This window comes from Streptomyces sp. NPDC091287, assembly GCF_044768525.1.
In the GTDB taxonomy this organism is placed as follows: Bacteria; Actinomycetota; Actinomycetes; order Streptomycetales; family Streptomycetaceae; genus Streptomyces.
The window spans coordinates 444,153-499,296 of record NZ_JBIVUV010000001.1 but is presented as its reverse complement, the minus strand read 5'-3'; the positions used below and the strand labels follow the sequence as shown (position 1 = coordinate 499,296).

At 71.3% G+C, this 55,144-nt stretch carries 52 protein-coding genes and 2 pseudogenes (2 of these 54 only partly in view); 34 read left to right on the top strand and 20 right to left on the bottom strand.

All coding sequences use genetic code 11. The features are described from left to right. Positions 1-1,051 carry the 5' portion of a PP2C family protein-serine/threonine phosphatase gene (locus ACIQRW_RS02100; RefSeq protein WP_403753074.1) on the bottom strand. The gene continues 131 nt to the left of window position 1, outside the view, so the window shows 1,051 of its 1,182 coding nt (coding positions 1-1,051); the start codon lies at positions 1,049-1,051; its stop codon lies off the left edge, out of view. 86 nt (positions 1,052-1,137) lie between these two features. Between ACIQRW_RS02100 and ACIQRW_RS02095 the strand changes: the two genes are divergently transcribed. After that, positions 1,138-1,653: a MarR family winged helix-turn-helix transcriptional regulator gene (locus ACIQRW_RS02095; protein ID WP_403753071.1), complete on the top strand. Its 516-nt coding sequence runs from the start codon at positions 1,138-1,140 to the stop codon at positions 1,651-1,653. A gap of 230 nt (positions 1,654-1,883) precedes the next feature. Then, positions 1,884-2,246, top strand: a complete 363-nt coding sequence (locus tag ACIQRW_RS02090) for an STAS domain-containing protein (protein ID WP_403753068.1) — start codon at positions 1,884-1,886, stop codon at positions 2,244-2,246. 36 nt (positions 2,247-2,282) lie between these two features. Here the strand turns inward: ACIQRW_RS02090 and ACIQRW_RS02085 are convergent, their stop codons facing one another. Continuing rightward, complete coding sequence (locus tag ACIQRW_RS02085; RefSeq protein ID WP_403753065.1) at positions 2,283-2,987, bottom strand: (2Fe-2S)-binding protein; 705 nt, start codon at positions 2,985-2,987, stop codon at positions 2,283-2,285. A 244-nt stretch (positions 2,988-3,231) separates the two neighbouring features. Here ACIQRW_RS02085 and ACIQRW_RS02080 point away from each other — a divergent pair, with 244 nt between their 5' ends. Next, positions 3,232-4,314 carry a DMT family transporter gene (locus tag ACIQRW_RS02080; protein ID WP_403753062.1) on the top strand — a complete coding sequence of 361 codons (1,083 nt, stop codon included), beginning with the start codon at positions 3,232-3,234 and terminating at the stop codon, positions 4,312-4,314. Here the strand turns inward: ACIQRW_RS02080 and ACIQRW_RS02075 are convergent. After that, entirely contained in the window at positions 4,284-5,651 is a 1,368-nt protein-coding gene (locus ACIQRW_RS02075; protein ID WP_403753059.1) for a transglycosylase family protein, read from the bottom strand. The genes ACIQRW_RS02080 and ACIQRW_RS02075 overlap by 31 nt on opposite strands. Positions 5,652-5,951: 300 nt before the next feature. Between ACIQRW_RS02075 and ACIQRW_RS02070 the strand changes: the two genes are divergently transcribed. Together ACIQRW_RS02070 and ACIQRW_RS02065 are read left to right on the top strand one after the other, a co-directional pair. Continuing rightward, positions 5,952-7,118: a LacI family DNA-binding transcriptional regulator gene (locus tag ACIQRW_RS02070; protein ID WP_403753056.1), complete on the top strand. Its 1,167-nt coding sequence runs from the start codon at positions 5,952-5,954 to the stop codon at positions 7,116-7,118. A 60-nt stretch (positions 7,119-7,178) separates the two neighbouring features. Next, positions 7,179-7,679, top strand: coding sequence for an NUDIX domain-containing protein (locus ACIQRW_RS02065; protein WP_403753053.1), 501 nt, complete (start codon positions 7,179-7,181; stop codon positions 7,677-7,679). Positions 7,680-7,762: 83 nt separating this feature from the next. Here ACIQRW_RS02065 and ACIQRW_RS02060 read toward each other — a convergent pair whose 3' ends face one another. After that, entirely contained in the window at positions 7,763-9,097 is a 1,335-nt protein-coding gene (locus ACIQRW_RS02060; RefSeq protein WP_403753050.1) for an ROK family protein, read from the bottom strand. Between the two features lie 142 nt (positions 9,098-9,239). Between ACIQRW_RS02060 and ACIQRW_RS02055 the strand changes: the two genes are divergently transcribed. The 4 genes from ACIQRW_RS02055 to ACIQRW_RS02040 are packed head-to-tail and all read left to right on the top strand — an operon-like array spanning position 9,240 to position 13,867. After that, entirely contained in the window at positions 9,240-10,550 is a 1,311-nt protein-coding gene (locus ACIQRW_RS02055) for an ABC transporter substrate-binding protein (RefSeq protein ID WP_403753047.1), read from the top strand. Between the two features lie 11 nt (positions 10,551-10,561). Continuing rightward, complete coding sequence (locus ACIQRW_RS02050) at positions 10,562-11,575, top strand: carbohydrate ABC transporter permease (protein ID WP_403753044.1); 1,014 nt, start codon at positions 10,562-10,564, stop codon at positions 11,573-11,575. Continuing rightward, positions 11,568-12,461 carry a carbohydrate ABC transporter permease gene (locus tag ACIQRW_RS02045; RefSeq protein WP_018955662.1) on the top strand — a complete coding sequence of 298 codons (894 nt, stop codon included), beginning with the start codon at positions 11,568-11,570 and terminating at the stop codon, positions 12,459-12,461. Before ACIQRW_RS02050 ends, ACIQRW_RS02045 begins: the two co-directional genes overlap by 8 nt. Positions 12,462-12,508: 47 nt before the next feature. Further along, positions 12,509-13,867 carry a GH1 family beta-glucosidase gene (locus ACIQRW_RS02040; RefSeq protein WP_403753471.1) on the top strand — a complete coding sequence of 453 codons (1,359 nt, stop codon included), beginning with the start codon at positions 12,509-12,511 and terminating at the stop codon, positions 13,865-13,867. Here the strand turns inward: ACIQRW_RS02040 and ACIQRW_RS02035 are convergent. The 6 genes from ACIQRW_RS02035 to ACIQRW_RS02010 all read right to left on the bottom strand — a co-directional run bounded on the left by ACIQRW_RS02035 (position 13,794) and on the right by ACIQRW_RS02010 (position 20,779). Further along, positions 13,794-14,408 carry a DUF6086 family protein gene (locus tag ACIQRW_RS02035; RefSeq protein ID WP_403753041.1) on the bottom strand — a complete coding sequence of 205 codons (615 nt, stop codon included), beginning with the start codon at positions 14,406-14,408 and terminating at the stop codon, positions 13,794-13,796. The two genes, ACIQRW_RS02040 and ACIQRW_RS02035, sit on opposite strands and share 74 nt — an antisense overlap. 18 nt (positions 14,409-14,426) lie before the next feature. Further along, positions 14,427-15,041, bottom strand: a complete 615-nt coding sequence (locus tag ACIQRW_RS02030) for a DUF6461 domain-containing protein (RefSeq protein ID WP_403753038.1) — start codon at positions 15,039-15,041, stop codon at positions 14,427-14,429. Positions 15,042-15,246: 205 nt separating this feature from the next. Continuing rightward, entirely contained in the window at positions 15,247-16,008 is a 762-nt protein-coding gene (locus ACIQRW_RS02025; protein WP_403753035.1) for an isocitrate lyase/PEP mutase family protein, read from the bottom strand. Positions 16,009-16,154: 146 nt separating this feature from the next. Continuing rightward, positions 16,155-17,921 (bottom strand): discoidin domain-containing protein, encoded by a 1,767-nt coding sequence (locus tag ACIQRW_RS02020; RefSeq protein WP_403753030.1) that lies wholly within the window; start codon positions 17,919-17,921, stop codon positions 16,155-16,157. Positions 17,922-18,113: 192 nt separating this feature from the next. Beyond that, complete coding sequence (locus tag ACIQRW_RS02015) at positions 18,114-19,229, bottom strand: DUF1996 domain-containing protein (protein WP_403753027.1); 1,116 nt, start codon at positions 19,227-19,229, stop codon at positions 18,114-18,116. A 404-nt stretch (positions 19,230-19,633) separates the two neighbouring features. Continuing rightward, positions 19,634-20,779 carry a S1 family peptidase gene (locus ACIQRW_RS02010; RefSeq protein ID WP_403753024.1) on the bottom strand — a complete coding sequence of 382 codons (1,146 nt, stop codon included), beginning with the start codon at positions 20,777-20,779 and terminating at the stop codon, positions 19,634-19,636. A 285-nt stretch (positions 20,780-21,064) separates the two neighbouring features. Here ACIQRW_RS02010 and ACIQRW_RS02005 point away from each other — a divergent pair, with 285 nt between their 5' ends. Continuing rightward, entirely contained in the window at positions 21,065-22,105 is a 1,041-nt protein-coding gene (locus ACIQRW_RS02005; RefSeq protein ID WP_403753021.1) for an SCO7460 family lipoprotein, read from the top strand. A gap of 95 nt (positions 22,106-22,200) precedes the next feature. Further along, the gene (locus ACIQRW_RS02000; RefSeq protein WP_403753018.1) at positions 22,201-22,776 is read left to right on the top strand and encodes a GNAT family N-acetyltransferase; all 576 of its coding nucleotides are present in this window, start codon (positions 22,201-22,203) and stop codon (positions 22,774-22,776) included. 9 nt (positions 22,777-22,785) lie between these two features. On the opposite strand, the gene sigJ is transcribed toward ACIQRW_RS02000, so the two are convergent. Further along, on the bottom strand, positions 22,786-23,685 hold the full coding sequence (gene sigJ, locus ACIQRW_RS01995; RefSeq protein ID WP_403753016.1) for an RNA polymerase sigma factor SigJ: 900 nt from the start codon (positions 23,683-23,685) through the stop codon (positions 22,786-22,788). Between the two features lie 96 nt (positions 23,686-23,781). On the opposite strand from sigJ, the gene ACIQRW_RS01990 reads away from it, so the two are divergent. Both ACIQRW_RS01990 and ACIQRW_RS01985 read left to right on the top strand, forming a co-directional pair. Beyond that, positions 23,782-24,144, top strand: coding sequence for a hypothetical protein (locus ACIQRW_RS01990; RefSeq protein ID WP_403753014.1), 363 nt, complete (start codon positions 23,782-23,784; stop codon positions 24,142-24,144). Between the two features lie 151 nt (positions 24,145-24,295). Then, positions 24,296-25,114: an ABC transporter ATP-binding protein gene (locus ACIQRW_RS01985; protein WP_403753468.1), complete on the top strand. Its 819-nt coding sequence runs from the start codon at positions 24,296-24,298 to the stop codon at positions 25,112-25,114. A 170-nt stretch (positions 25,115-25,284) separates the two neighbouring features. Here ACIQRW_RS01985 and ACIQRW_RS01980 read toward each other — a convergent pair whose 3' ends face one another. The 3 genes from ACIQRW_RS01980 to ACIQRW_RS01970 form a co-directional block, all read right to left on the bottom strand. Then, positions 25,285-26,841: a carboxylesterase/lipase family protein gene (locus ACIQRW_RS01980; protein WP_403753012.1), complete on the bottom strand. Its 1,557-nt coding sequence runs from the start codon at positions 26,839-26,841 to the stop codon at positions 25,285-25,287. Between the two features lie 255 nt (positions 26,842-27,096). Continuing rightward, positions 27,097-28,572, bottom strand: a complete 1,476-nt coding sequence (locus ACIQRW_RS01975) for a UDP-N-acetylmuramoyl-L-alanyl-D-glutamate--2,6-diaminopimelate ligase (RefSeq protein WP_403753010.1) — start codon at positions 28,570-28,572, stop codon at positions 27,097-27,099. A gap of 279 nt (positions 28,573-28,851) precedes the next feature. Continuing rightward, positions 28,852-28,995 (bottom strand): hypothetical protein, encoded by a 144-nt coding sequence (locus ACIQRW_RS01970; protein ID WP_403753008.1) that lies wholly within the window; start codon positions 28,993-28,995, stop codon positions 28,852-28,854. 258 nt (positions 28,996-29,253) lie between these two features. Between ACIQRW_RS01970 and ACIQRW_RS01965 the strand changes: the two genes are divergently transcribed. The 7 genes from ACIQRW_RS01965 to ACIQRW_RS01935 all read left to right on the top strand — a co-directional run bounded on the left by ACIQRW_RS01965 (position 29,254) and on the right by ACIQRW_RS01935 (position 37,029). Beyond that, positions 29,254-29,790 carry a DUF5709 domain-containing protein gene (locus ACIQRW_RS01965; RefSeq protein ID WP_403753006.1) on the top strand — a complete coding sequence of 179 codons (537 nt, stop codon included), beginning with the start codon at positions 29,254-29,256 and terminating at the stop codon, positions 29,788-29,790. A gap of 158 nt (positions 29,791-29,948) precedes the next feature. Further along, entirely contained in the window at positions 29,949-31,388 is a 1,440-nt protein-coding gene (gndA, locus tag ACIQRW_RS01960; protein WP_403753003.1) for an NADP-dependent phosphogluconate dehydrogenase, read from the top strand. Positions 31,389-31,667: 279 nt separating this feature from the next. Beyond that, positions 31,668-32,651 carry an alpha/beta hydrolase gene (locus ACIQRW_RS01955; protein WP_403753000.1) on the top strand — a complete coding sequence of 328 codons (984 nt, stop codon included), beginning with the start codon at positions 31,668-31,670 and terminating at the stop codon, positions 32,649-32,651. Positions 32,652-32,858: 207 nt separating this feature from the next. Next, entirely contained in the window at positions 32,859-33,932 is a 1,074-nt protein-coding gene (locus tag ACIQRW_RS01950) for a Dyp-type peroxidase (RefSeq protein WP_403752997.1), read from the top strand. Then, positions 33,932-34,729: a family 1 encapsulin nanocompartment shell protein gene (locus ACIQRW_RS01945; protein WP_403752994.1), complete on the top strand. Its 798-nt coding sequence runs from the start codon at positions 33,932-33,934 to the stop codon at positions 34,727-34,729. The genes ACIQRW_RS01950 and ACIQRW_RS01945 overlap by 1 nt, the downstream gene beginning before the upstream one ends. Before the next feature lie 91 nt (positions 34,730-34,820). After that, positions 34,821-36,203: a diaminopimelate decarboxylase gene (locus ACIQRW_RS01940; RefSeq protein ID WP_403752991.1), complete on the top strand. Its 1,383-nt coding sequence runs from the start codon at positions 34,821-34,823 to the stop codon at positions 36,201-36,203. Between the two features lie 532 nt (positions 36,204-36,735). Continuing rightward, complete coding sequence (locus tag ACIQRW_RS01935; RefSeq protein WP_403752988.1) at positions 36,736-37,029, top strand: PIG-L deacetylase family protein; 294 nt, start codon at positions 36,736-36,738, stop codon at positions 37,027-37,029. Between the two features lie 73 nt (positions 37,030-37,102). Here the strand turns inward: ACIQRW_RS01935 and ACIQRW_RS01930 are convergent, their stop codons facing one another. Together ACIQRW_RS01930 and panD are read right to left on the bottom strand one after the other, a co-directional pair. After that, the gene (locus ACIQRW_RS01930) at positions 37,103-37,456 is read right to left on the bottom strand and encodes a GNAT family N-acetyltransferase (protein WP_403752985.1); all 354 of its coding nucleotides are present in this window, start codon (positions 37,454-37,456) and stop codon (positions 37,103-37,105) included. 61 nt (positions 37,457-37,517) lie between these two features. Beyond that, on the bottom strand, positions 37,518-37,943 hold the full coding sequence (gene panD / locus ACIQRW_RS01925; RefSeq protein WP_403752982.1) for an aspartate 1-decarboxylase: 426 nt from the start codon (positions 37,941-37,943) through the stop codon (positions 37,518-37,520). A 504-nt stretch (positions 37,944-38,447) separates the two neighbouring features. On the opposite strand from panD, the gene ACIQRW_RS01920 reads away from it, so the two are divergent. From ACIQRW_RS01920 to ACIQRW_RS01900, 5 genes and pseudogenes are all read left to right on the top strand, one after another. Beyond that, positions 38,448-38,774 (top strand): plasmid stabilization protein, encoded by a 327-nt coding sequence (locus ACIQRW_RS01920; protein WP_403752979.1) that lies wholly within the window; start codon positions 38,448-38,450, stop codon positions 38,772-38,774. A gap of 52 nt (positions 38,775-38,826) precedes the next feature. After that, on the top strand, positions 38,827-39,297 hold the full coding sequence (locus ACIQRW_RS01915) for a DUF5709 domain-containing protein (RefSeq protein WP_403752976.1): 471 nt from the start codon (positions 38,827-38,829) through the stop codon (positions 39,295-39,297). A gap of 22 nt (positions 39,298-39,319) precedes the next feature. Beyond that, positions 39,320-39,988, top strand: a pseudogene (locus ACIQRW_RS01910) (HAD family hydrolase). Between the two features lie 200 nt (positions 39,989-40,188). Then, positions 40,189-41,169, top strand: a complete 981-nt coding sequence (locus tag ACIQRW_RS01905) for a TIGR03557 family F420-dependent LLM class oxidoreductase (RefSeq protein ID WP_403752973.1) — start codon at positions 40,189-40,191, stop codon at positions 41,167-41,169. Positions 41,170-41,367: 198 nt separating this feature from the next. Continuing rightward, the gene (locus ACIQRW_RS01900) at positions 41,368-41,763 is read left to right on the top strand and encodes a VOC family protein (RefSeq protein ID WP_403752970.1); all 396 of its coding nucleotides are present in this window, start codon (positions 41,368-41,370) and stop codon (positions 41,761-41,763) included. A 70-nt stretch (positions 41,764-41,833) separates the two neighbouring features. Here ACIQRW_RS01900 and ACIQRW_RS01895 read toward each other — a convergent pair whose 3' ends face one another. After that, a complete protein-coding gene (locus ACIQRW_RS01895) occupies positions 41,834-42,370 on the bottom strand; it encodes a cysteine hydrolase family protein (protein WP_403752967.1) in 537 nt (178 codons plus the stop codon). A gap of 123 nt (positions 42,371-42,493) precedes the next feature. Here ACIQRW_RS01895 and ACIQRW_RS01890 point away from each other — a divergent pair, with 123 nt between their 5' ends. From ACIQRW_RS01890 to ACIQRW_RS01855, 8 genes and pseudogenes are all read left to right on the top strand, one after another. Beyond that, complete coding sequence (locus tag ACIQRW_RS01890; RefSeq protein ID WP_403752964.1) at positions 42,494-43,678, top strand: alcohol dehydrogenase catalytic domain-containing protein; 1,185 nt, start codon at positions 42,494-42,496, stop codon at positions 43,676-43,678. A gap of 43 nt (positions 43,679-43,721) precedes the next feature. Then, the gene (locus ACIQRW_RS01885; RefSeq protein ID WP_403752961.1) at positions 43,722-44,768 is read left to right on the top strand and encodes an SDR family oxidoreductase; all 1,047 of its coding nucleotides are present in this window, start codon (positions 43,722-43,724) and stop codon (positions 44,766-44,768) included. Between the two features lie 116 nt (positions 44,769-44,884). Then, positions 44,885-45,772: an SDR family oxidoreductase gene (locus ACIQRW_RS01880; protein WP_403752958.1), complete on the top strand. Its 888-nt coding sequence runs from the start codon at positions 44,885-44,887 to the stop codon at positions 45,770-45,772. Between the two features lie 52 nt (positions 45,773-45,824). Then, entirely contained in the window at positions 45,825-47,300 is a 1,476-nt protein-coding gene (locus ACIQRW_RS01875; RefSeq protein WP_403752955.1) for an aminotransferase class I/II-fold pyridoxal phosphate-dependent enzyme, read from the top strand. 127 nt (positions 47,301-47,427) lie between these two features. Then, positions 47,428-48,027: a flavodoxin family protein gene (locus ACIQRW_RS01870; protein ID WP_403752952.1), complete on the top strand. Its 600-nt coding sequence runs from the start codon at positions 47,428-47,430 to the stop codon at positions 48,025-48,027. A 56-nt stretch (positions 48,028-48,083) separates the two neighbouring features. After that, a pseudogene (locus ACIQRW_RS01865) lies at positions 48,084-49,114 on the top strand (molybdopterin-dependent oxidoreductase); the annotation flags it as partial. Between the two features lie 137 nt (positions 49,115-49,251). After that, positions 49,252-50,190 (top strand): SDR family oxidoreductase, encoded by a 939-nt coding sequence (locus ACIQRW_RS01860; RefSeq protein WP_403752949.1) that lies wholly within the window; start codon positions 49,252-49,254, stop codon positions 50,188-50,190. A gap of 229 nt (positions 50,191-50,419) precedes the next feature. After that, positions 50,420-51,547 (top strand): amidinotransferase, encoded by a 1,128-nt coding sequence (locus ACIQRW_RS01855; RefSeq protein ID WP_403752946.1) that lies wholly within the window; start codon positions 50,420-50,422, stop codon positions 51,545-51,547. Between the two features lie 66 nt (positions 51,548-51,613). Here ACIQRW_RS01855 and ACIQRW_RS01850 read toward each other — a convergent pair whose 3' ends face one another. The 3 genes from ACIQRW_RS01850 to ACIQRW_RS01840 form a co-directional block, all read right to left on the bottom strand. After that, complete coding sequence (locus tag ACIQRW_RS01850) at positions 51,614-53,242, bottom strand: phytoene desaturase family protein (RefSeq protein WP_403752943.1); 1,629 nt, start codon at positions 53,240-53,242, stop codon at positions 51,614-51,616. A 66-nt stretch (positions 53,243-53,308) separates the two neighbouring features. Beyond that, on the bottom strand, positions 53,309-53,788 hold the full coding sequence (locus tag ACIQRW_RS01845; RefSeq protein WP_403752940.1) for an SRPBCC family protein: 480 nt from the start codon (positions 53,786-53,788) through the stop codon (positions 53,309-53,311). Between the two features lie 398 nt (positions 53,789-54,186). Beyond that, the gene (locus ACIQRW_RS01840; protein WP_403752937.1) at positions 54,187-54,672 is read right to left on the bottom strand and encodes a hypothetical protein; all 486 of its coding nucleotides are present in this window, start codon (positions 54,670-54,672) and stop codon (positions 54,187-54,189) included. Positions 54,673-55,103: 431 nt separating this feature from the next. Here ACIQRW_RS01840 and ACIQRW_RS01835 point away from each other — a divergent pair, with 431 nt between their 5' ends. Beyond that, a protein-coding gene (locus tag ACIQRW_RS01835; protein WP_403752935.1) for a SigB/SigF/SigG family RNA polymerase sigma factor crosses the window boundary here: on the top strand, positions 55,104-55,144 show its 5' portion. 754 nt of this gene lie beyond the right edge of the window; 41 of the gene's 795 nt are visible here — the first part of the coding sequence; it begins with the start codon at positions 55,104-55,106; its stop codon lies beyond the right edge, outside the window.

Here is a 55,144-nt window from a genome sequence, read left to right as displayed (position 1 = left end):
GCAGCCGGGTCGACTGGATGGCGCGGGCCAGCGCGCGCTCCCCGTATGCCTCGCCGAGCGGGGACACCGCCTCGTAGACGCCGTCGCTGAGCAGCAGCAGCCGGTCGCCGGGCTCCACGCGGAACTCCTGGACCGTGTACTGCGACTCCTCGAACATGCCGAGCGGCAGCTGCGCCTCCAGCTCGATGCGGCGCACCTCCCGGCCGCGCTGCATCCACAGCTGCGGCGATCCCGCGTCGACGACGCCGACCCGTCCGGTCGCCAGCTCGAAGCGGAGCAGCAGGGTGGAGACGTGGGAGGCGCCGCGGTGCTGGTCGTAGAGGGCCTGGTCGGCGAGGGCCGCCTGGTCCGCGATGCCGATGCCGGCCCGGCGGGCGTTGCGCAGGGCGTTGACGGCGAGATTGGTGAGGAGGGAGGCCTGTATGCCCTCGCCCATGCCGTTGGTCACCGCGAGGGTCAGCTCGTCGGCGTCGGCGGCCCAGTCGAAGTTGTCGCCGTGGATGGCGTACGCGGGCTCCAGCTGGGCCCCGATCGCGAACTCGGCGGCGGTGCAGGCGCGGGCGGGCAGCAGCTGCCACTGCATCTCGGCGGCGAGGGTGAGACGGGTGGTGCGCCGGGCGCGCTGGTACAGGTCGGTGTCCCGTTCGGCGACGAGGATCTCGTGGCCCAGCAGGTCCGCCACGTGGGTCAGCTCGCCGACCAGCTCCGGGGTGGACAGGGCCTGGGGCAGCCGGACGGTGAGGATGCCGAGCCGTTCGCCCCGTACGGTCACGGGCAGGTGGTGGTCGACGGCATCGTCGTGCCGGACCTGCTGTTCGCCGGGCTCCTGGCTGCCGAACGCCCGGCCCTCGGGGCTGTTGTGGAGGGACAGCGGCTCGTTCTCGTCGTCGGGCCGGTCCAGGGATTTGAGGACCCGCAGACCGTAGTCGGCGAGGTGGAGCTCGACCGCGAGGGCCCCGTAGGCACTGCTGAGCTTGGTGCGCAGGGTGGCCAGCAGGGCGTGCGGCGCTGCGGCCCGTACGGCGGCCTCGATGTCCGTTCTTCTGTTCACGGTCTCTCGCGCAATCTTCGTCCTGCGACGTGGTAGGGGGCGGGGCCGGGCTGACAAGCAGGCCTGACGGGTGACACAGTGGCTGAATGCCCATCCGAGGATTCCGCCCGAGCAGTCGCGAACAGGCGTCCGCCGACGCCGTCGCGGCCTCGGAGCTGTTGGAGGTGCTGTGGGGCCGGGGCCAGGAATCCGCCGCCTCGGGGACGGTATCGCCCTCCCAGCTTCGGGCCCTGCTCGTGATCGAGAAGCACGAGGGCACCAATCTTCGGGCGTTGGGTGAGGCCCTGGGCTCGCGTGCCCCCTCCGTCAGCAGGCTCTGCGACCGGATGGAGGCGATGGGGCTGGTCCAGCGGGCGCCCAGCCCGACCAGTCGTCGCGAAGTGGAACTGCGGCTGAGTCTGCGTGGTCGCACCCTTCTGGAAGAGTACCGGGCCCTGCGCGCCGGCGAACTGAACGCCGTGCTGGAGCGGATGGATCCCGCCGCCCTCGCCGCCCTCGCCGAGGGCCTCGCGGCCTTCCACTCCGCCGCTTCGGAGCGCCTTTCTCCACAAAGGGATACGGCCGCCTCCCCGCTCCGCGATGATGTCGCGGACAGCGCCTAGCTCCATCCAGCCCCTGCTTCCGCATCCATCGGCTCTCCGCTTTCGACAGACCGGCCGAGCGGCCGTCGGGGATCAGATTGTTACCCGATGGAGAATGTTGTCAAATGGCAACTGTTACTTCTATCGTTACCCCGTACCCCGCCCCGACCAGGGACGGAACCATGCCGGCCCGTCCGGCGACACGGCTCTCCGCCCCTTCCGATCCGCCCGATCCGCCCGAGGTGCCTTCCGTGCTTTCATCGCCCAACGAAGACAGAGCCGTCAGAATCACCACCCGGCAGGAACGGGACGCTTTGGTCCTCGCCGTGTCGGGTGACCTCGATATCGACAGCGTCGCACCGTTGGGCCTCGCCCTGACCTCGGCGGCCGACGACGGCTCCGGCCCGGTCGTCGTGGACCTCTCCGGCGTCGGCTTCGCGGACTCGACGACGGTGAATGTGCTCCTCCGGGGACACACCGCGCTGGGCGACCGGCTGCGGCTGGCCGCCCCGTCCCCGTTCATGCGCCGCCTGATCGAGACGATCGGCCTCGACAGCGCCCTGCCCGTCCTGCCGTCGGTGGACGCCGCCATCGACGCCGCACTGCCTTCCTGAACGGTCCCCGGTCCCGGTCCGGGGGCTGAGGGACGGCTACCGCCCCTCAGCCCGCTGCCTGGGCGCCCGGTCGAACACGCAGTCCCCGCACAGCCCGCCGCCCGGGCAGCGCCAGTACAGGCAGCAGCTGCGCCGCCGGAACGCCGGACCATGCGGGGCCCCGGTGTGGCGCAGCGCCTCGTCGTCGAAGAGCTCGGCCGCCAGCGCGCGGGCCCGTGCGGCCACGTCCGGCCGGTCGTGGGCCCGCGCGAAGGCGACGAGTTCGCGCACGGCTCCGGCGAGCGCGGATCCCGCGTTGCCCCGCAGCAGCTGCGGGGAGATGGTGCCGTCGCGTCGGAACGCCTCGGACAGCGGGTCCAGATGCCCGTACTGGACCTCCTCGCGGATCCGGGCAGCCGTACCGGGCAGCTCGGCCGTCCCCGCGAGCCACAGGTCGTCCGGCGAGCCGGCCGACGGGTCCCAGTGGAGGGTGTCGGGCGCCAGTGCGGGGATCCGCCCGAAGAGCGCGGCCGGGCCCAGGGCGAGGGACCAGAGCCGGGCGGCAAGCCCGAGATGGGCGATGGAGGCGGCGACCCGGCGCTCGGGTGGCGCGAGGCGTGCCGCGACCTTGTCGACACGCGCGGCGAGCGGGCCGCCGTCCCCCGCGTACAACTCCTCCAGCGGACGGTGCCCACCACCCGGCACCGGAGTGGTCCGCAGCGCGAAGAATCCCCCGACCGACGCCAGTAGCACCAGGTCCATGCCCTGTTCCCCCTCGGTTCCCGGCCCGACTCCGGCCCGCTCCCGTGACCTGCCGTACGGCCACCGACGGTGCCACCCTCGCGGCTCACCGTATCCGCCGGGCGATAACTTCTGACGCCTGGGGACGAGAGGACTACCGTCGGGAGGAGGACGTCGGTGCGTCGGGCGTACTACTGGGGCAGTAGGCCGAAGTGCAGTCTCAAGGACGACGACGTGGGGCCCCGGACGGGACATCGTGGTGTACATGAGTTCCCTTGCGTTGTCCGTGCTGCTGTCACTGGTCTCCGCGGTCGCCTACGCGGCCGGGGCGATCATCCAGGAGCGCGTGGCCGCGACCGGTGACAACGCGTGGCGTGGCCTGCTGCGCAACGGCGTGTGGTGGGCCGCCGTCCTCCTCAACGGGGCCGGTGCGGTCCTGCATGTGGTGGCGCTCGCGTACGGTCCGCTCAGCCTGGTCCAGCCGCTCGGCGCGCTGACGATCGTCTTCGCCCTGCCGATGGCGGCCCTGTTCGTCGGGCGGAGGGCGGGGGCGACGGCCTGGCGCGGCGCCCTGATGGCGACGGCCGGGCTCGGCGGACTGCTGGCGCTCACGGGGAACGCCGAGCCGCACACCTTGAACGGTCCCGAGCAGGCGCTGCTGGCCTCGGTGACGTTCGGGGCCGTCGGCGCGCTCGTCGTGCTCGCCCGTACGCTGCGCCGGCCGGTCCTGCGCAGCATCGTCCTGGCCACGGGCGCGGGCGCGGCGTTCGGCATGGCCTCGGTGTTCACCAAGACCGTGGCGGTGGAGTGGACGTCCGGTTCGTTGCGCTCGGGCGTACTGCCGCTGCTGGTGATCGCCGGGCTCGCGGCGGCGGGCCTGTTCCTCTCCCAGGCCGCCTACCGGGGCGCGGGGCTCACCGCTCCGCTCGCGACGGTGACGGTGGTCAACCCCGTGGTGGCCGCTGCGATCGGCCTCACGCTGTTCGGTGAGCACTTCCGTCTCGGCGTCCCGGGCACCGTCCTGGCCCTCTCCTGCGGGGCTCTGGCCGCCGGCGGCCTGATCATGCTGACGCGGGAGCGGCTGCGCACGGAGCACGCCGAGGAGCCGTCCAGGGACGGTGGGGAGGAGGCTCCCCCCTCGCCGTCACCGGTCGTGCCGGAACCGGCGTCGGGGCGGCTGCCCGTGACACAGCTGCCGTCGCCCCTGCCGCCGGGGCAGGCGGTGCCGCAGCTGGAGTTCGGCACGCCGGGTCCGCTGGCGAAGCAGCGGCGGCGCGGTGGAGCCACCCTGCGTCGCCCCCGCTCCGACCGGACGGTTCAGACCCTGACGCCGCCTGCCCGGAGGTAGGCGAGCGGATCGACGTCCGAGCCGTAGCCGGGGCCCGTGCGGATCTCGAAGTGCAGGTGCGGGCCTGTGCTGTTGCCCGTGGAGCCGGAGCGGGCGATGCGCTGCCCACCGGAGACCGACTGCCCCGCGCGCACGTGGAGCGCGGAGAGATGGGCGTACTGGCTGTACTTGCCGTCGCTGTGACGGATGACGACCTCGTAGCCGTACGCTCCGGCCCAGCCGGCCGAGACGACACGGCCCGGAGCCACCGACTTCACCGATGTCCCGGTAGGCACGGGGAAGTCCACGCCTGTGTGATAGCCGCTGGACCAGCCACCGGCCTGCCGGTACGGAGTGCCGGTGCCGGCGGAGACCGGGGCGCTGAAACCGGAGTGCTTCACGGCACGCTCCGGAGCGGGACGCTCCTTCTTCGGCGCTTCCTTCTTGGGCGCTTCCTTCTTGGGCGCTTGCTGCTTCGGGGCCGTCTTCTCGGGGGCCCGCTGTTTCGGGGCTTCCTTCTTGGGCGCGGCCTGCGCGGGAGCTTCCTTCTTGGGTTCGGCCTTGCGCTGATCCGCCTTCTTCGCCTCCGGCGTCGCCGCCGGGGGCTTCGGGGCGGTCTTCCGCGCGGGCTGTCCGGAGCTCTTGTCCTCCCCCGCCTTCGGCGCCCGGCTCTGGTCGAGGCTCAGCCGCTGCCCGGGGAAGATCAGGTCCGGGTCGTCCCCGACGACGGTGCGGTTGGCCGCGTAGAGGCCCTGCCAGCCGCCGCGCACCCGCTGGGCGGACGCGATCCCGGAGAGGGAGTCGCCGCTCGCGACGGTGTACGAGTCGCGTTTGCCCGGCACATGGGTGGGCGTCGTCTCGGCGGGGAGGGTCCGCGGCTGCCGGGGCGGCGCGCTCCGCGGCGCCGCGGCCCGGACCGTCCGGCTTCCCGCGCTCTGCGTGTCGGTCCCCGACTCCGGGGCGGCCCCGGGCGCGTCCCCGCCCCGGGTGAGCCCCGCCGGCACGGAGCAGGTGGGCCAGGCGCCGGGGCCCTGACCGTCCAGGACCTTCTCGGCGATGGCGATCTGCTGGTCCCGGGTGGCCAGGTCGGCGCGCGGCGCGTACTGCGTGCCGCCGTAGGCGGCCCAGGTGGAGCCGCTGAACTGGAGACCGCCGTAGTAGCCGTTGCCCGTGTTGACGGCCCAATCGCCGCTGGACTCGCAGGCGGCGACCTTCTCCCAGACCTCGACCGGTGCGGCCCCCGCCGACGCCGCGGTGATGAGCGGAAGCGCGATGCCCGCGCCGCTCGCCGTCACCGTGAGCGAGGCACGGTTGATCCGGCTCGGCTGGTATCTGCGGTGCCGTCCGTTCGCGGCCATACGTGGCTCCCCCACTGGCTTCGGGTCATGTCGCAAGGGGCAACGTAGGTCCGCACAGTGACTGATCACAAGCAAAACGTGATACTCGGCCGCCCTCGGCCGGTCCGTGGCCGGATTCCGATCCCCGACCGTCCGGCCGGCCTCAGCTTCCGCTCCGCCCGACATGCCCCGCCCGAACGCGTTCCCCCTCCGTCCCTCCCCTCCGTTCCTCCCCCGGTGCTCCCCGCTCGGACTCCTCACCTCGCCCCGCCTGGGCCAGATCGATGGAGAGCGCTCTCCGCGAGTGCTATAAAGGCGCTCATGACGGATGATCCGCGCTCGGCCGGAGCGCCCACCCTGGAGGACGTGGCGCGGGCGGCCGGCGTCTCGCGCGCCACCGTCTCCCGGGTCGTCAACGGGGTGCGCAATGTGGACCCGGTGATCCAGGAGGCCGTGCGTCGGGCGGTCTCCGTGACGGGCTACACCCCCAACCGGGCGGCCAGGTCCCTGGTGACCCGACGGGCCGACGCCATCGCCCTGGTGGTGTCGGGCGCGGGCGTCGAGCCGGAGGCGGCCCGGCGGGACTCCGGCACCGGAGCGTCCGGGGACGGGGACGGGGACGGGGGTGGGTCCGGGGCCCGGTCCGGAGGCCGGGCCTCCGGGAAGGACGAGGGCAGCGGCGGGAGTTCGGGCTCGTTCACCGCGCAGGTGTTCGCCGACCCGTTCTTCGGCCGGGTGGTGACGGGCGTGGTCGACTACTTGCGTCCGCGCGGGATGCACCCGGTGCTGATGTTCGCGGAGACCTCACGGGCCCGCGAGGAGGTGGTGGCGTACCTGAGGCAGGGCAGCGCGGACGGGGCCCTGGTCGTCTCGACGCACGCCGAGGACCCGCTGCCCGGGCTGATCGCGGACGCCGGCCTGGCGGCCGTCCTGTACGCGCGCCCGGCGCGGCCGGTCCCGGTGAGCTATGTCGACCTCGCGCACCAGGACGGCGCCCGACTGGCGGCCGAACATCTCCTGGACCGGGGCTGCCGCCGGATCGCGACGATCAGCGGCCCGCTGGACGTGCCGGCGGGCCACGCCCGCCTGACGGGTTTCCGGGACACCATGGCACGCCACGGGCACCCGTACATCCCCGTCGTCGAGGGCCGGTTCACCCAGGAGAGCGGCGAGACGGCGATGGAGCGGCTGCTGGCGGAACATCCGGACCTGGACGGGGTCTTCGCCGCCAACGACCTGATGGCCCTGGGGGCCTGCCACGTCCTGCGGGAGCACGGCCGCTCGATTCCGGGGGACGTGGCGGTGGTGGGCTTCGACGACAGCAGCGCGGCCCTGGCCTGCCGCCCGCCGCTGACCACGGTCCGCCAGCCGGTGGAGGGGATGGCCGCCGAGATGACGCGCCTCCTGCTGGACCGGCTGGCCCGGCCGGACGGTCCGGTGACCTCCGTGATCTTCGAACCGGAGCTGGTGGTGCGGGGCTCGGCCTGACCCGGGCGCAGCCCCGGGCCCGGCGGGCGGGGGTGCACGGACATGGGCGAGGATGCCCGCATGACCTCACCCCCGACCGGGCCCCGTCTCCGGGTCGCCGCCTATGTGATCCGGCGTCACCCCTGCCCCGCACTGCTGGTGTTCGACCACGCGGACTGTCCCGAGGCCGGCACCCAGGTACCTGCGGGCGGCGTCGCGCCGGGCGAGGATCCGGAGCGGGCCGTCCTGCGTGAGGTCGCCGAGGAGACCGGGCTGACCGGGGCCCGCGTCGTCCGGCGGATCACGGTGGACGAGCGGCCCCACCCCGAGAACGGGCAGCCCCGGCTGACCACCTTTCTCCTGCTCGACGCGCCGTCAGGCGGGCCGGCGGCGTGGGAGCACCGGGTCCGCGGCGACGGGTCCGACGCGGGGATGCGGTTCGCCTGCCGGTTCGCGCCGCTTCCCCTGGAACACCCGCTGGCCGATGCCCAGGACGCGTGGCTGGGCATGGTGGACCCGCGCTGGATTACCTCGGACGGCGGAGCCGGTAGCCCCGGCCCCGCGCGGGACACGGCCCACTGAGGCGCGGCAGCGACGACGCCCGCGTGCCGGGCGACGCGTCGGCCTGCACACGGCGGCGGACGCGTCACGCGGACACCCCTCGCTCAGTCCATCGGGGTGCGGTGACGTTCCCGGACCGCTTGGACGGCCGTACGGGGCGGCGCGCCGGAGTCGCCCGGCCCGGGGCGGCTGCCGCCCCGGGTGAGGAAGTCGGCGAGCGGGAGCGTCGCGGCGCCCACGGTGACCGCGTCCGGGCCGAGGCGGCCCATCTCGATGGTGGTGCGGGCCGCCGCGTGGCGCAGGGCGTACTCGTTCGCGTACCGGCGGATCTCGGGCAGCAGGCGGGGGCCGATGAGCAGGCCCGCCCAGCCGCCGATCAGGATCCGCTCGGGCAGGAAGAGGTTGATCAGGTCGGCGAGGGCCGCGCCGAGGCATTCGGCCGTCTCGTCGAGCAGCGCGAGGGCCACCGGGTCCGGGACGGCGCCTCGGCCTTCCGGGTAAGCGGCGGCGAGCAGGGCGGCCAGCGCCGTCTCGTCATCGGCGTCCTCGGGCAGCGGGCCGCCCGCCTCGCGCCAGCGCTCGCGCAGGGCTTCCGCGCCCGCGTACGCCTCCAGGCAGCCGATGGAGCCGCAGCGGCACCGGCGGCCGCGCAGCTGGACGGTGGTGTGGCCCCATTCGAGGGCGAGGCTCGTGCGGTCCTCGTCGAGGATGTCGCCGTGGTCGACGCAGGCCCCCACGCCCGAGCCGATGAGGGCGATGGCGGCGGCGCCCGCGCCCCGGCCGCCGCCGAACCACATCTCGGCCTGGCCGAGCGTCTTGGCGCCGTTGTCGATGAACAGCGGCACCTCGGGCGGCACGTCGACCGCTTCGCGCAGCAACTGCTCGAAGGGGACCGCGCGCCAGCCGATGGTCTGGCCGTGGACCACCGCACTCCGGGAGCCGTCGGGCCCTTCGGGTCCGTCGCGCTCGATGATGCCGGGGACCCCGATGCCGATGCCGAGCAGCCGGCGCGGGTCGGCGCCCGCGTCGCGCAGCACGTCCGCGACGCCGGTGCGGACGTGGGCGACGATGCGGTCGACGTCGTATCCGTGCTGGGCCAGCAGCCGTTCGGTGCGGGCCAGTTCGGTCAGGGAGAGGTCGAACAGCTCGACGCGGACGCGGGTCTCGCCGATGTCGATGCCGACGAGCAGTCCGCCGTCCGGGGCGACGCGCAGCAGCGTACGGGGGCGGCCGCCGTCCGAGTCGACGACGCCGGCCTCCTCCAGGAGTCCCTCGGCGGCGAGTTCCGCAACGACGTTGCTGATGGAACCTGAACTCAGCCCCGTGACCGGTCCGAGCTCCTGGCGGCTCAGCGGGCCGTCGAAATACAACCGTTGCAATACCCTCGCCCGATTGCCCCTTCGCAGGTCACGCACGGTCCGTCTGCTGCGCTCGGCCATGTTGCTCCTTCCCGTCCAGGAACATACCCCGGCCCCAGGGCTTGACGCGACCTTCTCTCACCTCTTAAATCACGGCATAAATTAAGTCATGGAGGCCGTTCGGTTCCCGAACGCAGCCATCCCCGGAAAGGGGCCACCTCACATGCGTCATGTCAGAGCCGCAAGCGCCGTCACCCTCGCCCTCGCCATCGCCGTAGCCGCCACCGGCTGTGGCGGCGGGACCACATCGGGCGGCAGCAACGAGTCGCCGAAGACCCTCACCTACTGGGCGTCCAACCAGGGCCCCAGCATCGAGGCCGACAAGGAGATCCTCACTCCCGAGCTGAAGAAGTTCGAGAAGGAGACCGGGATCAAGGTGAAGCTGGAGGTCGTGCCGTGGGCCGACCTGCTGAACCGGATCCTCGCCGCCACCAGCTCCGGCCAGGGCCCGGACGTGCTGAACATCGGCAACACCTGGTCGGCCTCGCTCCAGGCGACCGGCGCGCTCCTGCCGTGGGACGAGAAGAACTTCGAGGCGATCGGCGGCCGGGACCGCTTCGTCGACTCGGCGGTCGCCTCGGCCGGCAAGGAGGGCGAGCCGCCCGCCGCGGTGCCGCTGTACTCGCTGGCGTACGCCCTCTACTACAACAAGAAGATGTTCGCCGAGGCGGGCGTCGAGAAGCCCCCGGCCACCTGGGACGAGCTGGTCGCGGCCGGCAAGAAGATATCCAAGGACGGCAAGTGGGGGCTGGGCGCCGAGGGCGGCAACCTCTCCAACAACATCCACCAGACCTTCGTCCTGGCCCAGCAGCACGGCGCCGACTTCTTCGACAAGGACGGCAAGGCGACGTTCACCTCCGACGGTGCGGTCGCGGCGGTGAAGCAGTACATCGACCTCATGGCCGAGGACAAGATCATCGCTCCCGGCAACGCGGAGTACGCCCAGAACCAGTCGCTCACCGACTTCGCCAAGGGCAAGACGGCCATGGTGCTGTGGCAGGCCGCCGCCTCCACCTTCGCCGCCCAGGGTATGAAGCCCGAGGACTGGGGCGCGGCCCCGGTGCCGGTCCCCTCGGGCGTACCGGGTGCGGGCAAGCAGACCAACTCCATGGTCGCGGGTATCAACATGGCCGTCTTCAAGAACACGAAGAACATCGACGGCGCGAAGAAGTTCGTGAAGTTCATGACGAGCGACGCCGAGCAGAAGCTGCTCAACAAGACCTACGGCTCGATCCCGCCGGTCAAGGCCGCACAGGCCGACGAGGCCTTCGGGGCCCCCGACCTCAAGGTCCTGCGCGACACCCTCGCCACCAGCGCCGCACCCCTCCCCCAGGTCCCGAACGAGTCGCAGTTCGAGACGGCCGTGGGTACGGCCGTCAAGGAACTGTGGGCGGACGCCGCGGCCGGACGCCCCGTGACCGAGGAATCCGTCAAGGCGCGCCTGGAAAAGGCGCAGCAGACGATGCAGCAGTGAGGCCCTGATCCATGACCGCCACCGTCACCACGGACCCCGAGGTCGACAAGTCGACCGGCAAGGGTACGAGCCGGGGCACCGGGGGTGCGCGCAGGAGACTGCCGCGCATCCCCGACCGGATCCGCCAAGGCGGACTGCCCTATCTCCTGCTCCTGCCCGCCGTCCTGCTCGAACTCCTCATCCACATCATCCCGATGGTCATCGGGATCGTGATGAGCTTCCGGCAGCTCACACAGTTCTTCATCAACAACTGGGGCGCGGCGCCCTGGACGGGTCTCGACAACTACAGCATCGCCGTCGACTTCGACGCGCCGATCGGTGAGGCCCTGCTCCACTCGTTCTTCGTCACCTGCGTCTTCACGTTCTTCTCGGTCGGGTTCGCCTGGCTGTTCGGCACCGCGGCGGCGATCCTCCTCCAGGAGAGCTTCCGGGGCCGGGGCATCCTGCGGGCGATCTTCCTCGTCCCGTACGCCCTGCCGGTCTACGCGGCCGTCATCACCTGGGCGTTCATGTTCCAGCGGGACAACGGGCTGATCAACCACGTCCTGCACGACCAGCTCGGGATCACCGACGAGCCGTCCTTCTGGCTGATCGGCGACAACAGCATCTACACCCTGATCATCGTCTCGGTCTGGAAGGGCTGGCCGTTCGCCTTCCTCATGCTGATGGCCGGGCTCCAGAACATCCCGCGCGAGCTGTACGAGGCCGCCTCGATCGACGGCGCCGGCATCTGGCAGCAGATCCGCCGGATCACGCTGCCCTCGCTGCGCCCGGTCAACCAGGTGCTGGTCCTCGTGCTCTTCCTGTGGACGTTCAACGACTTCAACACCCCGTACGTCCTGTTCGGGAAGTCGGCCCCGGAGAGCGCGGACCTGATCTCGATCCACATCTACCAGTCGTCGTTCGTCACCTGGAACTTCGGCACCGGATCCGCGATGTCGGTCCTGCTGCTGCTCTTCCTGCTGGTCGTGACCGCCGTCTACCTGTTCCTCACCTCGCGTGGAAGGAAGGGCGCCGATGTCTAGCCTCACGCGGCCGACCCGCACCACCCGGTCGCGGGCCCGCTCGCCGATGGCCGCGCCGCAGTCCTTCCTCTGGACCCGCCGCATCGTCCTGACCCTGCTCGCCGGCTTCGTCCTGCTGCCCGTCTACGTGATGGTCAGCAGCTCGCTGAAGCCGCTCCAGGATGTGTCGGGGAAGTTCCAGTGGATCCCGTCCACGCTGACGATCCAGCCGTATTTCGACATCTGGGAGACCGTTCCGCTCGCCAAGTACTTCGTCAACTCGCTGATCGTGGCGGGCTCGGCGACGGTGCTGTCAGTGACGATCGCGGTGTTCTCCGCCTACGCGGTGAGCCGCTACCGGTTCCGGGGCAAGCGGGTCTTCACCGTCACGGTGCTGTCCACACAGATGTTCCCGGGGATTCTCTTCCTGCTCCCGCTGTTCCTCATCTTCGTCAACATCGGCAACAGCACCGGCGTCGCCCTGTACGGCTCGCGCGGCGGGCTCATCCTCACGTACCTGACGTTCTCGCTGCCGTTCTCGATCTGGATGCTGATCGGGTACTTCGACTCCATCCCCCGGGACCTCGACGAAGCGGCCTTGGTCGACGGCTGCGGACCCGTCCGCGCCCTCTTCCAGGTCGTCGTGCCGGCCGCCGTCCCGGGAATCGTGGCGGTGTCGGTGTACTCCTTCATGACGGCCTGGGGCGAGGTCCTCTTCGCCTCCGTCATGACGAACGACGCCACCCGGACCCTCTCCGTCGGCCTCCAGGGCTACGCCACGCAGAACGACGTGTACTGGAACCAGGTCATGGCCGCGTCCCTCGTCGTCAGCGTCCCGATCGTCGCCGGGTTCCTGCTCCTCCAGCGCTATCTGGTCGCCGGTCTCACCGCGGGAGCCGTGAAGTGAGCCCCACCGGCGAGAGCCGTCCGTCGCCCCCGACCGAAAGGCTGCACGTGTCCGACCTCAACGCCCTCCCGGCGGACTTCACCTGGGGGGTCGCCACCGCCGCGTACCAGATCGAGGGAGCCGTGGCCGAGGACGGCCGCTCCCCCTCGATCTGGGACACGTTCTCGCACACCCCCGGCACGATCGACAACGGCGACACGGGCGACGTGGCCTGCGACCACTACCACCGGGTCCCCGAGGACATCGGCCTGATCAAGCAGCTCGGCGCGGACGCCTACCGCTTCTCGATCGCCTGGCCGCGCGTCGTGCCCGGCGGTGACGGGCCGGTCAACAAGGCGGGCCTGGACTTCTACGACCGGCTCGTGGACGGCCTTCTGGAGGCCGGCGTCACCCCGTTCGCCACCCTCTACCACTGGGACCTGCCGCAGGCGCTCCAGGACCGGGGCGGCTGGACCGTACGGGAGACCCCGGAGCACTTCGCGGCGTACGCCTCCCACGTGGTGGACCGCCTCGGCGACCGGGTCAAGGACTGGGCGACGCTGAACGAGCCGCTGTGCTCCGCCTGGATCGGTCATCTGGAGGGCCGGATGGCGCCGGGTCTCACCGACCTGACCGCCGCCGTGCGCGCCTCCTACCATCTGCACCTGGGCCACGGCCTGGCCGTGCGGGCGATCCGGGCGGCCTCCTCTGACGCCCGGGTCGGCATCGTCAACAATCTCAGCCCGATCGAGCCGGCGAGCGCGAGCGAGGCCGACGCGGCCGCCGCCCGCCGCGCCGACGGCCACATCAACCGCTGGTGGCTGGACCCGATCCTGGGGCGCGGCTACCCGCAGGACATGGTGGAGGAGTACGGCGTCGAGCTCCCGGTCCGGCCCGGCGACCTGGAGACGATCGCCGCACCCCTCGACTGGCTGGGGCTCAACTACTACTTCCGGCAGATCGTCACCGCCGACCCGGACGGGACCGCACCGCACGCGAAGCAGGTCTCGGTCCCCGGCGCCCGGCTCACCCACATGGACTGGGAGGTCCACGCGGAGGGCCTGGAGCGGCTGCTGCTGCGCCTCACCGAGGAGTACGGCGTCCAGCGGATCTACGTCACCGAGAACGGCTCGGCGTACGAGGACGTCGTCGCGGCGGACGGCTCGGTCCAAGACCCGGAGCGCGTCCGGTACCTGGAAGAGCACCTTGCCGCCTGCGCCCGCGCGGTCGACAAGGGAGCTCCGTTGGCTGGGTACTTCGCCTGGTCGCTGATGGACAACTTCGAGTGGGCGTACGGCTACGACAAGCGGTTCGGTCTGGTCCACGTGGACTACGCGACCCAGCGCCGTACGGTCAAGAGCAGCGGACGGCGGTACGCGGAGCTGGTCCGGAAGCACGCGGAGCTGCGCGGCCGGGCGGCCGTCTGACCCTCCTCCACCGGCTCCTGCCGGCCCCCTCCGGCCGCGGCGAATCCCTCGCCGCGGCCGGAGGGGTTTCGCGGTTCAGGACGGCATCCGGACGAGGGTGCGGTCCTTCGCCCCGGATGCTCGGCGAGCGCCGGGGCGAACGGCTCCCGCGGTGGCTCGACGCCTTCATCGCCGGCCTCACCTTGCCCTGGAGTTCTGGCGTTGTCGAAGGACACGTGAGCTCCCGTGACTTCTGCTGCAGTACGGCTGCCCACTCCTTTGCATGGGGATCCGAAGCCGTCCCGAGATAGTGGCTCTCGGCGCGCTGGGCCGATTGCCGGCTCACCTCGATGTTCGCTATCTCAGCCAAGACCGGCACCGTGGCAACGAACCCTTCGGCCAAGGTGGCCGTGCCAGCGTGCCTGGTTCTGCCATGCCAGGCGAGCAGGGCGTTGACGAACGCAGCGAATGCGACGGGGTCGATCTGACACTCGTCAGCTGCCATGGGGCCGATGCCGGATGGCAGTCCCACTTCGGCTTGATAGACAGTGACCTGGGTCATGAACAGCCGGAGGACGGCCTACGCGAAGGCGGCGGTGGGAAGCGGAGCCTGGAAGTCCTCCCAGGAGACGTGGATTCCGTGCTCGCTTTCGAGGAAGCGGAGAAAGGCGGCGTCGGGAGGTTCCTCGCCAGAGGATTCGAACCCCGGCACCCCTTGCTCGTCGGTGCCTACCGAATGGCGCACGCCGTGCTCGTAGTAGGCCAGTATCCGGCCGTCGACGGCGTAACCGACCTGGTGTTCACCGTTCACACTACGGAAGACAGTGTACGCGCGCGTGCCTTGCGACAGCGCCGCCAGGTGGGCAGGGGCACGGCTGGTGATGCTCTCGACCGCATAAGCCCAGCCGGGAACCGCGCCGGCGCGAACGAGCACCCCCGGATGCGAGAGGAACCCGGCCGCCGTCAGACGCGACACCAGGCCCTCGTCCTCCCAGTCGAGAAAGTCCAGGTCACTCAGATGACCGCCCTCCGACCGCATCTGGAGCTCGGCCACCACGTCATCGGACAACTCGTGGAGGTGATGCGGCTCCGCGCCCATCCGCACCAGCAGATCCCGCGGCCCGATGCCTTCGCACAGGGTGAAGGTGTAACCCAAGTCGTATACGGTCGATATCCACCGCAACCCGTTCGCCATGTCCGCCCCTCTTCGCACCTGCCAACGCACCCGCAACGTAGCCCAGTCGCCGCGTGGGGTCAGCAGGTTCTCATTCTGACCGGTGAGGCGAGGCGGTAGTAGACGGCCACCAACAGGACCCGGTTCGGCAGCGGCAGGCACCACAGGCGCCCCCCACCGGGGCCGTCAAGGGGAATGCCCTATCTCAGGTGTTCTGCAACAACCTTCAGGGGGTCCAGGGCCCCAGCATGTCCTTCATCGCGTCCGTCATCGCGAATTGCAGCAGCGGGCCGTAGGTGATCCGGCCGACGCCGAGGCGGCGGAAGCGCTCGAGATCGTGCTTGACCGGATGCGCCGTGGAGTTCACCGGCACGGAGACGGCGGCCGTCACCGCCGCGAGCAATTCGTCGTTGTCCTGGATGCGCACCGGGTAGACGCTGTCGGCACCCGCCTGCTCCAGGGCCCGCAGTCGCTCGATCGCCTCGTCGAGAACGGCGGAGGCATCCTCCGCGTGCAGGAACAGGTCGGTGCGCCCGTTGATCCAGACCGGGACTCCCGCCTCGTCGGCCGCCGCGCGCAGGCCGGCGACATAGGCCGCGTGCTCCTGCGTGCTCCGTACGCGTCCGCCCTCCGAGTGGACGGTGTCCTCGATGTTGAGGCCGGCGCCGCCGACCTCGATGAGACCGGCGACGAGATCCGCGGGCTGCTGTCCGTAGCCGGCCTCCAGGTCCACGGAGACGGGGACGTCGACCGCCGCGATGATCGGCCTGACGGCGGAGAGCACCTCCTCGAAGGTCTGCCCCTCCTGGTCCGCGGCCCCCCGGGAATCGGCGAGCGGATGGCTGCCGACCGTCAGCGCGGGGAACCCGGCGTCGGCCGCTGTCCGTGCCGACCAGACGTCCCAGACGGTCGGCAGGACGAGGGGCCTGTGCTCGGCGTGCAGTTGCTTGAGGCGTTGAGCGCGCTCAACGGTGGTACGAAGGTCCATGCCGAGCACGCTACCCCCAGCGACGTACCGACGGGGCGCGAACGCGACGAGCCCGCGGCGGTCACGGATGTCCGTGGCCGCCGCGGGCTCCCTCCGCGCCGACAGCGGGGATGGGACGGCGCGGAGGGCTTCGTGGCCCTGCCGGATCAGCTCCGGTAGACGCCGAACTCGTAGAGCGAGTAGCCCCACGGGGTGCCGCGCTCGGAGGTGCTCACTCGGACATAGCGGGCGTTGCCCGCGACCTCGATGTCATCGATGCCGCCGTTGCCCGCCGTCTGGGTGTGAACGGTGTTCCAGTCCTGGCCGTTGTCCGAGGTCTGGACCGTGTACGCCTTGGCGTAGGCCGCCTCCCAGGCCAGTTGGACGTGGTCGAAGGAGGTGGTCGCGCCCAGGTCGACCTGGATCCACTGCTGGTCGGCCCAGTCGCTGGCCCAGCGGGTGTCGAAGGAACCGTCGACGGCGTTGGCCGCCGGGCAGGGGCAGCCGACGCTGTCCGGCTGGAACGACGAGGCCTCGGTGGGCTTCCCGGAGGCCAGGTTCACCCCGTCGACCTGGGGCGGCACCACTTTGAAGGACTTCGTCTCGATGCCGACGTTGCCCTTTCCGTCGGTCGACTTGAGGTAGACCTTCCAGACGCCGAGCTTGTCCGGTGCGGTGACCTCGAACGTGCCGTCACCCCGGTCGGTGAAGGATGCTTCCGTCAACTGGCCGCCGTTGTCGATGTACTTGGAGTTGACCAGCACCTGATGGGTGAGCGGGTCACCGTCCGGGTCGGAGACGGACGCCTTGAACGTGAACGGCTTGCCCGCCTGGACGGCGGAGGCGTTGTCGACGGTCATACCGCTGATGACCGGCGGGGTGTTGTCGCCGGAGGTGTCCGCACCGAAGGCCTCCTTCACCGCGTAGTAGGAGAGCCGCTTCTGGCCCGCGGGGAGCAGGTTGAACCAGACGCCGCCGAAGTCGTACTCGGTCCCGTAGTGGAACAGCGTGGCGCCGAGCGACACCCCCTCGTGCCCGTCGACGCAGTCCCAGGCCCGCTGATAGCCCTCGGCCTTCGCCACGTCGCCGGGCTCGTCCGGTACGCCGTTGGCGTCGTCCGGCACCTCCCACTCACCGGCGGGCCCGCCCTCGGTGACGATGTAGGGCTTGTCGTAGCCGCCGCTCTCCCAGGTGTCCTTGATGTCGCAGACGGCGTCGTAGGAGTTCACGGCGTACAGGTCGAGGTCGGGCGCGTTCTTCTTGTAGTACGGCCAGGACCCGGTCCACGCGTCGGTCGAGGTGACCGGGTGGTTCGGGTCGACCGCGTGGATCTTCTTGGCGATCTCGTTGACGAATGTGGTGTAGGCGTCGCGCTGCTGCTCCAATTCGTCGCCGCTGTAGCAGTTCTGCAGGCCGAGCACCGACTCGTTGCCGACGTTCCACATGAGGACGCCCTCATGGTCCTTGTAGGTCTCCACCCACTTCGGGAACTCGGCGAGCATGTCGTTCTTGTACGCGGTGTCCGTCAGGTAGTTCACACAGCCGCCGCTGCCGGGACCGCCGCCCGGTTGCAGCCAGAACCCGGCGATCACCTTGATGCCGTTCGCCGCCGCGGTGTCCAGCAGGGGCTCCGTCGTGGCGTCGGTGCCCCACGTACGGATCGTGTTGACGCCCATCGACTTCACGTCGGGCATGTACTGCCCGGCGTCCGCGACGGACGGACCCCAGGTCAGGCCCTTCACGGTGTAGGGGGCACCGTTCACGGTCAGCTGCCAGGCACCCTGGGAGCCGGTCACCTTCACCACACTGCCGGCGGCCTGCGCGGCGGGCGCCGGAAGCGCGGCCGCCGCGGCGGCCAGGAGCGCGGCGACGGCGAGGCGTGCGGTGGTACGGCCCCGGGCGCGGGCCGGACGTCGGAATCGGGACGTGATCATGGGGGGAGAGGCTCCTCACGGAAGTGCGGGTGGGGGTGGGGGTGGGGGTGGGGGTGGGGGTGGGAAACGTGGGAAGAGCGGTGCCGGGGAGGCAGGCCGGACAGGTCGAAACGGATGGATTGGCCGTGACCATCGGAGAGCGCTCTCCCTCATGGGCGCGGTTCGCCCATGAGGGAGACGCGACGGGCAGGGTCAGGGCAGTTCGTAGTTCTCGTCCAGAACCGCGCCCTCACCCGGGTTGTTCTCGTCGTAGCCACGGGCGTTGCACTGGAGACCACCGACGATGCAGTGGTCGACCAGGGCGTCGAGCGTGGCGCCGTCCCAGGCGTTGAAGAAGTCGTAGTGGAAGGAGTGGCCGGTGCCGCTGGCCAGTCTCACCTGCGACATGTCACCGTTGACCGGCCACGCCATCTTGAACTCGATCATCGGCAGGGCGACCGGGTGGCTCGTCGGGCAGACGTCCTGGTTGGCCCCCATCACGACCGGATAAGCCATGTGGGCCTTGTGGTCGGGGGTGTCCAGGTTCTTTCCGTCCCAGCAACTGGGCGCCTGCATGCGCAGGTTGAGCTGGGTGTCCCGGCTGGTCGGGCAGGCTGCCGGGAAGTCGTAGTTGTGGTAGCTCTCCCCGCACTCGTACCCCTCGACCATGCCGGGGTGGTCGCGGAACTCCTGGGCGGTCTGTGTGGGGCTGCCGACGACGAACCGCAGCCCCTTGGGGAAGGGCCGTACGGTGCGGTAGTCGGTGACTCCGGCCTTGTAGTAGATGGTCTGGGGGCCGACCGGGCGGATCTCCTCGTTCCCGTTGTAGAGGGTCGGCATCCAGTAGGCGGACCGGTCGCCGGGCGCGAGGCAGGCGGTTCCGCCCGCGCTCAGGGACGCGGTGGTGCTGTTCGCGTTCGTGGTGTCGTTGCCCATGAACGTGTGGTCGTGCGAGGCGCCGGCCCGGCCCGGGTAGACGATCGGGTCGTCCGGGGCGGTGTGGCTCACCGAGCAGTTGGCCTGGAACTCGTGGAAGTAGCGGTGCGGCGGGATCTCGTCGGACGGCTCCACTCCTGTGACCGGCGGGTCCGCCGGTATGTAGCCGTCGCCGTCGGGGTCGTCCCCGAAGGCGACGGGCTTCGCCGGCGCCATCTTGTGGCCCTGCATGACGTGCGAGGCCGCCGCGGGCTTGTCGGACGCGGGCGGGGCCGCCTCGGCGGCGGTCGCCCCGGCGTTCGTGATCGCGGTGAGCCCGAGCGCGACCAGCGCCAGGGCGGTCGCCACGATCAGGACGGACACCAGGGTCGTTCTGTTGAGTCTTGTCACCATAGGGACCTCCATGCCGCTCTTCATCCCTGCACATCGGGTGCACGGTGGGGGGAAAGGGTGAGCTGGACGGTGCAGCCGGGAAGAGCTCCGCCCTGCGCGTCACGAGGCTGGCGGACCGCGCAATCTGGGAGAGCGCTCTCCAAAGCGGTGCCAGTGTTGCGCCGGTGTCGAGAGGGTGTCAATAGTTTGTGAACGATGCGCTGGGCAAAGGCTGTTGGGCGTCGGGAAAACGCTCTCCCGGTAAGCCCGCACACGGAAGCGGCCCCGCACACCCGGCGGGGCCGCTCACAGTGCCTTCGCTGAGCCGACGGGATCCGGCCGCCCCGGACCGCTCGCGGCCCGGCACCCTCACCCGTCGGCGGGAGCCGCGCCGCCGGGGAGGACGGCGGGACGGCTCCCCCGGATCACGCGGTGTGCAGGGTCAGCCCGTAGCGGTTGAGGATCTCGTTGACCGGCTGGTACCAGGTCTCCCCGCCGCCGGAGCAGTTGCCCCAGCCGCCGGAGGTGACGCCCTGGGCCTGGTCGCCGCTGATGAACGAGCCGCCGGAGTCGCCGCCCTCGGCGCAGACGCTCGTCTTGGTCATCTGGTGCACGGCGCCCTGGCTGTAGTTGACCGTCTCGTTCTTGGCGAGGACCCTGCCGCAGTGCCAGCGCGTGGTGGAGCCGGAGCGGCAGATCGAGGCGCCGATCGGAGCCTCGTTCGAGCCCCGCACCAGCTGGTCGGAGACGGTGCCCCAGCCGAGGACGACCGGTACGGTCCACCAGCCGTTGGCCACGTTCACCCAGGCGTAGTCGTTGCCGGGGAAGGACGAGCCCTGGAAGTTGCCGATGGCCGAGCCGTCCCAGCCGCGCACGGACTGGCCGGCGCCGCCGCAGTGCCCGGCGGTGACGAAGCCGCCGTGGACGGAGAAGCCGATCGAGCAGCGGACGTTGCCCGTGTAGTACGGGTCGCCTCCGACCGTTCCCGCGGCGAAGGTCTGCGGCGCTTCGGCGGTCGTCTCCACGGTCACGGGTCCGGCCTCGCGGGCCTTGGCGACGAAGGACCGGACATCGTTGTCACGCTGCTCGGACGCGACGACGTTCACGACGACGCTGCTGGTCGCCGGGTCGACGTGCCAGCTGCTCACGCCGGACGGGGCGGACAGGGCGTCGATGCGGACCTTCGCCGCGTCGAGCTGCTTCGCCGAGTGCTCGACGAGCCGGGCGTCGGCGCCGGCGGCGCGGACGGCCTCTGCCTTCTCGGCGTTCGTGACGGCGACGACCAGCTTGCCGGTCCTCGCGTCGAACCAGGACCCGCCGAAGGCGGAGCCCGCGGCGCGCTGCGCCTTCGGCTCCAGGGCGGTGGCCGCCTTCTCGTCGGCGAGCCTCGCGACGGCCTCGCCCTCGGTGAGGCCGAAATCGCGCTGCATCGCGGTGAGCAGGGCCGTGGAAGCGGGAGCCTCCGCGGAGTTGGCGGGGGCGGCGGAGGCGGACGACGGGCCGGCGGCGGCCCAGGCACCGAGGAGCAGGAGTGCGGACAGACCGGTCCGCAGCACGGTTGCGTGTCTCAAGGGAGTGACCCTTCCTGTTGTTCCAGCGACGTGGGGGTGGAACGGGAGGCGTCCGGGAGCGCATGCCGATCGTGCGCTTGAGAGCGCTCTCAGATGTGCCGTCCCGGACTGTAGCGGAGTTCGATAGTCAGGTCCATGCCAACGTCCATGCCAATGGAGGCGACGGGTCGGAAGAGGTGCGCGAGGACGCCGCACACCGGGTTGAGTAGGCGTACTCATCCGGCCCGCAGGCACTCGTCCTACTGTCACAGGAACGGGGGACGGGGCCAGATGGAGGAGCTGATCATGACCGGATCACGCCGCAGACGGTGGAGAGCCGCGCTGACCGGCACGCTGGTGGGTTCGCTGGTCGTGCTGCTGGGCGCGTGCGGAGTGGTCGACACCGATGACGACCGCCGGGCGGCGGAGGAACTGGCCGAGAAGCACTTCCCTGGGCAGCTCAAGGCGATCGGAGCACGCACGCTCTTCCCGGGCTCCGGCGGCTCGGAGGTCACGTTCGCGGTGACCGACGACCGCGACGCCGTGGTCCGGCTCCGCATCGACACGGACGGGGCGGACGAGGGCACGTGCGACCGCAAGGACTGCGCGGGCGTCCTGGCCGAAGCAGTGAAGCGCGGGCGGCAGCAGGCCGAGGACTTCCGTACGCTCAGGGGCGCCTTCGACGATTGTGGTTACGAGGTCGTCGCCCTGGGCCCGACCGGCACCCCGCCCTACGTCGTGGCCGAGCTGACGAACGCCACCGTCGCGAAGGCGCTCGGCGAGATCGGGGAGTGCGTCCAGCGCTGGGTCACGGCGAGCGGGGCCGACAGCACGTTGGCGAAGGCTCAGGGGTCGTACGTGAACGTGGTCTCCCCCTCCGTCGCCGACCGGCGCGACCGGGGCGAGGAGTCGTGGCCCACCGTGATGCGGCTGACCCGGCCGGACCTCCTGGCCTCGCTCACCGAGCACGCCTACTTCTCGGCGAGTTACGAGATCGGGGCGGGCCGGGTCGACACGACCGGCAGCGCCCGGGTCGTCCGCCCGTTCCGGGAGCGCCAGAAGTTCGGCGACACCGTGCAGAACGCGGTGAAGGAGCAACTGCTCGCCACCTACCCCCGGGTGGTCATGAGCACCTACCAGTGGATCTGGCGGCTGGAGCCGGGCCGCGTCGACCGGCAGACCGGCTACGTCCTGTTCTGCCCCGGGCCGGACGTGCGCGGACGGTGCCTCAACAGCGACGACGCGGCCCTGGTGACCACGGACGAGCACGGCACTCCGGTGGGGAAGATCCGGCTCGTGCACGACGTACGCGAGGGCACCGGGGCGCTGCGGCTGCCGCCGTACTGAGGCCGGGGCGCCCCGGCCTCCGGCTGCCGGCTCTCGGCGCGGGCGAGGGCGGTTCCCCGCGGGCGTCGGCGGGCGTGTCGTGGGATCGTGGCGCCATGACCATCGCAGTTCGCCCGGCCTCGGTGTTCGAAGATGTTCGCACCCTGGTCGGCCCGAAGTCGCCGAAGGCCAATGTCTGTTGGTGCCTGAGCTACCGGATTCCGTCCAAGCTCAACACCGAGCTCCGCGGTCCGGCGCGCGGTGAGTACGCCGCCGGGCTGTGCCGTGCGGAGCCCTCGCCGGGGGTGCTCGCCTACGACGGCGACGAGCCGGTGGGCTGGGCCGCCGTGGCGCCGCGCTCGGACACCTCCTTCTCCCGCAGCCGAAAGATCCCGCACGTCGACGACCTGCCGGTCTGGTCCCTGTGGTGCATCCGGGTTCGCCCCGGTCACCGCGGGAAGGGGATCTCGCACGAGCTGATCGCCGGTGCGGTCGAGTTCGCCCGCGCCCACGGTGCGCCGGCGGTCGAGGCGTACCCGCTCGACAGCGGTGACGCCAAGGTCGATCTGACGATGGCGTACCCCGGGATCCGGAAGAACTTCGAGCGCGCCGGGTTCACCCACGCCTCCGACACCACATCGGTACTGGCCGGCCATCCCCGCGTCCTGATGCGGCTCGACCTGCGCGGGTAGCGGCGATCGTCACCCCTGCGGCACCCAAGGCCGCAGCTTCTCCGGGTTGCGGACCACCCAGATCCGGGCGACGCGGCCGTCGGTCACGTCGAACGAGGCCACGGTCAGGACGACGCCGCCCCGCAGGGCCACCAGGCCCGGCGCACCGTTGACCGACCGCTCCAGGAGTTCCAGCCCCGGGGCCCGGTCGGCGATGGCGACCATGTACGAGGCGATGCGCGCGTCTCCTTCGATCGGGCGCAGGGCGGCACCGACCAGACCGCCGCCGTCGGCGGTCATCACGGCGGACGGGTCGAGGAGGTCGACGAGGGCCGCGATGTCCTTGTTCTCCCAGGCCTCCTTGACCCGCCGCACCACGTCGGTCCGCGCGTCCGCCGCCACCGGAGTCCGGGCGTCGGGCACCCGTCGCCGGGCGGAGGACGCAAGCTGCTTGCAGGCGGCGGGGGTCCGGCCGAGTACGTCGGCGATCTCCGCGAAGGGGTAGCGGAAGACATCGTGCAGGACGAACGAGACGCGCTCGGCGGGGGTCATCGTCTCCAGGACCACGAGGAAGGCCATGGTCACCGACTCGTCCAGGACCATCCGGTCCGCGGGGTCGGAGCCGCGGCCGCCGCCGCGCTCGACGGGGTCGGGCAGGGGTTCGGGCAGCCACGCGCCGACGTAGCGTTCGCGCCGGACCCGCGCCGAGCCGAGCACGTCCAGGCAGATGCGGCCGGTCACGGTCGTCAGCCAGGCTCCGGGCGACACGATCTCGTCCCGCCGGCTCCGCGGCAGTGCGTACCAGCGCGCGAAGGCCTCCTGCACGGCGTCCTCGGACTCGGCGAGCGATCCGAGCAACCGGTAGGCCACATTGATCAGTCGGCCGCGCTCATCGGCTGTCCCCTCGGCGCCCGCGCTCGCCGCCCCCATGCTCCGGCCCCCCTCGCCTTACCTTTCGCCGGCCCGTGTCGTCGGGTTGGTGAGACCTTATCGATCGACTGCCCACGGGCGGAAAAGGGGCGTGGCATGGCCACTCCGATGCCGGCACGGCGCGCGTTCTCGTTCCTGCGGATCGCGATCGCCCTGCAGACTCTGACGATCTTCCTTCAAGCGGTCTCCTCCGGACTGCTGATGACCTCGTCCTACGGGGAGACGCTGCACAGCGTCGGTGCGCGCGTGATGTACGGGGCGTCGATGCTGTGCGTACTCGCGGCGGTTCTGGCCTGGAGGCCGGGTGGCGGCCCGCCCCGGCCGATCCTGTACGCGTCCGGCTTCCTGGTCCTGGCCTCGGTCCAGGTCGCGGTCGGTATCGCGCACCTGCCATCGGTCCATCTCCCCCTGGGAGTGCTGATGTTCGGGCTGAGCCTGCTCGCCCTGGCCCGGCGCTGAGGTCCACCGCGAAGGGGCACGGGGAGGGGCGGCCAGGACCGTCCGTGTCCGCGATGCAGTCACCCACGCGGGTAAGTGCCAACTACAGCTACCCTCCGTGCGGCAGATGCGGTACTCACCGACGCGAGACGCGAAGGGGCTGGACGACGGCATGGACGGGAACACCGGCAACAGTCACGGGCGCGTCGTCGCCGCCCTCGACGGCGTGAGCATGCGCCGCCACACCACCGGCCAGGTCATCCTCGACGGCGTCGGCTGGACCGTCCGGGCGGGCGAGCACTGGGCGCTGCTCGGGCCCAACGGGGCGGGCAAGACCAGCGTCCTGCGGCTCGTCGGCGCCACCGCCTTCCCCACCACAGGCACGGTAGACGTCCTCGGCCACCGGCTCGGCCGCGTCGACGTGCGGGAGCTGCGCACCCGCATCGGCCATGTCTCCACCTCCCAGCGTGTCCCGGGGGACCTGACCGGCCACACCACCGTCCTCACCGGCCACTCCGGCACCGTCCAGCCGCTGTGGAGGTCGTACGGCGACGAGGTGCGCGAGCGTGCCCACGGGTTGCTCGCCGAACTCCACATCAAGGAGCTCGCCGACCGCCCGTACGGCGTCTGCTCGGGCGGCCAGCGCGCCCGGATCCTCATCGCCCGCGCCCTCATGGCGGATCCGGCCCTGTTGCTGCTCGACGAGCCGTTCAACGCACTCGATCTGCCCTCACGCGAGGACCTCGTCGACACCATGCGTCATCTCGCCGTGAACCGGCCGGAGTTGTCGACGGTGACCGTCACGCACCACGTGGAGGAGCTCTCCCCGGCGATCGGTCACGCCCTGCTCCTGCGTGAGGGGCGCGTCCTCGCCGCAGGGGCGGTCGAGGACGTCCTCACACCGGAGCGCATGACCGCCTGCTTCGGCCGCCCCATCGAGGTGTCACGGCACGCGGGCCGCTGGCTGGCCCGCTCGGGCGGCTTCGGGTAGGCGGGAGCGCGTCCCGACGCCGTGCGGGTGGGGAGTCCGACCCCGGGATCGCGTCGGCGGGGCCCGCCACCGCCCGGACGGCAGTCGCACGCGGGCCCGGGCGTCAGGAGCCCGGGCCCGCTGCCCGCCGATGAGAGCGGAGGGGGCCGGGTCGCTGTGGGCAGGGACCCTCAGGGCTCCAGCAACGGCAGTCCGGCCGTACGCCACAGATCGCGGAACCCGTGCTCCACCCCGGGGCCTTCCGCCGCCGTACGCCAGACCCGTACGGTCGCCCCGCTCCCGGCGGGCCCGTCGAGGGGTGCCCAGCCCGGGTCGCCATGGGCGGCGAACCCGGCCCAGGCACGGGTCATGCGCCGGGAGAGTTCCTCGTCGGCCGCGCCGGGCGGGCCGCCGACGAGGAAGTGGACGCTCTCCTCGTGGAGGTTGCCGAAGGCGAACGGAATGTCCGCGCAGTGCCAGGCGCGCACCCGCCGCCCCGCCCGGTCCCGGCGGCGGTCGAAGCGGGCGAGGAAGGCCCGGCCGCCCGCCAGGGCGTGGGCCTCGGCGAGGCGGGTGCTGTACTCGGCGAACAGGAGGCCGGAGCAGAGGGTCAGGTAGACATCGAGCACCGGCGCGTCCGCCAGGAGCTCCCGGTGGCCCTCGACGAGTGACGCCGGAAGCCCGAAGTCGGCTGCGAAGACGGCCAGTCGCTCCTCCGATGTGACCTTCGCGCTGCTGCCGACCGCGTCCAGGAGCCAGTACTCCTCCGTGGTGTGGCAGACCAGCAGCTCCACCGCGCCGCCCGCTCCGGCCGCCAGTGCCTCCAGCGGGTCGGCGGTCAGGAGGACGCCGTCGGCGACCGGGCCGTAGATCGCCGGGTCGTAGTGGCGCCGCCCCGAGCCGGGGTCCTGTGCGTACCGCTCGCAGACCCGGTCCGTCGCGGCCACGAGGGCCTCGGGCGGGGCGGAGAGCAGCCCGGCGCGCGTGGCGGGCACCCCGGCCGCCGCCGCGACCTCGGCGGTGGTGCGGGCCGCCTGCTCCACCGTGGCGAAGGCGTTGACGGCGCTGTGCAGGACGGCGCGGCGGAACAGACCGCGCGCCCGGTCGGCCACCGTCAGGCAGGCCACGGAGGTGGCGCCCGACGACTGTCCGGCCAGGGTGACCCGGTCGGGCGAGCCGCCGAAAGCGGAGATGTTGTCCCGGACCCATTCCAGGGCGGCGATCTGGTCGAGGAGGCCCCGGTTGCCGGGGAAGGCCGCGGCGCCGCTGTCGGCGTCGTGCCCGCGCATGCCGTTGACGGCGACCGGGCGTTCCGGCATCTGGCCGAACCCCTCGAAGCCGAGGCGGCTGTTGAGGGTGACGACGACGAGCCCCCGGCCCGCCAGCGCTGTGCCGTCGAAGTCCGGCTGGGCCGAGGACCCGAAGACGTACGCGCCGCCGTGGATCCAGACCAGCACGGGCAGGTCGCCGGGCCCGTCGGCGGGCGTCCAGATGTTGAGCGTAAGGATGTCCTCGTCACCGGGCGACCAGCCCGGTGCGCCCGGCAGTTCGGCCGACTGGGGGGCCACCGGCCCGAAGGCGGTGCACTCCCGCACGCCGTCCCAGGGTTCCGCCGGCTGCGGCTCCCGGAACCGGCGGGCGCCGAACGGCGGTGCCGCGTAAGGGAGTCCGAGTACGGCGACGATGGCGCGGTCCCGGGCGGCGCGCCGCCCCCGTACCCTCCCCGACTTCGTCGTGAAGACGTCCACGGCTCCCACTCCCCCGTTACTGCCCCGTCCGGCGTTCGGCGCGGCCGGGCCAGCATGCCGGACCCCCGGCGCCACCACCACCGGATTGATCTTGGCCCGGTCTCCCGATCTCCCGGTCTCCCGGTCTTCCGCTCGCCTGCTCTCCCGCCCGCCTGCACGTGTGCGCCCCTGCCCGCGTACGCGTCGGCCCGGCTGCGGTCCGCCCGCGTACGCGTCGGCCCGACTGCGGCTCCGCCCGCGTGCGCGCCTGTCCGCCTATCCGGCGATCAGTTCGCGCACGGTGGCCATGTCGCTGAACGGCAGCAGTTCGCCCCGGATGCTCTGGTGCGGTTCGCTGCCCTTGCCCGCGATGAGCACGATGTCGGTCGGCCCCGCTTCCGCGAGCGCCGCGGCGATGGCCAGACGGCGGTCGATGATCCGCTCGAACGGTGTTCCGGTCGACGCGATGCCGGGGGCGATCTCGTCGAGGATGGCCTCGGGGTCCTCGTAGCGGGGATTGTCGGAGGTGAGGAAGCACAGGTCAGAGTAGTCGCCCGCGATGGCGCCCATTTCGGCGCGCTTGGTGGTGTCGCGGTCGCCGCCGCAGCCGAAGACGGTGATGACCCGGCCCCGGGCGAATCCCCGGATCGTGGTGAGGACCTTGCTGAGGGAGTCCGGCGAGTGGGCGTAGTCCACGATCACCGAGGTGCCGCCGGGGGTGTGGAGGCGCTCGAAGCGGCCGGGGATCTGCGGCATCCGCTCCAGCGCGTCGACCAGCCCGGCCAGATCGTGGCCGAGGAGGTGGCAGGCCGCCACCGTGGCCAGTGCGTTGGAGACCGAGAACCGGCCGGGCGAGGGGATCGCCGCCGGGTACTTGCGGCCGTCATGGTGCAGCGTGAACCGGGTGCCCGAGGCGTCCACGGTGAGATCGCTCGCGCGGTAGTCCGCGTCGCCGTCCAACGCGTACGTGGTCACGGCGTCGGGCATCAGCTCCCGGATCCCGGCGCCCACCGGGTCGTCGGCGTTGACCACGGCGCGCCGGCACAGCCCCTGGAAGAGGCGGAGCTTGGCGTCCCGGTAGTTCTCCATGGTGCCGTGGTCGTCGAGGTGGTCCTGGGTCAGGTTCGTGAAGACGCCGACGTCGATGAACGTACGGTCCAGTCGGTGCGTCAGCAGCCCCATCGAGGTGGCCTCCAGGACGACGCTGCCGGTGGCGCGGTCACGCATGTGCCCCAGCAGATACTGCAGATCGGGCGATTCCGGGGTGGTGAGCACCGAAGGGGGCATCGGGATGGGCTCGTCCCCGATGCGGCTGCCCGCGGTGCCGATCACCCCGACCCTGGCCCCCTCGGCGATCCGCAGCACCGACTCGGTCATGTACGAGACGGAGGTCTTGCCGTTGGTGCCGGTGATGGCGATCAGGTCCATCGCCCGGCCCGGTTCGCCGAAGTAGCGCGAGGCGAGGACCGCCGCGGCCTTGCGGACATCGGGGACGTGTACGGCGCACACGTCACCCAGTGCCGCGGGCAGCGGCGGCGCCTGTTCGTCGACGAGTACGGCGACAGCGCCGCGGGCGACCGCCGGGGCGACGGCTTCCGGGCCGCCGGCGATGTGGCCGGGCACCGCGGCGTAGACGGAGCCGGGGGTGACCCGGTCCGCGTCGAACGTCGCTCCGGCGGTGACGTCCGTGCGGGCAGGGGTTCCCCGCAGCACGTGGTGGTCCTGCCCGGCCATGAGGTCGCTCAGCTTCACGATGATCCCTTCGAGTGCGGCGCCGTCCGGCTGGTGCGGCCGTCGCCGGGAGGCGGCACGGGCGGGTGCGCCGTGGGCCGCGTGGTGCTGTGGAGCCGCTCGTGACTCTCGCGTCCGGCGAGCGCCGGAGGCTTGCGGTGAGCTCCGGCGCTCAGCGGGCCGGAGTGGTGGTGGGGCGGTGCGGTGATGCGGTGGTGTGGGTGAGGAGGCGGCGGGCCGGGGCGGTTACGCCGGGGGCCGGGGCGCCCGATGCTGCTGTCGGGAACCGAGCGCAGACCGCTAGCCGTGGCCGTGCAGTGCGGTACGGCCCGTTCCCGGCGCCGCGTCCGCGGGCGTCGGGGGCACAGCCGCGCGGGTGGCGGCCGGGGGCAGCACGGAGGCGGCCCGGTGCGGGCGTGTCCTCGGTTCGGTGCTGCGTCCCATGGGCCGAGTGTACGTGCGGTGGGAAGGGCCCCGGTCCGCCGCGGGTGCTCCGTCGGCCGGGGACGGCCGGGAGCAGCACCGGGTGCGGCCCGACCCACGGATGCGCGGCGAACGGGCCGCGACCTGCGTACGGACCGGTCCGCGAGGCCCGCCCCCGGCCCCGAGATCCGATCTTCCCTTTGCGGCCGGAGCGGGACCGGAGTGGAATTGCGTACAGGGGACAGTGGTATTCGGTACTCCCGGAGGAAAGGACGCGCCATGAGCGACACCGACTGGGGGGACGACGTCTACCAGCCCCAGGAGCCCGAGGCTTCCGACCCCGGCGAACAGCTCGACGCCGGGGACACGCTCATGGATCCGTCCGGCACCGGCGACCCGCTGGACGAGGGCTACGCTCCACCGGACCGCCCCTGGGTGGTCGACGGCCTCGGCACCACGGCCAACGAGCGGCACACCGGCGAGTCCCTCGAAGCGCGGCTGACCAGAGAAGTGCCCGAGCCGGACGGTTCCGCCGGCGACGGCGTGGGCGATCTGGTGGGCGGCGACGGCGAGCCGTGGGACGACGAGGTCGGCGTCGCCCGCGCCGGACGGCTGACCCAGCAGGCGGACGGAAGCGTCCCGGCCACCCTCACCGCCAGCGACGTGGGCATCGACGGGGCGGCGGCGTCGGCCGAGGAGGCCGCGATGCACGTGATCCCCGAGCCGGGGGACGACGACGCGCTCCTGGAGGCCGGTCCGGCGCCCGGAACCGGCCCCGCCACCGGTGGCACGGCCTCGCCCTCGCCCTCGCCGTGAGCGGGCCGTCGGCGAGCGCCCGCCCCTGAACGCGCCTGTCCCCGGGCCCGTACTCCCCTGCCCGAAGCACACCACGCACCGCCGAACGCACCACGCGCCTCCGAACGCACATAACGCACCGAACGCACCGACGTACTCGGATCCCCAGGAGCACACAGATGAGCGGCACTGCGCAGATCGGCGTCACCGGACTTGCCGTCATGGGACGCAACCTGGCCCGGAACTTCGCCCGCAACGGATACACCGTCGCTCTGCACAACCGCACAGCCGCTCGCACCCATGAACTCGTCGAACAGTTCGGCGATGAGGGTGATTTCGTCGCGACCGGGAGTGCCGAGGATTTCGTGGCGGCCCTGGAGAAGCCGCGACGGCTGGTCATCATGGTGAAGGCCGGGGAGGCCACGGACGCGGTGATCGCGGAGTTCGCGCCCCTCCTGGAAACCGGCGATGTGATCATCGACGGAGGCAACGCGCACTTCGAGGACACCCGCCGCCGGGAGCGCGAGCTCCGCGAGCAGGGCATCCACTTCGTCGGCACCGGCATCTCCGGAGGCGAGGAAGGCGCGCTCGACGGACCGAGCATCATGCCGGGCGGCAGCGAGGAGTCGTACGCCTCACTCGGGCCGATGCTGGAGAAGATCTCCGCGAAGGCCAAGGACGGCGCTCCGTGCGTCACGCATGTCGGGCCGGACGGCGCCGGGCACTTCGTGAAAATGACGCACAACGGCATCGAGTACGCGGACATGCAGCTGATCGGCGAGGCGTACCAACTGCTCCGCGACGTGGCCGGGTACTCCCCCGCGCAGATCGCGGACATCTTCCGCACGTGGAACACCGGGCGCCTGGAGTCCTATCTCATCGAGATCACCGCGGAAGTGCTCTCGCATGTCGACAAAGCGACTGGGAAACCCTTCGTGGACGTCGTGCTCGACCGGGCGGAGCAGAAGGGCACCGGCCGCTGGACCGTGCAGATCGCCCTTGACCTGGGTGTTCCCGTCTCCGGGATCGCCGAGGCCGTCTTCGCCCGCTCGGTCTCGGGCCACGCCGATCTCCGTGACGCCTCACGCCACCTGTCCGGACCGACCGCCCGCAAGCTCGGCGAGGACGAGGCGGCGGCCTTCGCCGACCAGGTCGAGCAGGCGCTGTACGCCTCGAAGATCGTCGCCTACACCCAGGGCTTCCACGAGATCGCGGCCGGCAGCGAGCAGTACGACTGGAACATCGACCTCGGCGCGGTCGCCTCGATCTGGCGCGGCGGATGCATCATCTGGGCCGCGTTCCTCGACAGGATCACCGGCGCCTACGAAGCCCGGCCCCGGATGGCCGGCCTCCTCGCCGACAAGGGTTTCGCGGAGGAGATCGCCGCGGCACAGGGCGACTGGCGCACCGTGATCGCCGCCGCCGTCACCCAGGGCGTCCCCACCCCGGCCTTCGCCGCCACCCTCGCCTACTACGACTCGCTGCGCGCCGAACGCCTCCCCGCCGCCCTCACCCAGGGCCAGCGCGACTACTTCGGCGCACACACCTATCACCGCACCGACCGCGACGGCACGTTCCACACCCTCTGGGGCGGCGACAGGACCGAGGTGGAGAGCTGACAGCCCCGCCCGGAGCCGATGCCGTCGGCTCGGCCGGTGACGCACTGCCGCCGGCCCCGGCATCCCGGTCTTCGGACGCCGGTGCCCCGCGCGCACGCCCGGGGAGGTCGCGGGGACGCGGGCCGGCCACCCCGTATCCGAAGTGCCCGGCGCGGTTGCGCTCCACGGACGGAGGGCGAGGATGGAACGGGGGGCAGGCCCGGGGTGGGGGGGGCACCAGCGGCGGCCCGCGAGGCCGCGCGAACAGGGCGCACGCGCCGCCCACGACATGGAGCCGACATGACCGATCCCCCGCTGCTTCCCCCTCCGATCACGCCCTACCTGGAACCCGCCGCGAAGGAACTCTGCGAGGCCACGGACCCACATCCGCGGATCTACGAGGTCCCCCCGGAGGAGGGCCGCGACATCCTGCTCGGCCTGCAGAGCGACCGGAGCGTCCCCCGCCCCGAAGTCGACGAGGAGTGGGTCGACGTGGACGCGGGCCAGTGGGGCACGGTCCGCACCCGCGTCATCCGGCCCAAGGGGGCCACCGGAGCGTTGCCGGTGGTGTTCTACATCCACGGCGCCGGCTGGGTCTTCGGCGACGACAAGACCCACGACCGCCTCTTCCGCGAACTGGCCGTCGGTGCCGGGGCGGCAGGCGTCTTCCCCGTCTACGACCGCGCACCCGAGGCCAAATACCCCACCCAGGTCGAGCAGAACTACGCCGTGGGCCGGTGGGTCGTGGAGCACGGAGCGGAACACGGACTGGACACCTCGCGGATCGCCGTCACCGGCGAGTCGGTCGGCGGCTGCATGTCGGCGGTGTTCGCGCTGATGAACAAGGAACGCGGGGGCATCGACCTCAAGGCGCAGGTCCTGCTGTACCCGGTCACCGACGCCGACTTCAACACCCCGTCCTACCTCCGGTTCGCCGAGGGCTACTACCTCACCCGCGACGGCATGAAGTGGTTCTGGGACGCCTACACCGGCAACCTCGCCCACCGCACGGAGGTGTACGCCTCGCCGCTCCGGGCCTCACTGGAGCAGCTCCGAGGCCTGCCCACCACGCTGGTCATCACCGACGAGGCCGACGTCCTGCGCGACGAGGGCGAGAAGTACGCCAACAGGCTGCGTGAGGCCGGCGTGGACGTCACGTCCGTCCGTGTGGCGGGCATGGTCCACGACTTCCTCCTCCTGGACAGCCTGCGCGACACCCGCGCCGCCAACGTCGCCCGCGGGCTCGCCGTCGACGCCCTGCGGACGGCCCTCCACGACGGCTGAGGCGGAGGGGGCTGCCCCGTCGGGCCCCTGGGGGCCTTCCCCCGGCCCGGGCCGGGCGTGCTCCCCCGGCCGGGCGCTCCCGGCGTGCGGTCGGGGACGGGACGTGCGTTAGTGGCTGCGAGCCATGTTCACCGTGGTCCGCGACCGCCGACCGTTCACCACCGGCGATCCACCGCCGTCCGTACACCGTCGTAGTGGAGTGCGCGCATGCCCGACGCCGTCCCTGATCCCGTCTCCGTCCAGCCCGTCGTGGCGCCGTTGACCAGCGCGGCGCTGTTCCTGGTCGGCACGATCGAGCCGGGCGGCGAGAGCGCGGTGCGGGACGTGCTGCCGGATCTCGCGGCCGTCGCCCGGTCGCTCGGCTTCCGTTACCCGGACGCCGGTCTCGCCTGTGTCGCGGGCTTCGGCTCCAGCGCCTGGGACCGGCTGTTCGCCGGGCCGCGCCCGGCTCACCTCCACCCGTTCCCGGAGCTGCGAGGCCCTCTCCACCATGCCCCGGCGACCCCAGGCGACGTGCTGCTGCACATCCGGGCCGAGCGGATGGACGTCTGCTACGCATGGGCGGCCCAGCTGCTCGACAAGCTCGGCGGAGCGCTGCGGATCGTGGACGAGACGCACGGCTTCCGCTATCTGGACCACCGGGACCTGCTCGGCTTCGTGGACGGTACGGAGAACCCGGTGGGCGACGACGCCCGTTCGGCGGCGCTCGTCGGGGCGGAGGACGACCCGGAGTTCGAGGGCGGCAGCTACGTCGTCGTACAGAAGTACCTGCACGACCTGACGTCCTGGAACGCGCTCTCCGTGGAGGAGCAGGAACGCGTCATCGGCCGCACCAAGCTGGACGACGTGGAGTTCCCCGACGACGAGAAACCCGCGGACTCCCACCTCGCGCTCAACACGATCACCGACCCGGACGGCACCGAACGGGACATCCTGCGGGCGAACATGCCGTTCGGAAGCTTCGGGAAGGGCGAGTTCGGTACGTACTTCATCGGGTACGCCGCCGATCCCGACGTGACCGAGCGGATGCTCCGCAACATGTTCCTCGGCGATCCCCCCGGGACGCACGACCGCATCCTCGACTTCTCCACGGCGGTCACCGGTTCCCTCTTCTTCGCCCCCCGCGCCGACTTCCTCGACGCTCCGCCGCCCCCGCCCGTCCTGACCCGCACCGGGGACCGGCCGGAACCGGTGCCCGCACCGGTCCGGCAGCAGCCTCTCGCGGCCGGGGTGGACCACGGTTCGCTGCGCATCGGCAGCCTGCAAGAAAGCGTCCAGTGATGAACAATCTGCATCGCGAACTCGCGCCGGTCACGCCGTCCGCCTGGGACGAGATCGAGGAGGAGGCCCGGCGCACCTTCCGCCGCCATGTCGCCGGCCGCCGTGTCGTCGACGTGTCCGATCCGGCGGGTCCGACCCTGGCCGCCGTCGGCGACGGCCATCTGATCGACATCGATCCGCCCACCCCGGACGTGGCGGCCCGGGCCCGGACATCGATGCCGGTCATCGAGTGGCGGGTGCCGTTCACGGTGACCCGCCAGGCTGTGGACGACGTGGAGCGCGGTTCCGCCGACAGCGACTGGCAGCCCGTCAAGGACGCGGCACGCACCTGCGCGTTCGCCGAGGACATGGCGATCATCGACGGGTACGGGGCGGCCGGGATCACCGGCCTGCGGGACGGCTCCTGCCACGATCCCCTCCCGCTGCCCGCCGACGCGCGGGACTATCCGGTGGTGGTCAGCCAGGCCGTGACGCGGCTGCGGCTGGCCGGTGTCGACGGACCGTACCGGCTGCTGCTCGGTGCGGACGCGTTCACCGAGGCCGCCGAGACCTCGGACCACGGGTATCCGGTCAAGACACACCTGAGCCGCCTGGTGGACGACGAGATCCTGTGGGCGCCCGCGGTCAAGGGCGGGGTGCTCCTGTCCACCCGGGGCGGAGACTTCGAACTCTGCCTCGGTCAGGACCTGTCGATCGGCTACGCGGACCACGACGCCACCAGCGTCCACCTCTACTTCCAGCAGGCCTTCACCTTCCGGATGCTGACACCGGAGGCCGTGGTCGGCCTGATCGCCTGATCCCCGGGGGCGCTCACCGGCGTGTGTCCGGGCGACCGAGCGCCCCCGTTCCGCCGAAGACCCGGGGGCAGCCATCAGGGACTCTGGCCGTATGACGCAGACGACTTCCGCACACCACGAGGGCGGCACTGCACCGCCGGCCGCCCGCTTCGACGCCGTCGTCCGGGCGGCCATCGGGCAGGGGCTGCTGGGCGAGGACAGCCCGGTCGCCGGATTCATCGACACGGAGGGCGTGCGCGCCTCCGTCGGCGACCTCCACGACGCCTTCGCCGCCACACCCGAGGTACTGCACACCTTCGCGGCCAAGGCCTGCTCCCTCGTCCCGGTCCTGCGGCTGCTCGCCGACCGCGGCATGGGATGCGAGGTGGCGAGCCCGGGTGAACTGCGGCTGGCCGTGGAGGCCGGGTTCGCCGCGTCCCGTGTCGTCCTGGACTCCCCCGCCAAGACCCGTGAGGAGATCCGGCTGGCGCTCGCCCTCGGCGTCGCCGTCAACGCCGACAGCCTCGACGAACTGCGCCGCATCGACACCCTCCGCACCCCGGGCACCGCCTCGGTCCTCGGACTGCGGGTCAACCCTCAGGTGGGCGGTGGCTCCATCGGGCCGATGAGTACGGCGACCGACACCTCGAAGTTCGGGGTCGCGCTGCGCGACCCGGGGGCCCGCGAGGCAATCGTGGAGGCCTTCCGCGAGCGACCGTGGCTGAGCCGGCTGCATGCCCATGTGGGCTCCCAGGGCTGCCCGTTGGAGCTGATCGCGGACGGGGTGGCACGGACGTACGAGCTGGCCGAGGAGATCAACGCGACGCTGGGCGTCCGACAGGTCACCAGCCTGGACATCGGCGGCGGCCTTCCGGTCAATTTCGCCGACGAGACCGTACGCCCCCGCTACGCGGACTACGTGGCGGCGCTGACGGCGGCGGCCCCCGGCCTCTTCTCCGGCCGCTACTCCCTGGTCACGGAGTTCGGCCGGTCGCTGCTGGCGAAGAACGGGTTCATCGGGGCCCGGGTGGAGTACACGAAGGACGCCGGGGGCCGCCGGATCGCGCTCACCCACGCGGGAGCGCAGACCGCCACCCGCACCGTCCTCATGCCCGATGCCTGGCCGTTGCGGATCGGGGCGTTCGGCCCGGACGGCACGCCCAAGGACGGCCCGCCGCTGGCGCAGGACATCGCGGGGCCGTGCTGCTTCGCGGGGGACGTGGTGGCGTACGGCCGGGAGCTGCCGGAGCTGGCCGAGGACGATGTGGTCGTGCTGTACGACACGGGGGCGTACTACTTCTCCACCCCGTGGGCGTACAACAGTCTGCCCCGTCCCGCGGTGTACGGCTTCCGGGCGGTGGCGGGGCTGAAGGACGGTTCGGGCCACGACGGACAGGTGACGTTCGTGACGGTGCGGGACGCGCAGTCGCTGGACGACATCGCGGCGGAGAGTGGTCTCGCGCACGCGGACGCGCTGATCGAACGGGGCGACTGAACGGGCGGGGCGATCGAACAGGCGGGGCCGGCACAGCCGAGGCCGGTCGGCCGTTCCGTCCAGGCCGGCCTGGACAAAACGGCCGACCGGCCGCCGGTCACGTCCCGGCGGGCTGCGGCTCGGGCTCCGGATCCGGTACGGGGTCCGGGCCAGGCGCGGGCGGCTGCGGGATCGGGTCCGGCGCGGGTCCGGGCGGCACCGGCCCGGGGCCCGGCGGCACGGGCGGCGGGCTGGGCACCGGGGTGGGCGGGCCCGGTACGGGCGGAGGCGTCGGCGAGGGCGGTACGGGGTCGGGGTACGGGTGGGTCATCGCGATCCTCCACAACGGCACGAAATGGACAGATGGAGCTTTCCTCCACCGTCTCCCGGAGCGGCTGCCCGCGCCTGCCGAGTCCACACATACGCTCGGCGCCAGCGGCCCGAGCCGGTGTGCCGGACCGCCCCGAATGGGCAGGACTCCGGCAAGCTGCCCGGACCTGGCTGGATCCGTCCGGATCCGCGACCGGCGCCGTCGATGCGAATGGGGTCCCTCATGCCCCTGCCGAGCGTTCTCGCCGTCCACGCCCATCCGGACGACGAGTCCCTGTTCTGCGGAGGCGTCCTCGCTCAGCACGCGGCCGGCGGCGCCCGGACCGCGGTGGTCACGGCGACCTGGGCGGAGGGCACGCACCGGGCCGCCGAGCTCGCCGAGGTGGACCGCGGAGCGGCGCCCGGCCGGATCGCCTCTCTGCCTGCGGCTGTTCAGCGCGAGGTGCTGGGGACCGAGTGGTACATCCGCCGGGACCTCGCGCCGCGGAACGGATCGGCCACGGCGCTCACCGCATGACGGGAAGCGTGGCGAACGGCGGCCGGAGAACCGCTCCGAACGCCGCCCACCACACTCACACGGGTCTCCGGTCTCAGAACAGCTCGGGGTGGTTCCTGAGCTGCCGCTCCGCCTCCTGGACGAGCTCGGCCGACGCTTCGGGCGCCTCGTCGGGGTGACGCTGCGCCCACTTCGCCGCGTACGGGCAGAGCGGAACGACGGGAACGCCCTCGCGGGCGGCCATGGTGGAGAACTCCCGGACCAGCGCCCCCGCGACGCCCTTGCCCTCGTGCTCGGGCCGGACGACGGTGTGCACGGCCACCAGCGCGCCGGGAGCCGGGTCCATGACGAAGTACGCGATGGTCCCGGCCGGCTTGCCGTCCTCGTACGCCACGAGACTGCCGTGCTCCCGGTCGTCCCTGATCTCTACAGCTGCCTTCTCGGCCATGACCCCTGCCTTCTCGTTCGTGACCCTGGACGTCACGCGCCCGGCAACACGGACGGCGACCTCAACCGCCCGCGACGACGGCCTGCGGGCTCCGCTCCGTACGAGACCCGGGAACCGGCGCCGAGGCGTCGGACCCGAGCGCCACGATCCGGTTGTCCGCGTCCACGTGCACGACCCGCGGCACGAGAGAACGGGCCTCGGCATCGTCGACCTGTGCGTAGCTGATCAGGATGACCAGGTCACCGGGGTGCACGAGGTGTGCGGCCGCGCCGTTGATCCCGATGACACCGGAGCCGCGCTCGCCCTCGATGACGTACGTCTCCAGGCGGGCGCCGTTGTCGATGTCAACGATATGGACCAGCTCACCGGGGAGCAGGTCGGCGGCCTCCATCAGGGCGGCATCGATCGTCACGGAACCGACGTAGTGCAGATCGGCCTGGGTGACGGTGGCCCGGTGGATCTTGGACTTGAACATCGTACGTAGCATCGAGGCACTCCTGATCTTAGGCTCCCTGCCTGCTCTCTTGCAGGTCAAGGGCTGTTCTGCACCCTACAACGATGCGCAGAGGATGTGCCGCCGAACGCAGTCGTCGCGTCCGTGGTGAGCGAGAGCCCCGGCGCGGCTCCGGGGGGCTGTCCGACGTAGCAGGGGTGTTCGGGTGTGGCGCTGGTGAAGGGCTTCCGTGCTGCGGACAGCGAGGTTCCCGGTCCGGTGAGCAGGACCGGGTCGGCGGTTGTACGCCTTTACTTGGCCTGGCCTGTTCCCATGCGCTGTCCCTTGAACCAGAACTGGCCGAAGTCGAAGGAACGTTTGCCGACGGGAGCACCGAGCACGGCGAGCCCGCGTTCGGGCCGGTGTCCCCGCCGGCTTCGGGGGTGCCACTCCTGGTCCTGCCTCCGGGGGCGCCGGCGCGGTGGGCGTTGTTTAGTGGGGTCCGTACGGGAAACGCGGTGTCCCGACGCCCTCGGGACGGAAGTGGAGGAGTACGCCATGCCGGCTGGATCCAGCAAGAAGCGCGAGCGGCAGTACGAGCACATCAAGGAGAGCCAGGAGGAACAGGGCGCGTCGAAGGGCCGCGCGAAAGAGATCGCGGCCCGGACCGTCAACAAGCAGCGCGCCCGGTCGGGCGAGTCGAAGACGGCGAGCAAGACGTCGACGCAGGACAGGAAGTCCGCCTACGAACGCGGCGGCGAACGCTCCCACAAGGGCTCGCAGGGCCCCACGCGGGACCAGCTCTACGCGGAGGCCAGGAAGAAGAACATCGACGGGCGCTCCTCCATGAACAAGGAACAGCTCCGCAAGGCCCTCGGACGCTGACGCCCACCGGCGGTCCGGGGGCCGGCCGCCCGCACGACGGAGGGAACAGGACATGCCCGCAGACGCACACGGCGACGACGTGTACCAGCCGCAGGACGACGGCGGCGATCCGCCGAACGACGACCTCGACCTGGAGAACACGCTCGACGAACGGGATCTGGACGACCGGATGGAAGAGGGTTACTCCCCACCCGAGCGCCCCTTGGCCGTGAACAGGTTCGGCACGACCGGGGCCGAGGTGCGCCACGGTGAATCCCTGGACCAGCGGCTCGCCCAGGAGACCGACGACGTGGAACCGCCCGATGGTGACGGCATCGGCGACCTAGCCGAGGGTGAGGGCGAACCCCTGGAAGGGGCCGAGCGTGAGCCCCGGGCAGGCCGTCTCACCGCGGCGGACGACGCGGCCGGGCGGGAGAACGACGTCTTCGCCGAGGACGTGGGCATCGACGGTGGCGCGGCGTCGGCGGAGGAAGCGGCCGTCCATGTCGCGGACGAGGCGGACATCCAGGGGCGCGAGGCCTGACGGCCGGTGAAAGCGGGAGACCATGACTGGCGCGGCGATCTTCGATGTGGACGGCACGCTCACCGATACCAATCACCTCCACGTGGTGGCCTGGTGGGAGGCCTTCCGGCAGGCCGGGCACACCGTGCCGATGCCGGAGATCCACCGGGCGGTCGGCCTCGGCTCCGGTGATCTGATCGAGCGACTCCTGGGGCCCGACCGTGACGCGGGGCAGGACGCGGCCATCAGCTCCGCGCACACGGTGCTCTAGGCGACGTACTTCGACCGCCTCCCCGCCTTCCGGCGCGCGGGCGACCTGCTGCGCACGCTGGCCCGACGCGACTGGCGAGTCGTCCTCGCCACCTCGGCGAGCGGGACGGAGCTCGCGGCTCTGCGGCGGGCGGTGGACGCGGACGAGGCCATCCGGGCCACGGCGAGCTCGGACGACGTCGACCGGGGAAAGCCCTCCCCGGAGCCCGTGGAGCTGGCCTGCCGACTGGCCGGAGTCAGTGCGGGGCAGGCGGTGTTCGTGGGCGACACGGTGTGGGACATGGAGGCGGCGGCCCGGGCCGGGGTGACCGCGGTGGCTCTCCTGTCGGGCGGTATCCCTCGCGCAGACCTGGAGCGGGCAGGAGCGGAAGCGGTCTACCAGGACGTCGCCGATCTGCTCGACCGCCTCGACGACAGCCCGTTCGGGCCGGGCCCCGACTGACGCGCGGACCCGGAACCTCCAGTCGCGTAGCCGTGCGGGCTGGACATGAGGGCCTCGTGTGGCTGTCGCCGGGCATCACCCGGAGGGGCCAGGTCCCGGCGGCATCCCGCCCGGTCCACGCCCTCGACCGTTATGTGCGGAGATCAGCGGGTACCCCTGTGCGGAAGAAGCGGCCATGACGCGTGCGGAATGAGGATCACATGCAGGTGGGATACAAGCTGGCGGCGGAGGCGTTCGGCCCGGCGGAGCTGGTCAGGCAGGCCGTGCTCGCCGAGGAGGCGGGATTCGACTTCGTCGAGATCAGCGACCATTACCACCCCTGGCTCGACAACCAGGGACACTCACCGTTCGCCTGGACGGTGCTGGGAAGCATCGCGGCCAAGACGTCGCGGATCGGTCTGGCGACCGGGGTCACGTGCCCCACCGTGCGCTACCACCCCGCCATCATCGCTCAGGCGGCCGCGACACTCGCCCTGCTCTCGGAAGGCCGCTTCGTCCTGGGCGTCGGCTCGGGCGAGCGGCTCAACGAACACGTCGTCGGTCCGGGATTCCCCGACGCGGTCGAACCCCGGCACGAAATGCTCACGGAAGCCCTGGAGATCATCCGGCTGCTCTGGAGCGGGGGATACCGGTCCTACGAGGGGAAGCACCTGCGGCTGCAGGACGCCCGGGTCTTCGACCTCCCCGACGAACTGCCACTCATCGCCGTGGCCGCCAGCGGTCACCTGTCGACCCGCATCGCCGCCGAACTGGGCGACGGCCTGTTCGCCACGGAGGACAAGCCGAGCATCGTCCAGCACTACCGTGACGCCGGCGGAACCGGCCCGTGCTACGGCGAGGTTCCGATGGCCTGGGCGCCCGACGCGCACACCGCCGCGCGCGCCGCTCTGGAGACGTCGCGGTGGGCGCTGACCGGGTGGAAAGTGATGAGCGAGCTGCCCAATCCGGTCAACTTCGATGCTGCGACCACCACCGTGCGCGAGGAGGACATTCTGGAGAAGTTCGCCTGCGGAGCGGACCCCGGACGGTTCGTCGAGGTGGCCCAGAGCTACGTCGACGCGGGTTTCGACAGGTTGGTCATGCAGAACGCGGGCCCCGACCCCGATGGCTTCATCGACTTCTACCAGCGTGAGCTCGACGCGCGCATCCGACAGCTCAAGCCGAACAACACGCGAGGCTGAACGCTGTGGCCCCGTACACCCCGGGTCCGTTGTCGGCGCATGCGCCGGAGGCACGCCCGCAGACAGCGCCTGGAAGGAGAAGACCCTTTGCGGCCGCCCGTCCGAGACGGCGGCCACAGGTGTTCCGACCACAGGTGTTCCGCAGGTGTTCCTCCGCAGCTGTTCCCGCAAAGTCGCCCGGTGATAAAGGATCGACGCATGACAGAGGCATCTCTGGAGATCAACGCCCTCATCATCGACGCTGACAGCCCCGAGCGGCTCGCCGCGTTCTGGTCCGAGTTGCTCGGCCGTCCGATCGTGAACCGTACCGGCCCCTACGTCTGGCTGCGGCGCGAGAAGGGGCTTGGCCTGGGCTTTCAACAGGCCGGTGAGCCCAAGCCCGGGAAGAACCGCATGCACTTCGACATCTCCTCCCCCGACCCGGGAGCCGAGCAGCAGCGGGTCGAGGCGCTCGGAGAACGACGCCTGGAGGAGTACGCCGACGGCGGTTTCCTGGTGATGGCCGACCCCGAGGGTAACGAGTTCTGCATCATCCCCGAGGGCCCCGGCTCCGTCGGCCTCGATGACCAGGGGCGCGCCCACTACCTCGATTGAACTCCGCGGTTCGGGGCGGCCCGGCCTGCTGCGGGCGGGACGGTACCGCAGCGGCTTCGTGTGACCGGTGTCAGAAGGTGACGTCGTCCGTGAGGGTGATCCTGGCTCCCATGTTGCGTTCCATCATGCGCAGAGCCGCGTCGGCGAGGTCGCTGTGGATGTGTGCCACCGCGTCCCTGGGAACGGTGACGTGCAGATGCCGGGTGTGGGCATCGAGTGCTGAATACAGCACGCACTGTTCGGTGACCTGCCCGCACAGCACGAAGTGGTCGGCGCCCAGTTGGGAGAGCAGATAGCTGAGCGGCGTCTCGTAGAAGATCGAGTGCCGGGCCTTGACGACGAAGAGGGATTCATCGTCCGGCAGGATGGGTTCGACCAGCTCCGCGTTCTTTCCCGCGAGAGACTTCTCGACGATCTCTCCGTGGTGGGATCGCCATTCTCCGAAATTGTCGTTCGCATAGATGACCGGGACATGTTCCGAGCGGGCGCGGGCGATGAGCCGCGCGATGTGGGGCAGTGCGCTCCGGACGGATGGAACGAGCAGGTCGGCATCAGGGTGATCGTACGTATTGATCATGTCGACCACGATGAGCGCGTTGTTCCTCATGACTTCATCATCGCAAAGGGGCCGCTCGTGTTCCGGCCCGCGACCTGTCTGCGTGTTTCACGATTGACAGGGTGGGAACCCGGCACACTCGTTCGCGAATGCCGACGAAGTAGGGAGCGGACTGTGCGCGCACTGACCTATCAGGGAAAGCGGGATGTCCGGGTGGAGACGGTCCCGGACCCGCGGATCCAGGACCCGACCGACGTCATCGTCAAGATCACGTCCACCGGGATCTGCGGATCCGACCTTCACCTGTGCGAGGTTCTCGGGCCCTACCTCGACCCGGGCGACATCCTGGGCCACGAACCGATGGGGGTGGTCGAGGAGGTCGGCCGCGAGGTGACCGCCGTCGCTCCGGGGGACCGGGTCGTGATCCCCTTCAACGTGTCCTGCGGGCACTGCTACATGTGCGGGCAGGGGCTGCACTCGCAGTGCGAGACGACCCAGGTGCGCGAGCGCGGCATGGGCGCGTCCCTGTTCGGGTTCACCAAGCTCTACGGGCAGGTGCCCGGCGGCCAGGCCGAGTACCTGCGGGTGCCCTTCGGGAACGATCTGCCCATCAAGGTCCCGCACGGCCCGTCGGACGACCGGTTCGTCTACCTGTCGGACGTCCTGCCGACCGCCTGGCAGGCAGTGGAGTACGCGGACATCCCGCCCGGCGGCAGCGTCACCGTCCTGGGCCTGGGCCCGATCGGCGCCATGGCCGCCCGGATCGCCCGCCACCGGGGCGCCGATCTCGTCATCGGCGTGGACCTGGTCCCCGAACGGCTCGACCGGGCGAGCAGGTACGGCGCCACCTGCCTCGACCTGCGTCGCTACGGCAAGAACCTCGGTGACGCCGTCCGCGACCTCACGGACGGGCGCGGCACGGACGCGGTGATCGACGCGGTCGGCATGGAGGCCCACGGCTCCCCCGTGGCCAAGGCGGCACACACAGCGGTCGGGCTGCTCCCCGACACCCTCGCGCAGCGCATGATGGAGACGGCGGGCATCGACCGCCTCGCCGCACTGCACACGGCGATCGACCTGGTTCGCCGGGGCGGCACGATCTCCGTCTCCGGCGTGTACGGCGGCTCCGCCGACCCGATGCCGATGCTCACGATGTTCGACAAGCAGATCCAGCTCCGCATGGGCCAGGCCAACGTCAAGCGATGGGTCGACGACCTGCTGCCCCTGCTCACCGACGACGACCCGCTGGGCGTGGACTCCTTCGCCACCCATCACCTCCCGCTCGAAGAGGGACCCCAGGCGTACGACACGTTCCGGGAGAAGGCCGACGGCATGATCAAAACCCTGCTCATCCCCTGACCCGGAGACGGGAAACGGGCCACTGCCAGGAAGGAAACCAGGCGTGGAGAACAACAGCCGACATCCCGGCAAGCGTGTGGTCGTCACGGGCGCCACCGGCAACGTGGGAACCAGCGTGGTCCGCGCGCTCGCCGCGGACCCGGACATCGGATCCGTCCTCGGGCTGGCCCGCAGAGAACCCGCGCTCGAGATCCCGAAGGTGGAGTGGGACACCATCGATCTGTCCCGGGCCGACAGCGAGGACCGGCTCACGGGTCTCCTGCACGGCGCCTACGCCGTCGTCCACCTGGCGTGGCGGTTCCAGCCCACCCACGACCCCGTGGTGACGTGGCAGAGCAATGTGCTGGGCTCCCAGCGAGTCTTCGAGGCCGTGGCACGCAGCGGGGTTCCCGCCCTGGTGCACGCCTCGTCCGTCGGCGCCTACTCCCCGGGCCCCAAGGACGAACCCGGCGTCGACGAGCAGTGGCCCACGCACGGCTGGCCGGACGCGGCCTACTGCCGGGAGAAGGCCTACCTGGAACGTGTCCTCGACACCTTCGAGCTGCGCCACCCGCAGATCCGGGTGGTCCGGATGCGGCCCGGATTCCTCTTCAAGGACACGGCCGCCCCCGAGCAGCGGCGGATCTTCGCCGGCCGCTACGCCCCCGGCCCCCTCCTGCGGCCCGACCTGCTGCCCTTCGTACCCGACCTGGACGGGCTGCGTTTCCAGGTCCTCCACACCGACGATGCCGCCGACGCCTACCGGCTGGCCGTGCTCCGCGATGTACGGGGCTCCTTCAACCTGGCGGCAGACCCGGTCATCGACGCCCGCACGCTGGCGGACCTGCTCGACGCCCGGATCGTGCGGATCCCCACGGCCCTGGTTCGCACCGCGCTCTCGGCCGCCTGGCGGGCCCATGCCGTACCCGCCTCCCCGCACCTGTTCGACGCGGTGCTGCGACTGCCCGTACTGGACTCCACCAGGGCGCACGAAGTGCTGGGCTGGCAGCCCACCCGTACGGCGGAAGACGCGCTGAGCGCCTTTCTGCGCGGCGTACGCACCGGAGCGGGCGAGAACACCGCACCGCTGACAGGCCGGAAGATCGGCTGAGCCACCAGCCGTGCCGCCGGCGGAGCTCCGGCGGGCCGGCCGGCACGGCCCGCGGGCCCCGGGCGCGTCCGATGTACTGGACCTCTGCGACGACGGACGACGTAGGAAGGACCACCATGGCGAGCAGTGAACAGCCGCAGGACCCCAATACGCTCCATCCCCGCCCCGACTTCCCCCAGCAGGAACAGGCACATCCCGGCTGGACCGGCCCGATGGACCCGCCGCCCGACCACGGCGAGGAGTCCTACCGCGGCTCCGGCCTGCTCGACGGCCGGAAGGCCCTGATCACCGGGGGTGATTCGGGGATCGGCCGTGCGGTGGCGCTGGCCTTCGCGCGCGAGGGCGCGGACGTCCTGCTGACCCACCTTCCCGAGGAGGAGCAGGAGGCTCGGGAGACCGTTCGCCTGGTGGAGCAGGCGGGCCGCAGGGCGGTGCCCGTCCTCTGTGACATCCGGGACGAGAAGCAGTGCCGCTCGCTCATCGAGCGCGCGGTGTCCGAGTTCGGCCGCATCGATGTCCTGGTCAACAACGCGGCGTATCAGATGTCCCAGCCCGACGGGATCTCCGCGATCTCGACCGAGCAGTTCGACCGCGTGATGCGCACCAATCTCTACGGCATGTTCTGGCTGTGCAAGAGCGCCCTGCCGCACATTCCGGCAGGCGGGTCGATCATCAACACGACCTCGGTGCAGGCGTACAAGCCGAGCCCCCATCTCCTCGACTACGCGATGACCAAGGGGGCGATCGTCACCTTCACACAGGGCCTGGCCCAGATGCTGGCCTCCGACGGCATCCGCGTCAACGCCGTGGCTCCCGGCCCGGTCTGGACGCCCCTCATTCCGGCGACCCTGCCCGACACCAGCGAATTCGGGAAGCAGAGTCCACTGGGCCGCCCCGCGCAACCCGCCGAAATGGCACCCGCCTATGTCTTCCTGGCCTCCGCGAACGCCTCGTTCATCACCGGCGAGATCATGAACGCCACCGGCGGCACCCCGCTCCCCTGATCCAGGGAAAGGAGGCTGATTTGACCGCGCGTCGGCCGGGAAGGCGTGTCGTATGACCATGAACCATCATGAAACGCCGGTTCTCGACGCCCTCACCGCCTATCGTGACCGGGGCGAGCTGGGCTTCTCCCCGCCCGGTCACAAACAAGCGCGAGGCGCTCCCCCAGCCGTGCGCGCCGTGCTGGGCGACGCGGAGTTCTTCGGAGACGTCCTCGCCACAGGAGGGCTGGACGACCGCCAGGAGAAGTCCTCCGTACTACGACGGGCCGAAGACCTCATGGCCGACGCCGTCCACGCGGAGCACACCTTCTTCTCCACCTGCGGCAGCTCCTTGTCGGTCAAGGCCGCCATGCTCAGCGTCGCCGCACCCCACCAGAAGCTGCTGGTCGGCAGGGACGCCCACAAGTCCGTCATCGCCGGCCTCATCCTCTGCGGCATCGAGCCCGTCTGGCTGGAACCCCAGTGGGACAAGGAGCGGCATCTGGCACACCCGCCCTCCCCTTCCACCCTGGAGGAAGCCTTCGCCCGGCACCCGGACGCACGCGGCGCCCTGATCACCAGCCCCACCCCGTACGGCACGGCGGCCGACCTGCGCGCCATGGCCGACATCTGCCACCGGCGCTCCAAGCCACTGATCGTCGACGAAGCCTGGGGAGCCCACCTGCCGTTCCACCCGGACCTGCCGTCCTGGGCCATGGACGCCGGCGCCGACGTCTGCGTCACCAGCATCCACAAGATGGGCAGCGGCCTCGAACAAGGCTCCGTCTTCCACCTCCAGGGCGACCTGGTGGACCACGACACCCTCGCCTCACGGGCCGACCTCCTCGGCACGACCAGCCCCTCCGTGCTGCTCTACGCCGGGATCGACGGCTGGCGCCGGCAGATGGTCCTGGAAGGCCACGGACTGCTGTCCCGAGCACTCGATCTCGTAGCGACGGTGCGTCGCCGCATCGAGGAGATCGAGGGAATGCACGTCAACGGGCCGGACGACTTCTGCGGACCCGGCGCGGCGGCGGAATTCGACCCGCTGCCGGTGATCATCGACATCGAGGCCATGGGCACCACCGGCTACCGGGCCGCCGACTGGCTGCGCGAGCACCACCGCATCGACATGCACCTCGTGGACCACCGCCGGATCAGCGCCCAGTTCACCCACGCCGACGACAAGGACACCGCCGACCGGCTGCTGACGGCCCTACGGGACCTGGCCCGCCACGCGCACACGCTCCGCCCCGCTCCCGAGGTGCATGTGCCCACGCCCGCCGAGCTCCGTCCCGACCAGGTATGTCTGCCGCGTGACGCCTACTTCGCCCGGACGCAGGACGTCCCGGCGTCGGAAGCCGTGGGCCGCGTCGCCGCCGAGATGCTCACGCCCTACCCTCCCGGCATTCCGGCCGTGCTGCCCGGCGAGCGGATCACCGAACCCCTCCTGCGCTACCTGAGCTCCGGCGTCGAGGCGGGCATGAACATTCCCGACCCCGCCGACCCCACCCTGCGAACCGTCCGCGTCCGCACCGAGGACCCCTGACAACCAGGCCCGAGCAGCTCCGGGCCCGAGCAGCTCCGGGCCCGACCAACGCCCTACCCGGCAAACCCGTGACGGGCCCAGCCCCCCCGCCCCGCCCCGCCCCTTCAGATCAAGGAGAAGCCCCGCCATGCGTGCTCTCGCCCTCGTCTGCACCCTGAACGCCTCACCCGCCCCATCCAGCAGCCAGTACCTCGCCGAGCAGGTCATGGCCCAGTTCGCACGCCATGACGTCCAGGGAGAGGTCGTCCGGGTCGCCGACCACGACGTCCGCCCGGGGATCGGGGTGGACCTGGGCGACGGCGACGCCTGGCCGGCGCTGCGGGAGAAAGTCCTGGCCGCCGACATCCTCCTCATCGCCACCCCCATCTGGCTCGGACACCCCTCCAGCGTCTGCCAGCGGGTCCTGGAGCGCCTCAACGCCGAGTCCTCCGAGACAGACGACCAGGGCCGCCCGCACACGTACGGCAAGGTCGCCGCCGTGGCAGTCGTCGGCAATGAGGACGGCGCGCACAAGGTGAGCGCCGACGTGTTCCAGGGACTCAACGACGTCGGCTTCTCGCTCGCCCCCGGGGCCGTCACGTACTGGGTGGGCGAAGCCATGCATGGCACCGACTACCAGGACCTGGACGAGACCCCCGAAGCCGTCGCCTCCACCACCAAGGCCCTCGCGGCGAACGCGGTCCACCTGGCCCGCCGGCTCACCGGCAGCCCCTATCCGGCAGCCTGATCCGCGCTTGCGGCGAGGGCGAGGTCGTCAGGAACGTCAAGAGGACGGTGGTGCACATGCCGGTGGACCGGATCGCTGAGCCGTGGGGAACTCGCACGCCGTACGGGCGGCACGAGACCTGGCCGACGAGGGTCGACACGTTCCTGGCCGAGGGGGTGAGATCCTCGGACGTCGAGCGGTGGGTGCAGACCGCTTCGATCTTGCACTCCGACGGTGACGCCATGGACGTCGCCGTCAGGAACGGTTCGATGGTCGGCGTACGGGGCAGGGCCTCGGACCGGGTCAACCGCGGTCGGCTCGGGCCCAAGGATCTGTTCGGCCGGCAGGCCAACGCCTCGCGCTCCCGGCTGACCAGGCCGCTTGTGCGCCGGGCCGGGCGCTTGACCGAGCGCGGGACTGGGACACCGCGATGGAGGTGATCGTCTCGCGCTCGCGCGGGCTCCTCGAAGAGCGCGGTCCCGGCTCGATCGGCTTCTACACGTCCGGCCAGCTGCTCCTGGAGGAGTACTACAGTTCCGGCCCGGGCCGGCGTCAGCACCAACCATCTGGACGGCAACACCCGCCTGTGCACCTCAACGGCGGCCGAAGCCCTCAAGGAGTCCTTCGGTTGCGACGGCCGGCCCGCAAGTTACGACGACATCGACCACGCCGATGTCATCGCGTTGTACGGTCACAACCTCGCGGAGACGCAACCCGTGCAGTGGATGCGCATCCTCGACCGGCTCGATGGCACCGACCCTCCGCGGCTGATCTGTATCGATCCACGCCCGACAGCCGTCGCACGACGCGCGGCCGTCCATCTCGCTCCGCGCGGCGGGACGAACGTGGCTCTGCTCAACGCCTTCTTGCACGAGATCATCCGTACCGACCACGTCGACCCCGGCTGTATCGAGGCGCACACGGTCGGCTTCGCGGAGTTGTCGAAGGAGGTCGAGCCATGCACCCCCGAGTGGGCGACGGCGACCTCCCGGGCTTCCGGAACTGGCAGAACGGCGAGCACGTGGCCGATCTGGCGAGGGTGTGGAACGTCGATCCCGGGACCATTGCGCACCACGCACCGCCCACGCACGCCATGCGGGCGCGCCGCGCTTCCCCGAGCCCGGCTCCGTATCCGGCCCCGGCCCCGGCCCCAGCTGCCGGCCCGGTTGCGGCGGCCGGCTCCTGGCCTGACGGTGGTGCGGGAGCGCGGTCTGCGGCAGCGCGGTCAGGAAGCGAGGAGAATCGATGGACGACAGCCCAGGCGGGCGCCGGGCCCGGAGTACACCCGCCCGTCCTCTGCACGGGCGGGTCGCGGTCGTCACTGGCGCCGCTCGCGGTGTCGGCAAGGCGCTCGCCCGCAGCCTCTCCGGCGCCGGCATGCAGGTCGCCCTGCTCGGCCGGGAAAGGGCGACCCTGCTGAAGGCCGCCGAGTCCCTCCCCGGCCGGAGCATCTGCGTCGAGTGCGACGTCACCGACCGCACGGCGCTGGCGGACGCGGCACGCCGCGTGGAGAGGGAACTCGGGCCCGCGAGCGTGGTCGTGGCCAACGCCGGCATCGCGGTGAGCGGCCCGTTCGACCGTACCGCCGCCGACCTCTGGCAACGCGTCATCGACGTCAACCTCACCGGCTCCGCCAACACCGCCCGCGCCTTCCTGCCCCAGCTCACCACCACCCGCGGATACTTCCTCCAGATCGCCTCCACCGCCGCGTTCGGTGCCGCACCCATGATGAGCGCCTACTGCGCCTCCAAAGCGGGAGCGGAGTCGTTCGCGCTCTCCCTGCGCGGCGAGGTCGAACCGGACGGCGTCCAGGTCGGTATCGCCTACCTGCACTGGACCGGCACAGACATGCTGACCGGCATCGACGACGACCCCGTCCTCGCAGCACTGCGCCGCAATCAACCCCGCCCCGCCCGCCGCGTCCACAGCGTCGCCCAGGTCGCCCAGTGGCTCACCCAAGGCGTCGCCCGCCGCAGCCGTCACATCTACGCCCCGCCCTGGCTCCGCTGGTGCCAGCCCCTCCGGCCCCTGTTCCCGACCCTCGTCGCCCGGACCACCCGTCGCGAACTGCGGACCCACCCCGGCGGGGCGCGATCTTCCCGCGGCGAGGTCCTGGGCGTCGGAGGGCACGCCGACTGGGACTCCTACCGGTCCTCCCGCTCCGCTCCCCCGTCCGACCCGTAGGACGAGCAGCCTCTGTCCACGACCGCGGTCCGAACTGGAGAGCGCTGGAGAGCCTTGGGTAGGACGGGGACGTTACGAACAGGCCTGGCGGGATACTCGCGTACCGGGCCATCTGTCAGTCGGCCCGGAAGCCGTGCCGACGGCATGACGCGGAGGAGCGTGGTGAGCGCGATGGGGAGAAGAAGGAACTCCTGCCCGTTGAACCTCCTGTCGACGTCAGGGGCCGCGCATGAATGACGCGTCGAAAGCGCCGACCGGCGGCGCTGGGGAGACTCTTCGTTCCCCCGTCGCCTCGCACAATGAATGGGATCCTCTCGAGGAGGTCGTCGTCGGCCGTCTCGACGGGGCCACCACCCCCTCACGGCATTCCGTCGTCTCCTGCAACGTCCCGCCGTTGGCCGCACGGTTCCAGCGGCTCACCGCCGGATTCAGATATCCCCAGGCCCTGATCGGGCCGGCTCAGCGGGAACTCGACCAGTTCATCAAGCTTCTCCAGTCCCTCGGCATCACGGTCACCCGCCCCGACGCGGTCGACCACCGGCGGCGGTTCTCCACGCCGGACTGGTCATCGCGCGGCTTCTGCAACACCTGCCCCCGGGACAGCCTGCTGGTGATCGGGGACGAGATCATCGAAACCCCGATGGCCTGGCCGTGCAGATACTTCGAGACCCACTCCTACCGTGCACTGCTCAAGGACTACTTCCGCAGGGGCGCCCGCTGGACCGCCGCGCCGAAACCGCAGCTCACCGATGCGCTCTACGACCCCGACTACCGGCCTCCCGGGCCGGGCGAACCCATGCGTTACCTCCTGACCGAGTTCGAGCCCGTGTTCGACGCGGCGGATTTCGTCCGTGCGGGCCGGGATCTCTTCGTCACCCGGAGCAACGTCACCAATCGCATGGGCATCGAATGGGTGCGACGCCACCTGGGCCCGGACTACCGGGTCCACGAGATCGAGAGCCGATGCCGCACCCCCATGCACATCGACACCACCTTTTTGGTACTCGCCCCCGGCAAGGCGCTGATCAACCCCGAGTACGTCGACGTCGATCGCCTGCCCGATGTCCTGAGTTCCTGGGACATTCTCATCGCGCCCCAACCCGATCCGATTCGCGATCCCCTGCTGCGGCTCACTTCCCTGTGCGGAAAGTGGCTCAGCATGAACATCCTCATGATCGACGAGAAGCGCGTCATCGCGGAACGGCATCACACCACCATGCTGCGCGCCCTGGAGAGTTGGGGATTCGAACCCATCCCGTGCGACCTGCTGCACTACGCGCCCTTCGGCGGATCCTTCCACTGCGCGACACTCGACATCCGTCGTCGTGGCAGCCTGGAGTCCTACTTCGACCGGTAGGGCTGTCCCGCAATTCTCGGCGGGACACCCTTGGGCCTCTTCGTCAAGTTTCGGCGGGACAGCCCCTTAGGCCTCTTCCTCACCGGTCCGGCTCCGGCGGGCCAGCAGTCGTTGAGCGGCGGAGAGCACGGTCGTGGTGCCCCAGCCGGAGCGGAGGGCGGCGCGTGCGGCGTTGGCGCCCGGGGCGCCGTGCACCCCGCCGCCCGGATGTGCGGACGCGGACGCGAGGTACAGCGCCTTCACGGGCGTTTCGGGGCGGCCCGTCCCCGGCACCGGCCGGAACACCAACTGCTGGTGCATCGAGGCCGTACCTCCGTTGATGGCGCCATTGCGCAGATTGGCGTCCGCGTCCTCCAGCGACACCGGGGACAGGATCCGCCGGGCCCGGATCCGGCTGCGGAAGCCGGGAGCGTAGCGCTCCACCTGGTCCTCCATCCGGTCCGCCATCCGCTCCCGCTCGTCGGCGTCCCACCCGCCGGTAAGCCCGTCCGCGCCGGCGTCCGCCTTCACCGTGTGGGGCACGTGGGTGTAGGCCCATGCTGATTCGGTGTCCAGCGGCGACCGGGTCGCGTCGGCGGTGGTCATCTGCCCCACCAGGAGGAACGGGCGGTCCGGGATCAGGCCGCGGGCGATCTGGGACGCGCATCTGGTGAGCTCGTCGACCCCGTCGGCCAGGTGGACGGTCCCCGCCGAGGCGGCAGCCGCGCTGCTCCACGGAACAGGGCCGTTCAGCGCCCAGTCCACCTTGAACGTGGCGAAGTCCCACTCGAACCGTCGCATGTCGTCCAGAAGCCGGCCGGGCAGGTGCTCCGCGGCGACCAGCGCCCCGTAGAGGCTCGGGGCGGACACGTCGGCCAGCACGGCCCTGCGGGCGGGGACCGCCTCTCCGGTCTCCGTACGGACACCGACGGCGCGCCCCCGCCGCACGACGACCTCGGTGACCCGCTGTCCGCACCGCACGCTTCCCCCGAGCCGCTGCAACCGGCTCACCAGCGCCGCGGTGAGAGCCCCCGCGCCGCCGACCGGGACCGGGAAACCATGGAACTGCCCCAGCATCGACATCAGCCAGCCGAAGCCGCCGCTGCCCGCCGCCTCCGGCGCCAGATCGGCGTGGAGGGCGTTGCCCGCCAGCAGCAGCCGCCCGCCCTCCCCCGCGAACTCCTCCTCGCCGAGCCTGCGGACCGGGAGGACGAGGCTTCGGGCCAGCCGCAGCCCGCCCGCCGCCCGGAGCCGCGCAGCGAGCACGGTCCCGGCCCGGACGGGAGGGAAGGGTGAGAAGAGGGCGTCGACGATGTCCTCGCCCAGCCGGTCCCAGATCCGGCAGAGGTCGAGCCAGCCCTCGCCGTCGCCGGGTGCGAAACGGTCCAGGCCGGCGGCGGTCGCCGATCGGTCCCGGTCCAGCACCGCGCAGGTGCCGTCGAGCAGCGGGTGCGCGAGCACCTGGGGCGCGTGGCTCCAGCGAAGCCCCTCCCGGTGCAGGTCCAGCCTGGCCAGTACCGGAGAGGCCGCGGCCAGGGGGTAGAAGGAGCTGAACAGGTCGCTGACGTATTCGGGGTGGACACCGCGGTCGCTGCGGACCGCGCCGCCCGGCTCGTCCTGCGCCTCCAGCACTTCCACCGACCAGCCGGCGTCGGCGAGCAGATTGGCCGCGACCAGGCCATTCGGGCCGCTGCCGACCACTACTGCGTCGACCATAGGAGCGTCACCCTCCGTTTCGACGGCGCGAACCCCTTCACAGAGCGGTTCGCGTACAGCGGGAACTCATGGGCGGTCGGCCGGTGCGACGATACGTCCGCCCGTCGCCCTCGGCGTTGTGCGCTCGGTCAGCCGGGCGAGGCGGGCCAGCATGGTGCGGTGGCGAATCTGGATCAGCGAGTCCAGCAGGACGTTGTGGAGCGTGCCGCCGATGCCGCGCAGCGGGTGTTCGTCGACGGTCACGAGCGTCTTGTCGCCCCACGGCCGGATGTCCAGGGCGATGCGCGCCGAACCGAGCGGCCCGGCTTCGGCCTCCAGCTCCAGCGTCCGGGGCCTTTCGACGCGCCGCACCACCGTGCGCCCGGTGAACTCCTTGGGCCCCAGCCGCACGCTGTAGGTGATCGAGGAACCCAGCTCGGGCCAGTCGCCCTGCTCCCTGCGGGACCCGGAGGTCCCCACCACCCAGATGCCGTACAGACCTTCGTCCTCCAGCACCGCCCACACGGCGGACGGGGGACGGTCGATGAGATGGTGCCGGGCGGCCATGTTTTTCCTCGGTTCGTCGGTCGAAGCGTCCCGAACGCCGGACGTCTTGCCGCTACTGGGTACCACCGATACGGGAGAACAAACCCGGACCTCGCGGACCGGCGAGGAGGTCTCCTGTGCGGCGGGGTGCCTTCTCCGGTCGAGGCGGCGCAGTTGCTCTCGCGCGGCCACGAGATCCGAGGCGATGTCCCGAGTACGGCCGGCCCGGAGACGGGGCGCGCCTCCTCTCCTCTGCCGCCCAGGTTGCTCGGCGGCGCGTCAGGTTCCCGGTTCCGCCAGCGGATGTTCGCCGTCCGTCGGCCGGCGCAGCAGCGCGCCCAGGCCCCCGACCGGTTCCGTCGGCACCGGTTCGGCACCCTTCCGGTTGTCCGCTTCCAGGGCCTCCTCGGGCGCGGTCGTCAGTCGATCCGATGCTCACGTGCCGCGTCGACCAGCGCCGGGACGCCGTCGGCCGCGTCGGTCCGGCCGCCGTCGCGGGCCTTGGCCGCAGTGAACCGCTCCAGCGTGTCCGCCGCGTGCCGACGGGAGTACGCGCGACGCTCTTGCGCGATCCTCTCGTCGAGGCGTGCGGTGTCCGACCCGGCCGCTCGCCCCCCGTGCTCCGTCTCGACGACGAGCGCCGGGAGATGGCCGGGCAGGGCTGCGCGGACGGAATGCCGTTCCCGCGCGTCGCCGACCAACACGACCAGGCGGGCGCCGGTCGTGCCGGCGGCGTCCTCGACTGCCGCCGCCACGGTACGGGCGTTCTCCTCCCACGTGTTCTCGACGCTCACTTTGAGCTCGCGGCGGCTGTGCGTGGCCTCGTCGGCGACCGAGGTGTCGAGGTAGGCCGTGGCCCATGGGCCCGGGCGCTCGTACAGGGGTGTCAGGGGCGCGAGATCCATGGTTTCCTCCCGGTCTGTCGGGGTGGGCTCGACGCGGTCGAGTACCCCGGTCAGCCTCGGCTGCACACGCGCTGAGTCGCACGCCGATGCGTGTTCGGATGCGATGTTGATCCCGTTTGAGGTCCCTGCGAAAGGGAACTCGGCTTGGCGGCCGAGCGATGGGCCGTGGGATCCGGTCGCGGAGCACGGGATTCAGGGGTGCTGCCCGCGGCTCGAACCTCGCACCGGCCCCGTCGGCGGCACGCGGCCAGACGGGGCGGCAAGTTTCTGCCACTATCCCGAGTTGCGCACGTTTAGCCAGCATTCATAAGGTTATGCGAGAAATGCGCTTCGGGCATGAGGCGCGCCCATGGGAGTTCCGGGCGGCATCGGTCCGACTCCGCGCGCTCCTACGGCGACTCAACGTAACCCTCGTCGAGGAGTGAACTCGTATGCAGGCTGCATCCGGCCACGGACGACGCACGGACGGGGA

Coding starts and splice junctions, on each gene's coding strand:
- ACIQRW_RS01990 (WP_403753014.1), top strand. CDS start 23,782: ATGGCCACTCCGATGCCGGCACGGCGCGCGTTCTCGTTCCTGCGGATC.
- ACIQRW_RS01940 (WP_403752991.1), top strand. CDS start 34,821: ATGACGCAGACGACTTCCGCACACCACGAGGGCGGCACTGCACCGCCG.
- ACIQRW_RS02025 (WP_403753035.1), bottom strand. CDS start 16,008: ATGGACCTTCGTACCACCGTTGAGCGCGCTCAACGCCTCAAGCAACTG.
- ACIQRW_RS01945 (WP_403752994.1), top strand. CDS start 33,932: ATGAACAATCTGCATCGCGAACTCGCGCCGGTCACGCCGTCCGCCTGG.
- ACIQRW_RS02055 (WP_403753047.1), top strand. CDS start 9,240: ATGCGTCATGTCAGAGCCGCAAGCGCCGTCACCCTCGCCCTCGCCATC.
- ACIQRW_RS01870 (WP_403752952.1), top strand. CDS start 47,428: ATGCGTGCTCTCGCCCTCGTCTGCACCCTGAACGCCTCACCCGCCCCA.
- ACIQRW_RS01860 (WP_403752949.1), top strand. CDS start 49,252: ATGGACGACAGCCCAGGCGGGCGCCGGGCCCGGAGTACACCCGCCCGT.
- ACIQRW_RS01970 (WP_403753008.1), bottom strand. CDS start 28,995: ATGGGACGCAGCACCGAACCGAGGACACGCCCGCACCGGGCCGCCTCC.
- gndA (WP_403753003.1), top strand. CDS start 29,949: ATGAGCGGCACTGCGCAGATCGGCGTCACCGGACTTGCCGTCATGGGA.
- ACIQRW_RS01950 (WP_403752997.1), top strand. CDS start 32,859: ATGCCCGACGCCGTCCCTGATCCCGTCTCCGTCCAGCCCGTCGTGGCG.
- ACIQRW_RS01895 (WP_403752967.1), bottom strand. CDS start 42,370: ATGAGGAACAACGCGCTCATCGTGGTCGACATGATCAATACGTACGAT.
- ACIQRW_RS01900 (WP_403752970.1), top strand. CDS start 41,368: ATGACAGAGGCATCTCTGGAGATCAACGCCCTCATCATCGACGCTGAC.
- ACIQRW_RS02075 (WP_403753059.1), bottom strand. CDS start 5,651: ATGGCCGCGAACGGACGGCACCGCAGATACCAGCCGAGCCGGATCAAC.
- ACIQRW_RS02030 (WP_403753038.1), bottom strand. CDS start 15,041: ATGGCGAACGGGTTGCGGTGGATATCGACCGTATACGACTTGGGTTAC.
- ACIQRW_RS01875 (WP_403752955.1), top strand. CDS start 45,825: ATGACCATGAACCATCATGAAACGCCGGTTCTCGACGCCCTCACCGCC.
- ACIQRW_RS02045 (WP_018955662.1), top strand. CDS start 11,568: ATGTCTAGCCTCACGCGGCCGACCCGCACCACCCGGTCGCGGGCCCGC.
- ACIQRW_RS02015 (WP_403753027.1), bottom strand. CDS start 19,229: ATGGTGACAAGACTCAACAGAACGACCCTGGTGTCCGTCCTGATCGTG.
- ACIQRW_RS01855 (WP_403752946.1), top strand. CDS start 50,420: ATGAATGACGCGTCGAAAGCGCCGACCGGCGGCGCTGGGGAGACTCTT.
- ACIQRW_RS02005 (WP_403753021.1), top strand. CDS start 21,065: ATGACCGGATCACGCCGCAGACGGTGGAGAGCCGCGCTGACCGGCACG.
- ACIQRW_RS02050 (WP_403753044.1), top strand. CDS start 10,562: ATGACCGCCACCGTCACCACGGACCCCGAGGTCGACAAGTCGACCGGC.
- ACIQRW_RS02085 (WP_403753065.1), bottom strand. CDS start 2,987: ATGGACCTGGTGCTACTGGCGTCGGTCGGGGGATTCTTCGCGCTGCGG.
- sigJ (WP_403753016.1), bottom strand. CDS start 23,685: ATGGGGGCGGCGAGCGCGGGCGCCGAGGGGACAGCCGATGAGCGCGGC.
- ACIQRW_RS02000 (WP_403753018.1), top strand. CDS start 22,201: ATGACCATCGCAGTTCGCCCGGCCTCGGTGTTCGAAGATGTTCGCACC.
- ACIQRW_RS01850 (WP_403752943.1), bottom strand. CDS start 53,242: ATGGTCGACGCAGTAGTGGTCGGCAGCGGCCCGAATGGCCTGGTCGCG.
- ACIQRW_RS02020 (WP_403753030.1), bottom strand. CDS start 17,921: ATGATCACGTCCCGATTCCGACGTCCGGCCCGCGCCCGGGGCCGTACC.
- ACIQRW_RS01840 (WP_403752937.1), bottom strand. CDS start 54,672: ATGGATCTCGCGCCCCTGACACCCCTGTACGAGCGCCCGGGCCCATGG.
- ACIQRW_RS01915 (WP_403752976.1), top strand. CDS start 38,827: ATGCCCGCAGACGCACACGGCGACGACGTGTACCAGCCGCAGGACGAC.
- ACIQRW_RS01905 (WP_403752973.1), top strand. CDS start 40,189: ATGCAGGTGGGATACAAGCTGGCGGCGGAGGCGTTCGGCCCGGCGGAG.
- ACIQRW_RS02060 (WP_403753050.1), bottom strand. CDS start 9,097: ATGGCCGAGCGCAGCAGACGGACCGTGCGTGACCTGCGAAGGGGCAAT.
- ACIQRW_RS02065 (WP_403753053.1), top strand. CDS start 7,179: ATGACCTCACCCCCGACCGGGCCCCGTCTCCGGGTCGCCGCCTATGTG.
- ACIQRW_RS02035 (WP_403753041.1), bottom strand. CDS start 14,408: ATGACCCAGGTCACTGTCTATCAAGCCGAAGTGGGACTGCCATCCGGC.
- ACIQRW_RS01935 (WP_403752988.1), top strand. CDS start 36,736: ATGCCCCTGCCGAGCGTTCTCGCCGTCCACGCCCATCCGGACGACGAG.
- ACIQRW_RS01845 (WP_403752940.1), bottom strand. CDS start 53,788: ATGGCCGCCCGGCACCATCTCATCGACCGTCCCCCGTCCGCCGTGTGG.
- ACIQRW_RS02080 (WP_403753062.1), top strand. CDS start 3,232: ATGAGTTCCCTTGCGTTGTCCGTGCTGCTGTCACTGGTCTCCGCGGTC.
- panD (WP_403752982.1), bottom strand. CDS start 37,943: ATGCTACGTACGATGTTCAAGTCCAAGATCCACCGGGCCACCGTCACC.
- ACIQRW_RS02070 (WP_403753056.1), top strand. CDS start 5,952: ATGACGGATGATCCGCGCTCGGCCGGAGCGCCCACCCTGGAGGACGTG.
- ACIQRW_RS01985 (WP_403753468.1), top strand. CDS start 24,296: ATGGACGGGAACACCGGCAACAGTCACGGGCGCGTCGTCGCCGCCCTC.
- ACIQRW_RS01955 (WP_403753000.1), top strand. CDS start 31,668: ATGACCGATCCCCCGCTGCTTCCCCCTCCGATCACGCCCTACCTGGAA.
- ACIQRW_RS01920 (WP_403752979.1), top strand. CDS start 38,448: ATGCCGGCTGGATCCAGCAAGAAGCGCGAGCGGCAGTACGAGCACATC.
- ACIQRW_RS01880 (WP_403752958.1), top strand. CDS start 44,885: ATGGCGAGCAGTGAACAGCCGCAGGACCCCAATACGCTCCATCCCCGC.
- ACIQRW_RS01965 (WP_403753006.1), top strand. CDS start 29,254: ATGAGCGACACCGACTGGGGGGACGACGTCTACCAGCCCCAGGAGCCC.
- ACIQRW_RS02095 (WP_403753071.1), top strand. CDS start 1,138: ATGCCCATCCGAGGATTCCGCCCGAGCAGTCGCGAACAGGCGTCCGCC.
- ACIQRW_RS01930 (WP_403752985.1), bottom strand. CDS start 37,456: ATGGCCGAGAAGGCAGCTGTAGAGATCAGGGACGACCGGGAGCACGGC.